This window comes from Ruegeria sp. CDSB029 (genome assembly GCF_059611125.1).
Genome location: NZ_JBXWOX010000003.1, coordinates 227330 through 281919 on the forward strand (window position 1 = coordinate 227330; position 54590 = coordinate 281919).

General features: G+C 57.4%; 59 protein-coding genes (2 of these 59 running past the window's edge). 35 read left to right on the top strand and 24 right to left on the bottom strand.

The features are described 5' to 3' along the window. Both AC2FI8_RS05490 and AC2FI8_RS05495 read right to left on the bottom strand, forming a co-directional pair. On the bottom strand, positions 1-408 hold the 5' end (the start) of the coding sequence (locus AC2FI8_RS05490) for an efflux RND transporter permease subunit (protein ID WP_496777668.1). 3390 nt of this gene lie to the left of the window's left edge; only the first 408 of its 3798 coding nucleotides appear in the window; it begins with the start codon at positions 406-408; its stop codon lies off the left edge, out of view. Then, positions 405-1637 (bottom strand): efflux RND transporter periplasmic adaptor subunit, encoded by a 1233-nt coding sequence (locus AC2FI8_RS05495; RefSeq protein ID WP_496777673.1) that lies wholly within the window; start codon positions 1635-1637, stop codon positions 405-407. The genes AC2FI8_RS05490 and AC2FI8_RS05495 overlap by 4 nt, the downstream gene beginning before the upstream one ends. A gap of 225 nt (positions 1638-1862) precedes the next feature. On the opposite strand from AC2FI8_RS05495, the gene AC2FI8_RS05500 reads away from it, so the two are divergent. From AC2FI8_RS05500 to AC2FI8_RS05520, 5 genes are all read left to right on the top strand, one after another. Next, positions 1863-2534, top strand: a complete 672-nt coding sequence (locus tag AC2FI8_RS05500; RefSeq protein WP_496777676.1) for a hypothetical protein — start codon at positions 1863-1865, stop codon at positions 2532-2534. 42 nt (positions 2535-2576) lie between these two features. Next, a complete protein-coding gene (locus AC2FI8_RS05505) occupies positions 2577-3899 on the top strand; it encodes a PQQ-like beta-propeller repeat protein (RefSeq protein ID WP_496777679.1) in 1323 nt (440 codons plus the stop codon). Positions 3900-3947: 48 nt separating this feature from the next. Beyond that, positions 3948-5411, top strand: a complete 1464-nt coding sequence (der, locus tag AC2FI8_RS05510) for a ribosome biogenesis GTPase Der (protein WP_496740460.1) — start codon at positions 3948-3950, stop codon at positions 5409-5411. Positions 5412-5574: 163 nt separating this feature from the next. Then, entirely contained in the window at positions 5575-6561 is a 987-nt protein-coding gene (locus tag AC2FI8_RS05515) for a fatty acid desaturase (RefSeq protein WP_496777681.1), read from the top strand. A 91-nt stretch (positions 6562-6652) separates the two neighbouring features. Beyond that, positions 6653-7261: a helix-hairpin-helix domain-containing protein gene (locus AC2FI8_RS05520; protein WP_496777683.1), complete on the top strand. Its 609-nt coding sequence runs from the start codon at positions 6653-6655 to the stop codon at positions 7259-7261. A gap of 54 nt (positions 7262-7315) precedes the next feature. On the opposite strand, the gene serS is transcribed toward AC2FI8_RS05520, so the two are convergent. Both serS and AC2FI8_RS05530 read right to left on the bottom strand, forming a co-directional pair. Further along, a complete protein-coding gene (gene serS, locus AC2FI8_RS05525) occupies positions 7316-8608 on the bottom strand; it encodes a serine--tRNA ligase (RefSeq protein ID WP_496777687.1) in 1293 nt (430 codons plus the stop codon). A gap of 72 nt (positions 8609-8680) precedes the next feature. After that, a complete protein-coding gene (locus tag AC2FI8_RS05530) occupies positions 8681-10345 on the bottom strand; it encodes a mechanosensitive ion channel family protein (protein WP_496766945.1) in 1665 nt (554 codons plus the stop codon). Between the two features lie 201 nt (positions 10346-10546). Here AC2FI8_RS05530 and yajC point away from each other — a divergent pair, with 201 nt between their 5' ends. The 10 genes from yajC (at position 10547) to AC2FI8_RS05580 (ending at position 17542) form a co-directional block, all read left to right on the top strand. After that, on the top strand, positions 10547-10834 hold the full coding sequence (gene yajC / locus AC2FI8_RS05535; RefSeq protein WP_058274044.1) for a preprotein translocase subunit YajC: 288 nt from the start codon (positions 10547-10549) through the stop codon (positions 10832-10834). Positions 10835-10867: 33 nt separating this feature from the next. Next, positions 10868-12529 carry a protein translocase subunit SecD gene (secD, locus tag AC2FI8_RS05540; protein ID WP_496777690.1) on the top strand — a complete coding sequence of 554 codons (1662 nt, stop codon included), beginning with the start codon at positions 10868-10870 and terminating at the stop codon, positions 12527-12529. A 1-nt stretch (position 12530) separates the two neighbouring features. Next, a complete protein-coding gene (gene secF / locus AC2FI8_RS05545) occupies positions 12531-13505 on the top strand; it encodes a protein translocase subunit SecF (protein ID WP_058277475.1) in 975 nt (324 codons plus the stop codon). Beyond that, positions 13498-14268, top strand: a complete 771-nt coding sequence (locus AC2FI8_RS05550) for a sulfite exporter TauE/SafE family protein (RefSeq protein ID WP_496766947.1) — start codon at positions 13498-13500, stop codon at positions 14266-14268. The genes secF and AC2FI8_RS05550 overlap by 8 nt, the downstream gene beginning before the upstream one ends. Beyond that, on the top strand, positions 14255-14608 hold the full coding sequence (locus AC2FI8_RS05555) for an Mth938-like domain-containing protein (RefSeq protein ID WP_496777693.1): 354 nt from the start codon (positions 14255-14257) through the stop codon (positions 14606-14608). Before AC2FI8_RS05550 ends, AC2FI8_RS05555 begins: the two co-directional genes overlap by 14 nt. Positions 14609-14755: 147 nt before the next feature. After that, positions 14756-15370: a heme ABC exporter ATP-binding protein CcmA gene (gene ccmA, locus AC2FI8_RS05560; protein WP_496777695.1), complete on the top strand. Its 615-nt coding sequence runs from the start codon at positions 14756-14758 to the stop codon at positions 15368-15370. After that, positions 15367-16023 carry a heme exporter protein CcmB gene (ccmB, locus tag AC2FI8_RS05565; RefSeq protein WP_496723499.1) on the top strand — a complete coding sequence of 219 codons (657 nt, stop codon included), beginning with the start codon at positions 15367-15369 and terminating at the stop codon, positions 16021-16023. The genes ccmA and ccmB overlap by 4 nt, the downstream gene beginning before the upstream one ends. Before the next feature lie 61 nt (positions 16024-16084). Then, on the top strand, positions 16085-16858 hold the full coding sequence (locus AC2FI8_RS05570; protein WP_496777697.1) for a heme ABC transporter permease: 774 nt from the start codon (positions 16085-16087) through the stop codon (positions 16856-16858). Continuing rightward, the gene (gene ccmD / locus AC2FI8_RS05575; RefSeq protein WP_496723495.1) at positions 16855-17013 is read left to right on the top strand and encodes a heme exporter protein CcmD; all 159 of its coding nucleotides are present in this window, start codon (positions 16855-16857) and stop codon (positions 17011-17013) included. The genes AC2FI8_RS05570 and ccmD overlap by 4 nt, the downstream gene beginning before the upstream one ends. Then, positions 17006-17542, top strand: a complete 537-nt coding sequence (locus AC2FI8_RS05580) for a DsbE family thiol:disulfide interchange protein (protein WP_496740451.1) — start codon at positions 17006-17008, stop codon at positions 17540-17542. Before ccmD ends, AC2FI8_RS05580 begins: the two co-directional genes overlap by 8 nt. A gap of 114 nt (positions 17543-17656) precedes the next feature. On the opposite strand, the gene acnA is transcribed toward AC2FI8_RS05580, so the two are convergent. Next, positions 17657-20347, bottom strand: a complete 2691-nt coding sequence (acnA, locus tag AC2FI8_RS05585; protein ID WP_496777699.1) for an aconitate hydratase AcnA — start codon at positions 20345-20347, stop codon at positions 17657-17659. A gap of 231 nt (positions 20348-20578) precedes the next feature. Between acnA and AC2FI8_RS05590 the strand changes: the two genes are divergently transcribed. Beyond that, positions 20579-21280 (top strand): DUF1223 domain-containing protein, encoded by a 702-nt coding sequence (locus tag AC2FI8_RS05590; protein WP_496777701.1) that lies wholly within the window; start codon positions 20579-20581, stop codon positions 21278-21280. On the opposite strand, the gene AC2FI8_RS05595 is transcribed toward AC2FI8_RS05590, so the two are convergent. The 4 genes from AC2FI8_RS05595 to purB form a co-directional block, all read right to left on the bottom strand. Next, a complete protein-coding gene (locus tag AC2FI8_RS05595) occupies positions 21281-22204 on the bottom strand; it encodes a lysophospholipid acyltransferase family protein (protein ID WP_496766951.1) in 924 nt (307 codons plus the stop codon). A 115-nt stretch (positions 22205-22319) separates the two neighbouring features. Next, positions 22320-23399, bottom strand: coding sequence for a flagellar motor switch protein FliG (locus tag AC2FI8_RS05600; protein WP_496777705.1), 1080 nt, complete (start codon positions 23397-23399; stop codon positions 22320-22322). A 68-nt stretch (positions 23400-23467) separates the two neighbouring features. After that, positions 23468-24010 carry a tetratricopeptide repeat protein gene (locus tag AC2FI8_RS05605; RefSeq protein WP_496723484.1) on the bottom strand — a complete coding sequence of 181 codons (543 nt, stop codon included), beginning with the start codon at positions 24008-24010 and terminating at the stop codon, positions 23468-23470. Between the two features lie 379 nt (positions 24011-24389). Beyond that, positions 24390-25694, bottom strand: a complete 1305-nt coding sequence (gene purB, locus AC2FI8_RS05610) for an adenylosuccinate lyase (RefSeq protein ID WP_496777708.1) — start codon at positions 25692-25694, stop codon at positions 24390-24392. An 89-nt stretch (positions 25695-25783) separates the two neighbouring features. On the opposite strand from purB, the gene AC2FI8_RS05615 reads away from it, so the two are divergent. The 5 genes from AC2FI8_RS05615 (at position 25784) to AC2FI8_RS05635 (ending at position 28250) form a co-directional block, all read left to right on the top strand. After that, the gene (locus tag AC2FI8_RS05615; RefSeq protein WP_496777710.1) at positions 25784-26116 is read left to right on the top strand and encodes a hypothetical protein; all 333 of its coding nucleotides are present in this window, start codon (positions 25784-25786) and stop codon (positions 26114-26116) included. After that, positions 26113-26535 (top strand): DUF6314 family protein, encoded by a 423-nt coding sequence (locus AC2FI8_RS05620; protein ID WP_496777712.1) that lies wholly within the window; start codon positions 26113-26115, stop codon positions 26533-26535. The genes AC2FI8_RS05615 and AC2FI8_RS05620 overlap by 4 nt, the downstream gene beginning before the upstream one ends. Before the next feature lie 68 nt (positions 26536-26603). Then, positions 26604-27191: a biotin transporter BioY gene (locus AC2FI8_RS05625; protein ID WP_496777714.1), complete on the top strand. Its 588-nt coding sequence runs from the start codon at positions 26604-26606 to the stop codon at positions 27189-27191. 140 nt (positions 27192-27331) lie between these two features. Further along, the gene (locus AC2FI8_RS05630; protein ID WP_496723474.1) at positions 27332-27889 is read left to right on the top strand and encodes a hypothetical protein; all 558 of its coding nucleotides are present in this window, start codon (positions 27332-27334) and stop codon (positions 27887-27889) included. A gap of 10 nt (positions 27890-27899) precedes the next feature. Then, a complete protein-coding gene (locus AC2FI8_RS05635) occupies positions 27900-28250 on the top strand; it encodes a hypothetical protein (RefSeq protein ID WP_082649311.1) in 351 nt (116 codons plus the stop codon). Positions 28251-28259: 9 nt separating this feature from the next. Here AC2FI8_RS05635 and AC2FI8_RS05640 read toward each other — a convergent pair whose 3' ends face one another. Beyond that, the gene (locus AC2FI8_RS05640) at positions 28260-29474 is read right to left on the bottom strand and encodes a bifunctional alpha/beta hydrolase/OsmC family protein (protein ID WP_496766957.1); all 1215 of its coding nucleotides are present in this window, start codon (positions 29472-29474) and stop codon (positions 28260-28262) included. Positions 29475-29715: 241 nt separating this feature from the next. On the opposite strand from AC2FI8_RS05640, the gene AC2FI8_RS05645 reads away from it, so the two are divergent. Next, positions 29716-29910: a hypothetical protein gene (locus AC2FI8_RS05645; protein ID WP_496723470.1), complete on the top strand. Its 195-nt coding sequence runs from the start codon at positions 29716-29718 to the stop codon at positions 29908-29910. A 4-nt stretch (positions 29911-29914) separates the two neighbouring features. On the opposite strand, the gene dddP is transcribed toward AC2FI8_RS05645, so the two are convergent. After that, positions 29915-31258: a dimethylsulfonioproprionate lyase DddP gene (gene dddP, locus AC2FI8_RS05650; protein WP_496777717.1), complete on the bottom strand. Its 1344-nt coding sequence runs from the start codon at positions 31256-31258 to the stop codon at positions 29915-29917. 123 nt (positions 31259-31381) lie between these two features. Between dddP and AC2FI8_RS05655 the strand changes: the two genes are divergently transcribed. After that, positions 31382-32125: a heme-dependent oxidative N-demethylase family protein gene (locus tag AC2FI8_RS05655; protein ID WP_496777720.1), complete on the top strand. Its 744-nt coding sequence runs from the start codon at positions 31382-31384 to the stop codon at positions 32123-32125. A gap of 36 nt (positions 32126-32161) precedes the next feature. On the opposite strand, the gene AC2FI8_RS05660 is transcribed toward AC2FI8_RS05655, so the two are convergent. The 5 genes from AC2FI8_RS05660 to AC2FI8_RS05680 form a co-directional block, all read right to left on the bottom strand. After that, positions 32162-33073 (bottom strand): hypothetical protein, encoded by a 912-nt coding sequence (locus AC2FI8_RS05660; protein WP_496777724.1) that lies wholly within the window; start codon positions 33071-33073, stop codon positions 32162-32164. Between the two features lie 199 nt (positions 33074-33272). Then, a complete protein-coding gene (locus AC2FI8_RS05665; RefSeq protein WP_496723462.1) occupies positions 33273-34061 on the bottom strand; it encodes a lytic murein transglycosylase in 789 nt (262 codons plus the stop codon). A gap of 66 nt (positions 34062-34127) precedes the next feature. Further along, positions 34128-34772: an MSMEG_1061 family FMN-dependent PPOX-type flavoprotein gene (locus tag AC2FI8_RS05670; RefSeq protein ID WP_496723461.1), complete on the bottom strand. Its 645-nt coding sequence runs from the start codon at positions 34770-34772 to the stop codon at positions 34128-34130. Positions 34773-34872: 100 nt separating this feature from the next. Then, the gene (gene glnA / locus AC2FI8_RS05675; protein ID WP_496723459.1) at positions 34873-36279 is read right to left on the bottom strand and encodes a type I glutamate--ammonia ligase; all 1407 of its coding nucleotides are present in this window, start codon (positions 36277-36279) and stop codon (positions 34873-34875) included. A 28-nt stretch (positions 36280-36307) separates the two neighbouring features. Beyond that, the gene (locus tag AC2FI8_RS05680; protein WP_058274017.1) at positions 36308-36646 is read right to left on the bottom strand and encodes a P-II family nitrogen regulator; all 339 of its coding nucleotides are present in this window, start codon (positions 36644-36646) and stop codon (positions 36308-36310) included. Positions 36647-36815: 169 nt separating this feature from the next. Here AC2FI8_RS05680 and AC2FI8_RS05685 point away from each other — a divergent pair, with 169 nt between their 5' ends. The 3 genes from AC2FI8_RS05685 to tig all read left to right on the top strand — a co-directional run bounded on the left by AC2FI8_RS05685 (position 36816) and on the right by tig (position 41335). Further along, entirely contained in the window at positions 36816-38393 is a 1578-nt protein-coding gene (locus AC2FI8_RS05685; protein ID WP_496777728.1) for an NAD(P)H-hydrate dehydratase, read from the top strand. 301 nt (positions 38394-38694) lie between these two features. Next, positions 38695-39819, top strand: coding sequence for a porin (locus AC2FI8_RS05690; protein ID WP_496766962.1), 1125 nt, complete (start codon positions 38695-38697; stop codon positions 39817-39819). Between the two features lie 184 nt (positions 39820-40003). Beyond that, positions 40004-41335 carry a trigger factor gene (gene tig, locus AC2FI8_RS05695; protein WP_496740435.1) on the top strand — a complete coding sequence of 444 codons (1332 nt, stop codon included), beginning with the start codon at positions 40004-40006 and terminating at the stop codon, positions 41333-41335. 96 nt (positions 41336-41431) lie between these two features. Here the strand turns inward: tig and AC2FI8_RS05700 are convergent, their stop codons facing one another. The 7 genes from AC2FI8_RS05700 to rpsF form a co-directional block, all read right to left on the bottom strand. Further along, positions 41432-42283: an acyl-homoserine-lactone synthase gene (locus AC2FI8_RS05700; protein ID WP_496766963.1), complete on the bottom strand. Its 852-nt coding sequence runs from the start codon at positions 42281-42283 to the stop codon at positions 41432-41434. A 97-nt stretch (positions 42284-42380) separates the two neighbouring features. Continuing rightward, complete coding sequence (locus AC2FI8_RS05705) at positions 42381-43082, bottom strand: LuxR family transcriptional regulator (RefSeq protein ID WP_058274014.1); 702 nt, start codon at positions 43080-43082, stop codon at positions 42381-42383. Positions 43083-43296: 214 nt separating this feature from the next. Then, the gene (locus AC2FI8_RS05710) at positions 43297-43785 is read right to left on the bottom strand and encodes a transglycosylase SLT domain-containing protein (protein WP_496723451.1); all 489 of its coding nucleotides are present in this window, start codon (positions 43783-43785) and stop codon (positions 43297-43299) included. A gap of 153 nt (positions 43786-43938) precedes the next feature. After that, positions 43939-44295, bottom strand: coding sequence for a hypothetical protein (locus AC2FI8_RS05715; protein ID WP_496777731.1), 357 nt, complete (start codon positions 44293-44295; stop codon positions 43939-43941). A 238-nt stretch (positions 44296-44533) separates the two neighbouring features. Next, the gene (rplI, locus tag AC2FI8_RS05720) at positions 44534-45154 is read right to left on the bottom strand and encodes a 50S ribosomal protein L9 (RefSeq protein WP_496777736.1); all 621 of its coding nucleotides are present in this window, start codon (positions 45152-45154) and stop codon (positions 44534-44536) included. 12 nt (positions 45155-45166) lie between these two features. Next, positions 45167-45394 carry a 30S ribosomal protein S18 gene (gene rpsR / locus AC2FI8_RS05725; protein ID WP_005982441.1) on the bottom strand — a complete coding sequence of 76 codons (228 nt, stop codon included), beginning with the start codon at positions 45392-45394 and terminating at the stop codon, positions 45167-45169. A gap of 27 nt (positions 45395-45421) precedes the next feature. Then, entirely contained in the window at positions 45422-45775 is a 354-nt protein-coding gene (gene rpsF / locus AC2FI8_RS05730; RefSeq protein WP_082637099.1) for a 30S ribosomal protein S6, read from the bottom strand. Positions 45776-46059: 284 nt separating this feature from the next. Between rpsF and AC2FI8_RS05735 the strand changes: the two genes are divergently transcribed. Continuing rightward, positions 46060-46578, top strand: a complete 519-nt coding sequence (locus tag AC2FI8_RS05735; RefSeq protein ID WP_496723447.1) for a hypothetical protein — start codon at positions 46060-46062, stop codon at positions 46576-46578. A gap of 128 nt (positions 46579-46706) precedes the next feature. Then, entirely contained in the window at positions 46707-47279 is a 573-nt protein-coding gene (locus AC2FI8_RS05740; protein ID WP_496777739.1) for a YceI family protein, read from the top strand. A 72-nt stretch (positions 47280-47351) separates the two neighbouring features. On the opposite strand, the gene AC2FI8_RS05745 is transcribed toward AC2FI8_RS05740, so the two are convergent. Further along, positions 47352-48578, bottom strand: coding sequence for a cytochrome b/b6 domain-containing protein (locus tag AC2FI8_RS05745; protein ID WP_496777741.1), 1227 nt, complete (start codon positions 48576-48578; stop codon positions 47352-47354). Between the two features lie 161 nt (positions 48579-48739). On the opposite strand from AC2FI8_RS05745, the gene fabD reads away from it, so the two are divergent. From fabD to mltG, 7 genes are all read left to right on the top strand, one after another. Then, positions 48740-49678, top strand: a complete 939-nt coding sequence (fabD, locus tag AC2FI8_RS05750; protein ID WP_496777743.1) for an ACP S-malonyltransferase — start codon at positions 48740-48742, stop codon at positions 49676-49678. A 42-nt stretch (positions 49679-49720) separates the two neighbouring features. Continuing rightward, a complete protein-coding gene (gene fabG, locus AC2FI8_RS05755) occupies positions 49721-50458 on the top strand; it encodes a 3-oxoacyl-[acyl-carrier-protein] reductase (protein WP_113789513.1) in 738 nt (245 codons plus the stop codon). A gap of 209 nt (positions 50459-50667) precedes the next feature. Further along, positions 50668-50901: an acyl carrier protein gene (locus tag AC2FI8_RS05760; protein ID WP_005982462.1), complete on the top strand. Its 234-nt coding sequence runs from the start codon at positions 50668-50670 to the stop codon at positions 50899-50901. Between the two features lie 141 nt (positions 50902-51042). Further along, positions 51043-51582, top strand: a complete 540-nt coding sequence (locus tag AC2FI8_RS05765) for a GNAT family N-acetyltransferase (protein ID WP_496766970.1) — start codon at positions 51043-51045, stop codon at positions 51580-51582. Positions 51583-51705: 123 nt separating this feature from the next. Further along, positions 51706-52449, top strand: a complete 744-nt coding sequence (locus AC2FI8_RS05770; RefSeq protein WP_496723436.1) for a 1-(5-phosphoribosyl)-5-[(5-phosphoribosylamino)methylideneamino]imidazole-4-carboxamide isomerase — start codon at positions 51706-51708, stop codon at positions 52447-52449. 193 nt (positions 52450-52642) lie between these two features. Next, positions 52643-53908, top strand: coding sequence for a beta-ketoacyl-ACP synthase II (gene fabF / locus AC2FI8_RS05775; protein ID WP_496723434.1), 1266 nt, complete (start codon positions 52643-52645; stop codon positions 53906-53908). After that, positions 53909-54590, top strand: partial view of an endolytic transglycosylase MltG gene (mltG, locus tag AC2FI8_RS05780; RefSeq protein ID WP_496777747.1) — the 5' portion only. 479 nt of this gene lie beyond the right edge of the window; the window shows 682 of its 1161 coding nt (coding positions 1-682); the start codon lies at positions 53909-53911; its stop codon lies beyond the right edge, outside the window.

The following is a 54590-nucleotide window of genomic DNA, read 5'->3' on the forward strand; positions in this document are numbered from 1 at the left end:
CTCTGAGAAATTGATCTCGGTCAGCGAGTATTGCTCGGCTCCGTCGGGGAATTCGGCCTGCGCGCTGTTCATCGCGTCGCGCACATCAGCCATGATCGCGGTCTTGTCCCAGCCGAAATCGAACTCCAGCGCCACGCCCGCATACCCTTCGGCGGCGGTCGAGGTCATCTCTTTCAGCCCATCTAGGTCAGCAAGTTCGGTCTCCATTGGTTTGACCAACAGATTTTCCGAGTCCTCGGCTGAGATGCCCGGAAACTGAACCGAGACAAACAGGGCAGGGATTTCAATGTCGGGCTCGCCTTCTTTCGGCAGGCTGACATAGGCAAAGCCGCCAACCACCAATGAGATGGCGATGAAGGCCAGAACCATTCTGGCCCGGCCGGCGGCCCAACTGACGATTCCAGTCATTTCGAAGCTTCCCGATATGTGGGTTCAACTGTGACGCCGCGGGTCACGAACTCTTGCCCGATGACGATCACGTCCAATGTTTCGGGCAGGCCGCCGACCCAAACGCCTTCGGCTGAATCACGCAGAAGAACGACGGGCTGGAAATCGACCACGTTGCTCTGGCCAATGGTGCGGACACCGAGTTGACCGTTATTGCTCAGGGTCAGTGCCGATTGCGGCAGGAAATGCGCCTTGGCCCCGGCGGCCGAAATGCGGATGTCGGCGGTTTGGCCGTCCCGAATGGCCAGTTCCGGGTTCGGAACAGTGATTTCGACCTCGAACGTGCGGGTTGTTTCATCGGCCGAGCGGCTCAGGAATGTCACACGACCAGAAACCTGCAGGCCAGTGACCAACTGCGCCGTGGCTTCGGTTCCGACGATGATGCGGTTAACCTCGGTTTCTGGCACAAAACCCACCAGCTTGATCGGGTCCAGTTGGATAACGGTCGCGCATAGCGCACCGGGCTGCATCAAGCTGCCCAATTCTGCGGTATCGCTTTCCAACAATCCCTTGAAGGGTGCTGTGATCGTCTGGCGATCGATTTCGCGTTCCGCGGCTTTGACCTCGGCAGTTGCGGCTTCGATCCCGGCGCGGGTGGCCTCAAGACCGGCTTCGGCGGTCTTGATACCGGCCTCGGCGGTTCTCATCGCCGCCTCGCTTGAGATTCTGCGTGTCTCAGATCCAAACCCGGAGTCGGACAGTTTATTCGCAGCCGTCAGGTTGATCTCGGCCTCGGCGACACGCGCATGTGCTTCCTCCAGGCGGGCTTCGGCTTCTGGAATGCGGCTTTCCGCCTCTAACTTGGCAGCCTTCGCTTCGGCCAAACTGGCGGGGCGGGTGCCTGGGTCAAGCTCGCACAGAAGATCGCCGGCTTCGACGAACGTGCCTTTGCGCTTGGGTTCTGAGATGACCGTCGATGTGGTTTCGGCAAGAACTTCGACCTGGCGATTGGCCTTGGTCTGGCCCCGCAACAACACGGCGCTGTCAATTTCACGTGCAGTTGACCTAACGGCAACGACGCCAATCGTCGCCTGATCCACGTCCACGACTTCGCCAGATTCGCTGGCAACCTCCGGGCTGGCCTCGGCTTCCGCGCGCCCGGCGAAAGAGAACAGGCTGTCCCGTTCGAAAACCAAAAAAAACAAAACAACAATAACCAAAGCGGCGTTTACTAATGAAATCAATCGCATGCAGGACTACTCCCAGAATTCTGCGCCACATTTTTTTTGCGGTCATGCTAGAAAGTGGGGACGATTATGTATCGTTTCCACACTAAACTGAATAGTTCGGTTTATTTTTTTCTACAAGAGGGCAGGCCACCGGCGGAATTGTAAAAAATCGGGCTCTTGGCTTGGCGATTGCGCCGGGGTATGACATGGCGCCATACACCAAGGATGCAGCCCCGGAGGGCAGGGATGAGCGACGTCGACAGTTTTATTGATGAGGTGACCGAAGAGGTACGCCGGGACCGTCTGTTCTTGCTATTGCGCAGATGGGGTTGGGTCGGTGTGCTTGTGGTTGTCCTGATCGTGGGCGGTGCTGCGTTCAATGAAGTCCGCAAGTCGCGCGCAACCAGTCAGGCGCAGGATTTAGGTGATTCAATCCTGGCAGCGCTGGCACAGAATCAGTCGGAAGACCGTGCCGCCAGTCTTGCCGCCGTCGAAACACAATCGCCGGGTGGGGATGCGGTTCTTAACATGCTGTTGTCGGCCTCTCAGTTTGAGGCCGGATCGGAACAAGAAGCGGTCGCCAGCCTGAATGCCATTGCGACCCAAGGGGATCTGCCGGAAATCTACCGCGCGATCGCGGCTTTCAAGGCGCTGCTGCTGCAGAGCGACACTCTGCCTGCAGCCGATCGCCGTCTTCAGTTCGAGGCGCTGGCCGCGCCGGGCGCTCCGCTGCGGTTGCTTGCCGAAGAACAATTGGCCTTGATTGATGTGTCCGAGGGCAATGTTGACGCGGCCATCACGCGGCTTCAGGCTTTGCGTCAGGACGCAGAGGTTGGCGTGGATCTGCAACAGCGTGCGGCTCAGTTGATTGTAGCACTGGGTGGCGAACCAGAGCCGCTGATCGCCCAACAGGGCTGATCCGGTGGCGGCAGGAAAACTTACAGGCGAGTTCGGAATATCATGGTAGCAAGTCTATTCTCCCGTATTGGATTGTCGATGGCAGCCCTTTCATTGACCTTGGTCGCCGCCTGCCGGGAACCCGAGGTTATCTTGCCGGGACCGCGAGAAGATATCCGGCCTGCTGCCGATACCGAAACGGTGGAAACCCGCGGCTCAAAACCGATCAGCCTTCCGGCGCAAAGAGCCAACGCGAGTTGGCCGCAAAGCCCGGGCACGGCCGCGTTCCGGACCACCAATGCACAGTTGCGCGCAACACCGCAGCGCATTTGGTCCGCTTCAATCGGTCAGGGTGACTCGCGCAAGCAGCGGATCACGGCTGATCCCGTTGTTGCGGGCGGGTTGATCTACACGCTTGATGCCGGCGCATCGGTGTCTGCCGTGTCGCCGCAAGGGCAGGTCGTTTGGAACACCGATCTTATTCCGCCAAGTGATGGCGACTCGGATGCCACGGGTGGCGGCATGGCCTATGACAACGGTGTGCTTTATGTGTCTTCCGGTTACGGCCGCCTGACAGCGCTGGATGCCAAAACCGGTGCAGTTCGTTGGCAAAAAAGGTTGAACGCGACCGGCAGCGGCGCGCCATTGGTCAGCAACGGTCTGCTGTATCTGGTGGCTGGTGACGAAACTGGCTGGGCGGTCAACACCAAGGACGGCCGCATTGCCTGGCAAATTCAGGGCACCCCAAGCGTTGGAAACGTTCTGGGTGCGCCGGCGCCAGTGATAGCATCAGATTTTTCCGTGTTCGCCTTTGGCTCGGGTGATGTCGCAGCGACGTTCCGTCGGGGGGGTATTCGCCGCTGGAACGCATCAGTAGCCGGGGGACGTCGCGGACGTGCGGCGGCGCAGATCGTCGATGTAACCGGTGGGCCAATGGTGGTGGGCGATAAGATCTATATCGGCAACCATTCCGGGCGCACGGTCGCGTTTGACGCCAATTCCGGCGAACGGATGTGGACCGCAGACGAAGGGGCCGTCGATACGGTCTGGGCCGCTGGCAACAGTATTTTCCTGATCAGTGATCGCAGCCAACTGGTCCGACTAGACGCCGCGACCGGAGCGATTGTTTGGGCGCAGGACCTGCCGGGTTTTGTCAAGGATAAGCCGGGGCGTCGGGGGGCGGTCTACGCGCATTATGGTCCGATCATGGCGGGTGGGCGCATCGTCATCGCCTCGAACGATGGCTATGTTCGGTTCTTCAGCCCTGTTGACGGAGCACTGGTGAACCGTGTCGAAGTGCCAGGTGGCGCGACCACGGCACCGGTTGTGGCGGGCCAAACACTGTACGTCGTGTCGACCAAAGGTGATTTGCACGCTTTCCGTTGACCACAAGATGCGCTAAAGGGCGCGTCTGAGTCTTGAAAGTTGAGTATCATGTCGCTGACCCTCGCCATCGTGGGGCGCCCGAATGTGGGCAAATCCACCCTGTTCAATCGCCTTGTGGGCAAACGTCTGGCTTTGGTCGACGACCAGCCCGGCGTGACGCGCGACCTGCGCGAAGGCCAAGGGCGTCTGGGGGATCTGCGCTTTACCGTGATCGACACTGCGGGGCTTGAGGACGCGACCGACGACAGCCTTGAGGGCCGCATGCGCCGCCTGACCGAGCGTGCGGTGGACATGGCAGATGTCTGTCTGTTCATGATTGACGCGCGCGTTGGGGTCACGCCGACCGACGAACTGTTTGCCGAGATTCTGCGCAAACGTTCCAAACACGTGATCCTCGCGGCCAACAAGGCCGAAGGAAACGCAGCGGATGCGGGTGTGCTTGAAGCCTATAACCTTGGCCTGGGTGAGCCGGTGCGCCTGTCGGGCGAGCATGGCGAGGGAATGACCGATCTTTATTCCCAGCTTATGCCATTGGCCGATGCCGCTGAGGAAAAGGCGGTCGAGGATGCACCGGAAACCGATATCGAACTGGATGAGGACGGCGAGGGCGAGACGCCCCTGATCAGCGCTGAAAAGCCGTTGCAGGTGGCAGTTGTTGGCCGCCCGAATGCCGGTAAATCCACATTGATCAACAAGATCATTGGCGAAGACCGCCTACTGACCGGGCCAGAGGCCGGTATTACGCGCGATGCCATCAGTCTGCGGATCGATTGGGCCGACCCGGACGGAGACAGCACACCGATGCGTATCTTTGATACCGCCGGTATGCGCAAAAAAGCCAAGGTGCAGGAAAAGCTTGAAAAGCTTTCAGTCTCGGATGGTCTGCGTGCCGTGAAATTTGCCGAAGTGGTGGTGGTTCTGCTGGATGCGGCCATTCCCTTCGAACAGCAGGACCTGCGTATTGCCGATCTGGCCGAGCGCGAGGGTCGTGCCGTTGTTGTCGCCATCAACAAATGGGACATCGAAGAAGATAAACAGGAAAAGCTGCGGGATCTGAAAGAGTCGTTCGAGCGCTTGCTGCCTCAATTGCGTGGCGCACCGCTGGTGACGGTCTCGGCAAAAACGGGCCGGGGCCTAGAGCGCCTGCGCGCCGCGATTCTGCGGGCCCATGACATTTGGAACCGCCGTGTGCCGACGGCCGCGCTGAACCGCTGGCTGACGGCCATGTTGGAACAGCACCCGCCGCCAGCCCCGCAAGGTCGCCGGATCAAGCTGCGTTACATGACACAGGCCAAAACCCGCCCGCCGGGCTTTGTTGTCATGTGTTCGCATCCTGACAAAATGCCAGCCAGTTACACCCGGTATCTGGTCAACGGTCTGCGCGAATCTTTTGACATGCCCGGTACTCCGATCCGCCTGACGTTGCGCGGACAGGGGGACAAGAACCCGTACAAGGGTCGCCGCAAGAAAAACGCGGGCGCCTTGGCCAAACATCTCAAAGGTCGCGCGTAACTGCGCCAATTTTCAGCATTTTCGGCTGAAGGGCGTGACAGCCCCAATTCCCCGCGCTAGCATTCACTGGCGTGCATCTGTTTTGTGTGCGCGTAATTTCACGCGGAGCTTCCGCACCAGTTTTTGACAACCATTGGACCTGACCAACGTGGGGAGCGGCTGGATGGATCTGAGGGAATACACTCGGCAATACGCGGTTCAGGACAACAGATTGGCCGCGCTGAGCTATTTTGGAACTTTTGCGGTGTATTTCACATCGCTGGCATTGGCGATCATCTATGTGGATCGCTGGTTTGTCATGATTCCGGCCGGAATCGTTTTTGCCTTTTCGGCGGTGCGCCTGTACGTGCTTCAGCACGATTGCGGGCATCATTCGCTGTTTGAGACGCGCGCGCAGAACGAATGGGCCGGGCACGGGCTCTCGCCATTCACTTTCGCTCCGTTCGAAGTGATGAAGCAGAACCATAACCTGCACCACGCCGGTATTGGCAACCTCGAACACCGCGAGACAGGTGAAATCCACACAATGACCGTGCGGGAATGGAACAAGGCGGATTGGAAAGGGCGCTTGTTTTACAGGCTCTACCGAAATCCCTTCATCCTGGTTCCGGCTGGGGCGCTGTTCACGTATTTCATCCGCTACCGGTGGCCCAAGAACACGGTTCGGTTTGGCGTGAAGGGCGTATTGCTACACAACTTGTCGATCATCGTATTTCTTGGCCTTCTGTATTTGATCGCCGGCACCATGGGTATTCTGGTGTGGTTGGTATTCTCTTTGTTGGGCGGGATGCTGGGTGTTTTTCTGGTCTATCTACAGCACAATTTCGAGGACACGTATTGGGATCGCCGTCCGGATCTGGACCCGCAACTGGCCGCGCTGCAGGGATCATCGGCGCTGGATTTCGGGTGGTGGTTCGACAATGCGGTTGCCTGCATCACGCTGCACGACATCCACCATTTCAATGCGCGTATTCCGTCATATCGGCTGCGTGCATGCCACTATAACCTACCGCCCGAATTCACGCCGCGCCGGATCAAATTCCCCGAGGCAGTCGCGGCTTTGAACCTGAAACTGTGGGACGAAGACGCCAAGCGGCTTGTTCCGTTTCCCGGAAAGGATCAATCCGGTAACCTTGCACACAGTAGCTGACACAAATGACCTGCAACTCTGAGCACTGGCTTGTGAGAGCGTGTTTCTGGTATACATAAGATAATGCAGGGAAAATCGGAAAGGACAAAGAATGACCGCAGTGACCGCAATAAAAGGCGTTGGAGAGGAGCTAGGAAAGTCACTTACCGCCAACGGTTTCAAAACCGCTGAAGCCGTTGCCAAGGCAACCCCCGCTGCACTGGTCAAAGTTCCTCGTATCGGCAAAGCCCGCGCAGCCGTTTTGATCGCTGCCGCGAAAGAGGCGATTGCGGCGAAACCGGCAGCCGCCAAGCCCGCCGCGGCCAAGCCTGCCGCCAAGCAACCTGCTGCTAAAACAGGAACGCGCCGCGCACCTGCCAGAAAACCCGCAGTGCGCCGACCAGCGACCCGCAAGACCATTGCCGCCGCCGCTGCCGAGAAACGGGCGGAAGAGGCTGCGCGCAAAGCGGCTGAGGAAAAGGCCGCAGCCGAACTGGCAGAAGCCAAGGCAAAGAAGAAGGCCAAGGCCAAAGCCAAGGCTGAAAAGGCCGCTAAAAAGCTTCAGGAGATGGAAGCCGTCTTCTCGAAAGCCAAGGACAAGGTGAAGGCCAAGGCGAAGAAAGATAAAAAGAAAGACAAAAAGAAAAAGGCCGACAAGACGGACAAGAAGAAAGATAAGAAAAAAGACAAGAAGAAGGATAAGAAAAAGGCGAAGGAGTAACCCTTCTCCGCCCTTAATCCTCTTGAACCGGTGCCCTGTTGGTCGCCGGTTTTCTTATGCCAGCGTGCCGTCCAGCTGCAGTGTCAGCTTGCCACCCAGATAGGGGGCCAGAACCTCGGGCAGGGTGACGGTACCGTCTGCGTTCTGGCCGTTTTCCAGCACGGCGATCAGGCAGCGCCCAACAGCCAGTCCCGATCCGTTCAGCGTGTGAACATATTCCGGTTTGCCGCCACCTTCAGGCCGGAAGCGCGCATTCATCCGACGTGCCTGAAAATCGCCACAGGTCGAGACCGAGCTGATCTCACGGTACGTATCCTGACCCGGAAGCCATGCTTCGATGTCAAAGGTTCGGCGCGCGCCAAAGCCCATGTCGCCTGTGCACAGGATCACTGTGCGATAGGGGATGCCCAGCTGTTCCAGAATACCCTCGGCACAGCGCAGCATGCGTTTTTGCTCATCATCAGACTTATCGGGATGGGTGACCGAGACCATTTCGACCTTTTCGAACTGGTGCTGGCGCAACATGCCGCGTGTGTCCCTGCCGGCCGATCCGGCCTCGGACCGGAAGCATAGGGAATGCGCGGTGTAGCGGCGGGGCAGATAGTTTTCTTCGATCATCGTGTCGTTGACGATATTGGTCAGCGACACCTCGGACGTCGGGATCAGCCACCAGCCTTCACGGGTCTGATAGCTGTCTTCGCCAAACTTCGGCAATTGGCCTGTGCCCTGCATCATCTCGGACAGAACCAGAACCGGGCCGTTCACCTCGGTCAATTCGTTTTCGTTGATGTGCGTGTCCAGCATGAACTGCGCCAGCGCGCGGTGAATGCGGGCAACACCGCCGGACAACAGGACAAAGCGCGAGCCGGACAGCTTTGCCGCCGTTTCAAAATCCATGCCGTTCTGAACAGCTTCGATTTCGAAATGCTCTTTGGGCGCAAAATCCAACTCACGCGGAGTGCCCCAGCGGTTGACCTCGACATTGTCGTTCTCGTCCGCACCTTCTGGCGCGTCCTCGGCGGGCAGGTTCGGGATGCGGATCAACTGATCCGTCAGCAGCGCGTCCAGATCCTTGGCCTCAGTCTGCATCTGGGCGATTTCGGCCTTTTTCTCAGCGACCAGCGCGCGCAGGCGTTGAAATTCAGCCTCGTCGCCGCGCCCCTTAGCGGCACCGACTTCTTTGCTGGCCTTGTTCTGTTCGGCTTGTGCCGTTTCTGCGGCCTGAATCTTGGCCCGGCGGCTTTCGTCCAGCCTTAGCAAATCTGACGACACCGGCGCGTCCCCACGGCGCGCAAGTGCGGCGTCGAAGGCGGCGGGGTTTTCGCGAATGGCGCGGATGTCGTGCATGGTTCAGATCCTTAAATGCGTGAATCACTGAAACCGCTTATGCACCATCTGAAAGGCAGGGTGTAGCGCCGGTTACGACTTATCGGCATCCGCGTGTGTTTCATGCGCCAGATGGCCATCCCAATGCTCGGTCGGGATCTTGGGATCAGGTGGATCAGCCATGTAAGAGGGCGTCATGATCTGCACACCGTTTTCATTGAACACGGCTACGATATTGCGATGCAGGTCTGACCGGATTTTCGGAATGATGCTGCCACGGGTCGTATAGCCGTTGATCTGATAGTTGATCGCGTAATCCGCCAATGCGGTCCACAAAACAAAGGGTTCAGGCTTGGCCTTGATGCCTTTGGTTCGGTTGGCGGCCTCAATCAGCATCGCCTCGACCTTCTCGGGCGGCTCTTCATAGCCGATGCCAACCGTGGTGTGCAGCAGCAGACCGCTGCCGTCCGTTTTCTTCGAGAAGTTCACCACATCCGAATTCATCAGTTGCGCGTTTGGGATCGAGATCAGTTCGTTCTTGATAGATTTCAGATGCGTCTCCATCAGTTTGATCTGAACCACATCGCCGATGTGGTCGCCGATCTGAATCCGGTCCCCGATCGAGGTCGAGCGACGATAGATCACGAACAGGCCGGCTAGCATGTTTGAGACGACTGAGTTTGCACCCAGCGACAGCATGGCGCCCACCAGGATCGTCAATCCCTGGAACGCCGCCGAGTCGGACCCGGGGATGTAGGGAACGGCAAAGACCAGGGCGATCATGATCACCACAACACGGGCAATGTTGAAGGTTGGGCTGACCCAGTGCTTTTCGAAATCGCCCATGTCGAAGGAACCCGCTTCGACCGCGTCGAAGAACACCCGCATCCCCTTAATGATGTACAGCGCCACCCAAGAAATCAGGCCCAACATGATTAAATTGGGGATGTAACTGATAATGCCTTTGAAGATCAGCAGTACCGGCTCGGTCAGATAGGTCAGCAATAGCTGCGCAAAATAGCGGGTTTCGGCGAAAGCCAGCAGAACAAACGAGAGGTAGTAATAAAAGCCGAGAAAGAAGATGATAAGCAGAACGAAGTTCAGCCCATATCGTACCAGCGCAGCGATCGCTTCGGCCTGAACGCTTTTGGCTGTGGCAGTTTCCACGTCCTTGAGGTGAAGTGAGACAAACTTTAATGTCTTCCGTCGAATCCGACGGTGCACCCACAGGATTGCCACCACAAACGCCACAAAACCAATGGTCCATGCCACTGCCTCAATTGCACCGGACACGCGCGCCCGATCGGTGCGGTTGGCGCGGTAGTCTTCGATGGATTGTTTGATCGCGTTCCCGTGCAAAACGCTTAGAACGCTAAGCTCCATCTGATCCAACTCGGCATCGGCTTCGGTGACGATCGAAACTCTCTCGCCATCGGCCAGAGTCCAAATGCCGAACTCGGTCTCTTCGTATGTCACCTCAACCGTCAGTGCATCCGAGGCTTCGGCGATTTCGATGATCTTGTCCTGAACGTCTTCCGCCCGCTCTGGCGCGGGCAGGGCACTGGATCCCCGGACCTGGAACAATACGTCCCCGTCCACGATGACCGGCGCCACGAAACTGTCCGAGTCCGCCCCGTCAGAAGCAAGGGGCTCCGTCGGTGTTTCCTGTGCCAGTACGACGTCTGAAAACCAAAGGCTGGACGCCAGGGCCGTCAGAAAATAAACCAGCAAAAGGAAGGGCTTGAATTGCCTTGCCATATGTCCCCCTTAACCCGAACTATACCCAGTTTCAGCGAGGTGCCTAGGACATATCTGCAACGCCTGGCTTGTTCTTTGTGCACTGAGGCCGGGTCAGGGCGGTGTACAGCGTTGCCTTCGCTTGCAAAGGCGCAATTCAGAGCATAGGTTCCCGCCAAATTTGCGGAGCATTTCCGCAGCACCAAAACAAAGGAATATCCCATGGAAGGTGGCGCAATCGCCCAGTTTCTCCCGCTGATCCTGATCTTCGCGATCATGTATTTTCTGCTGATCCGTCCGCAGCAAAAAAAGATGAAGCAACATCAGGCCATGGTCGAAGCCGTGCGTCGCGGCGATCAGGTTGTCACCCAAGGTGGAATGATCGGCAAGGTGTCCAAGGTCAAGGAAGGCGACAACGAGATCGAAGTTGAAATCGCCGAGGGTGTGAAGGTTCGTGTGGTCAAGTCGACCATTGCGCAGGTTCTGAACAAGACCGAGCCTGCGAAGTAACTTCGCGCCACAATTCCTTGAAAAGGCAGGGTAATGCTGCAAATTGATACCTGGAAGCGGGTTCTGATCTGGCTGGTCTGCGTGATCGGTCTGATCCTTGCCCTGCCGAATGCGTTTTATACGCGCGTCGAGCAATCCAACGATGCCAAGGCCGCAATCGAGCTTGGCATCGACACCCCCGAAATGCAGGCCGAGGCGGCGCAATGGCCGAACTGGCTGCCGTCGTCGCTGGTCAATCTGGGCCTCGATCTGCGCGGTGGTGCGCATCTGTTGGCCGAAGTTCAGGTCGGCGATGTGTACGAATCCCGGATGGAGGCCATGTGGCCCGAAATTCGCGATGCGCTGCGGGATGAGCGCGCCACTGTAGGCACCATCCGCAAGCAAGAGTCAGCCCCGGACGAGATTCGGTTGCGCATCAGCCAGCCCGAGGGCATGTCCCGCGCGCTTGAAGTTGTGCGCGGTCTGGCCCGTCAGGTGCAGACCCTGACCGGTGTAGGTGCAACCGATATCGAGGCACGGGCTGAAGGCGACACAATCGTCGTTCAACTGTCCGAGGCGGAAAAACTTGCCACAGACGACCGCACTGTTCGCCAGTCGCTTGAGATTGTGCGCCGCCGTATTGACGAGGTCGGAACGCGTGAACCCACGATCCAACGCCAGGGTGCGGATCGTATCCTGATCCAAGTGCCGGGTATCGGCAGTGCTGGTGAACTGAAAGAGATCATCGGCACCACTGCTCAGCTGACATTCAATCCCGTTGTGGGGCGGGGCACCAACCCGGACGCAGTGCCGGGGATTGGCGAACAGGTCCTCCCCTCCATCGACGAAACCGGTTTGTTTTACACAGTCGAGGCGGCCCTAGTCGTCACTGGCGAAGAGCTGGTGGACGCGCAGCCAGCATTCGACCAGAACGGTCGCCCAGCGGTCAGCTTCCGGTTCAACACATCGGGGGCACGCAAGTTCGGCGACTATACGCTGGAAAATATCGGCCAGCCGTTCGCAATCATTCTTGATGATGAGGTCATCTCGGCCCCTGTCATTCAAAGCCACATTCCCGGCGGGTCGGGCATCATCACCGGCAACTTCACCGTCGAAGAAAGCACCAATCTGGCTGTTCTGTTGCGCGCAGGCGCGTTGCCAGCCGGGCTGGAATTCCTCGAAGAGCGTACCATCGGCCCCGAACTGGGGCAGGACAGCATCGACGCCGGTAAGGTCGCAACTATTGTGGCCTTCGTCGCAGTGCTGGTTTTCATGGCGCTCAGCTATGGCCTGTTTGGTCTCTTTGCCAACATTGCCCTGATCATCAACGTCGGCCTGCTGTTTGGTCTGTTGTCCCTGATCGGAGCCACCCTGACACTGCCCGGTATCGCCGGTATCGTGTTGACGGTTGGTATGGCGGTGGATGCCAACGTGCTGATCTTTGAACGTATCCGCGAAGAACTGAAATCCGCCAGAGGCCCGGCGCGCGCGATCGAACTGGGTTATGAAAAGGCGTTGTCGGCCATTCTGGACGCAAACGTGACCACATTCATCACCGCTGTAATCCTGTTTGCCATGGGCAGCGGTCCGGTGCGCGGTTTTGCCATCACGTTGGGTCTGGGCATTCTGACCTCGGTCTTCACCGCGATCTTCGTGACGCGTCTGATGATCGTCATCTGGTTTGAACGCCGCCGCCCGAAAATGATCGAGGTTTGACATGAGACTGAAACTCGTACCCCAGAATACCTCGTTCGATTTCTTCAGCCGCTGGAAAATCTGGCTGGGTATCTCGGCTTTGATGATGATCGTGGCGTTCACGTCCTTCATGCTTCAGGGGCTGAACTTCGGCATCGACTTCCGCGGTGGCACAACGATCCGGACGCAAAGCACCCAAGAGATTGATGTTGGAGTCTATCGTGACGCCCTTGCCCCGTTGGAATTGGGGGATGTGACAATCACAGAGATCTTCGATCCAAACTTTGGACCGGATGAGAATGTCGCGATGATCCGTATCCAGGCGCAAGAAGACGCCGAGGCAGTTACATCGGACGTGATCACTCAGGTCGGCGAGGTGCTTGCCGCTGCTGATCCAGGCCTCAAATTACCATTTGAAAGCGTTGAATCCGTCGGCCCCAAAGTCTCCGGTGAGCTGATCCAAACTGCGGTTATCGCGGTGGTGTTGGCGATCGGGGCGGTGCTGGTATATATCTGGCTGCGTTTCGAATGGCAGTTCGCCTTGGGCGCGGTGGCCGCATTGGTTCACGACGTAATCCTCACCATCGGCATCTTCTCGGAACTGCAAATCCGGTTCGATCTGGCCATCATCGCGGCATTGCTGACCATCGTGGGGTATTCGCTGAACGACACCGTGGTCGTCTTTGACCGTGTTCGCGAGAACCTGCGGAAATACAAGAAAAAGGACCTGAAAGAGGTTCTGAACATCTCGATCAACGAAACGCTCAGCCGGACGGTGATGACCTCGGTTACCACCCTGTTAGCGCTGATCTCGCTTTATGTGCTGGGCGGGGACGTGATCCGCGGCTTTGTTTTCGCGATGATCTGGGGCGTGATCGTAGGGACGTATTCCTCGGTCTTTGTGGCCTCGACCATCCTGCTGTGGCTGGGCGTCAAGCGCGACTGGTCGAAGCCGTCCAACAACGCGGGCAACCAGTTCGCAAATGTGGATGCCTGATCTTCTCGGCCAGTCCCCCACGGGGCTGGCCGTTATACTTTTTGCAGCGACACTGGGTGGCATCGTTCGCGGGTTTTCCGGCTTTGGCACCGCGCTGATTTTTTTACCTCTGGCCACACCGTTCCTCGGCCCGTTTGGGGCGCTGATCGGACTGACGATCATGGATATCTTCGGGCCACTCCCCAACCTGCGACGGACGTGGCGCGTCGTGGACCGCGGCGACCTGGCACGGTTACTGCTGGGCTGCGCCCTGGTCCTGCCCGTTGGCCTGTGGGTCCTTACGCAGGTCGAACCTGAGGTTTTTCGATACGCGGTCAGCTTTCTGGCCTTATTCATGCTTGCAATCCTGATCCTCGGATTACGCTATCAAGGCCGCGTGCGGCGCGCGATGGTGACCGCAATCGGTGGCGCTGCGGGCTTTCTCGGTGGCGTCGCTGGGTTGCCTGGACCGGCGGTGATCTTGTTCTACATGTCTCGCCCACTTCCTGTAGAGGTTATCCGGGCCACAATCCTGCTGTTCCTTTTTGGATTCGATTTTCTCATCTTTGGCTTCCTGTCCGGCATGGGGCGTGTGACCCTCGACAGTGTCGTTTTGGGTTTGGCTCTGTCCGCCCCGAACCTTCTGGGCAATTGGCTGGGCGGATGGCTATTCAATCCGGAAAGGGCAAAGCTCTACCGTGCCGCGGCTTATGTGGTCATCGCCCTTGCTGCCTTGTCGGGCCTGCCGCTTTGGGGCATAGAAGATATCCATGCGGTTGAATGAGATCACATATAACAACGCAACACCGGTTGATGGCTACGGGCCCGGCTTTTTCCGTATTGGTGGCCAGGTTCACCAAGGGGCGGTTCTAACCGGTCCATCGGGCACCACTGGTTGGGGCGGATACGACGATCAATCCTCTTTGCTTGCATTGGCTGGGCATGTGGATGTCCTGTTGATCGGAACGGGCGCTGATCTGGCCCACATCCCCTCTGACCTTCGAACGGCGCTCGAGCAGGCCGGCATGGGCGTTGAGATCATGAACTCACCCGCAGCCTGCCGGACTTATAATGTACTGCTCTCCGAAGGCCGCCGCATCGCGCTGGCTTTGCTTCCCACCTGACAGGAACCGCTTCATCTGGCCAAAAATACCCCGGAGAGAGCGAGGGGCTGGCCCCTCGCTACCGCGGTCCTTTGAAAGCGGATCAGGTGTCACCCTGCGGCAAATCCCGCCTTTTGCCCCTATGCGCAATAAGATAAGCCGGACCGTATGACACTGACCGTATCCGATCTTGCCATCACCCGCGGGGGCATCCCCGTGCTCGAGGGGCTGAACTTCTCGCTTCGACCCGGTCAGGCATTGATCCTGCGTGGACCGAACGGGATCGGAAAAACGACCTTGCTGCGCACGCTGGCGGGGTTGCAGCCGGCGTTGAGCGGAACCATAGACGGGGCCGAAGATCAGATCGCCTACGCCTCTCACTCCGATGGGTTGAAGCCAACGTTGACGGTTGTGGAAAACCTGATCTTCTGGGCCTCGGTCTTTGGAACAAATGACATCCAACCGGCATTGGATGCCTTTGCTTTGAACGAGCTGTCGGACCGCCATGCGGGAAACCTGTCCGCCGGGCAGAAACGTCGCCTTGGACTGGCCCGGATGCTGGTCACCGGGCGGCCGATCTGGATGCTGGATGAACCGACCGTGTCACTGGACAAGGACGCCGTACAGATGTTCGCAGATGCTGTTCGTACCCATCTGGGGCAGGGCGGTTCGGCCCTGATCGCAACCCATATTGACCTGGGCCTGGACGGGGCGGTTTTGGATGTGGGTCCTAACAAAGCCAAGCCAAAACCTATCGACGACTTTGACGGAGGCTTCCTGTGATCGCACTGCTGCTGCGCGACCTGAAACTGGCCTTCCGCGCGGGTGGGGGCTTTGGTCTTGGCCTTGCATTCTTTTTGATTGTAACCGTTCTGGTGCCGTTCTCTGTCGGCCCGCAATCTTCGCTGCTGTCGACAATTGCGCCGGGTGTGCTTTGGCTGGGCGCGCTGTTGGCTTGCCTGTTGTCGCTTGATCGTCTGCTTGCGCTGGATTGGGAAGACGGATCGCTTGACCTCCTAGCAACGGCGCCCTTGCCGCTTGAGGCGGTTGTGACGATCAAGGCGCTGGCCCACTGGTTAACGACGGGTTTGCCCCTGGTTCTGGCCGCGCCGTTTCTGGGTGTGCTGTTGAACCTGCCGGTGCCGGGATTTTTCTGGTTGGTGATCTCACTTTTGGTCGGCACCCCGGCCATGAGTGTAATCGGGACCTTTGGCGCAGCTCTGACAGTCGGCCTAAAGCGTGGTGGTCTATTGTTGTCATTGCTTGTTCTGCCGCTTTATGTTCCCACACTGATCTTCGGGGCCGAGGTCGCGCGCCGTGGTGCCACGGGGATGGAAACTCAGACGCCGCTTTTGATGCTGGCGGGGATCACCGCCGCCACGATTGCGCTGTTGCCTTTTGCCAGCGCAGCAGTATTGCGGATCAACCTTCGGTGACGCTGTCGCAGTTTGACTGATGTCAATTGAGAACAAACACGAGTCGGACTAAATAGAGCCCATGTCTATCGCAGCCAAAGCCAATACCCTCTGGGAATACGCCAACCCGCGCAAATTCCTCGCGACCAGCGAGCGGATCCTGCCGTTCTTCTGGATGACTTCTTTTGTGTGTCTGTTCGTTGGGCTGGTTTGGGGTTTTTTCTTCACACCGGATGACTACAAACAGGGCTCGACGGTCAAGATCATCTATCTGCATGTGCCTGCGGCGCTGATGGCGATTAATTGTTGGCTGATGATGCTGGCGACCTCGCTGATCTGGCTTGTACGGCGTCACCATGTCAGCGCGCTGGCAGCCCGGGCGGCTGCGCCGGTCGGTATCGTGATGACAATGGTCGCCTTGGCAACCGGCGCGATCTGGGGGCAACCGATGTGGGGCACGTGGTGGGCCTGGGATCCTCGCCTGACCGCGTTCCTGATCCTGTTCCTGTTCTATCTGGGCTACGTGGCGCTTTGGGAAGCGATCGAAGATGCCGACACAGCCGCCGATCTGACCTCGGTCCTGTGTCTGGTGGGTTCGGTTTTTGCCTTGCTCAGCCGCTATGCGGTGAACTTCTGGAACCAAGGCCTGCATCAGGGGGCATCCGTGATGCGCGCCGCAGCCGTCACCGGCGCGGATACCGAAGAAAAGGTCAGCAACATCTATTTCTACCCGCTGCTGCTGTGCATCATCGGATTTGTGCTGCTGTTCATTGCGTTGGTTCTGTATCGCACAGGAACAGAAATCCGGGCGCGACGGATCAAGGCGCTGCTGGCGCGAGAAAGGCTAAACGGATGATCCCAGATCTTGGAAAATATGCCGACGCGGTCCTGTGGTCCTATGCTGCCTCGCTGGGGTTGCTGATTGCACTGGTCGTTCTCAGCGTAATGCGCGGGCGCAAAGTCCGGGCGGAAATGGAAAAGGTCGAACACAGGATGTCGCGCAATGGCTAAAATCTCACCCCTGATGATTGCGCCGCCGTTGATCTTCGGCGCTTTTGCCGTTCTGGCAGGCATTGGAATGTTCCGCGACGACCCTGATGCTTTGCCATCTGCACGCGAAGGGCAGCCCGCGCCACCTGTCGTTCTGACAGAGTTTCCGGGCAAAACGTTGTTCGACGATGCCACTTTGCGTGATGGTGAGGTCAAGCTGGTCAACTATTGGGCCAGCTGGTGCGCACCCTGTCGGGCTGAGCATCCCAATCTTGAGGCGCTGTCCGAAGAGGGCATCCCGGTCTATGGCATCAACTACAAGGATCAGTTGGCCAATGCCGAAGGTTTTCTGACCGAACTGGGCGACCCTTACGAGGCCATCGGACGGGATGAGCAAGGACGCATGGCGCTGGACTGGGGTCTCTACGGTGTTCCGGAAACTTATGTAATCGACGGAGAGGGCACGATCATTCTGCGCTTTGCCGGTCCGATCACGCAGCGCGTGATTGAAAGCACGATCCGCCCTGCCTTGGAAAAAGCCGGCCAGTGATCTGAACCGTTGCCAAGCGGAGCGTGCCTGCGGCACGCGCTCTATTTCTTATTGGTGCTGGTGGCGCTGGCACTCAAGAAAAAGCCCCGGCGCATTGGCCGGGGCTTTGTTGCTTTAAGCTTCCTTGGCAAGGTTCCGCAGCACATATTGCAGCACGCCGCCGTTTTCGATGTATTCGATCTCGGGCGCTGTATCGATCCGGCATTTCAGCGTGATTGTTTTCTCGGTTCCGTCGCCGAAAATGATGGTGCAGGGCACCTCTTGCAGCGGCTCGACCGAATCCAAGCCGTGGATCGATACTGTTTCATCGCCAGTCAGGCCCAGTGTCTTGCGGGTGTCGCCGCCGGTGAACTCGAACGGGATCACGCCCATGCCAACCAGGTTGGACCGGTGGATACGCTCAAAGCTTTCGGCGATCACGGCTTTGACGCCCAGCAGGGCCGTGCCTTTGGCAGCCCAGTCCCGGGATGAACCGGCGCCGTATTGCTCGCCACCAAAGACGACTAGCGGAAGGCCTAGTTCCTGGTAGGCCATCGAAGCGTCGTAGATCGAAGCCTGCTCGCCGTCAGGACCTTTGGTATAGCCACCTTCGACGCCGTCCAGCATTTCATTCTTAATGCGGATGTTGGCGAAGGTACCACGCATCATGACCTCATGGTTGCCGCGGCGGGAACCGTAGGAATTGAACTCACGCGGTTGCACCTGACGTTCGATCAGGTACTGACCGGCAGGCGAGGTGCTTGCAAAAGACCCTGCGGGTGAGATGTGGTCGGTCGTGACCATGTCCCCAAGAACCGCCAATACCTTGGCCCCTTCGATATTTGTGATCGTGCCCGGCTCGGCACCCATCCCCTGAAAATAGGGAGGGTTCTGGATATAGGTCGAAGTCGGCGGCCAGTCATAGGTTTCCTGTTGCGGAACCTCAACGCTCTGCCATTTCTCATCGCCTTTGAAGACGTCCGCATATTTCGACTGGAACGCTTCGCGGGTGACAGTTTCTTGCACCAGCTCGGCAATTTCGCTTTGGGTTGGCCAGATGTCCTTCATGAAGACGTCATTGCCGTCCTTGTCCTGGCCGATCGGCTCGGATGTCAGGTCGATATCCATGGTGCCAGCCAGTGCGTAGACCACGACCAGTGGCGGCGAGGCCAGATAGTTGGCCCTCACGTCCGGCGAAATCCGGCCTTCAAAGTTGCGGTTGCCAGACAGAACGGATGTGGCGACCAAATCGCCCTCGGCAATTGCTTCACTGATTTCCCGCTGGATCGGGCCAGAGTTGCCGATGCAGGTGGTGCAGCCATAACCAACCAGGTTGAACCCGATGGCATCCAGATGCTGCTGCAGGCCAGCCGCCTCAAGGTATTCAGACACAACCTGCGAACCGGGGGCCAGCGATGTTTTGACCCACGGCTGACGGTTCAAGCCTAGCTCATGCGCCTTTTTTGCGACTAGGCCGGCACCGATCATCACATAAGGGTTCGAAGTGTTGGTACAGGAGGTGATCGAGGCGATCACAACCTTGCCCGATTCCATGCCGTAGTTTTCGCCCTTGACCACGACCTGCTTGCCCATCGGGCGCTTGAAGGTTTCGGCCATTTCCTTGGTAAAGGCAGCTTTGGCGTCGGTCAGCGCAACATAGTCCTGTGGACGTTTTGGCCCCGAGATTGCGGGAACGATCGTGCCCATGTCCAGCGTCAGAGTGTCGGTGTAGATGGGCGCGTAGTTCTCATCACGCCAAAGGCCGTTTTCCTTGGCATAAGCTTCGACAAGTGCCAGACGATTCTCATCCCGGCCGGTGTTACGCATATAGCGCAGGGTCTCGCCGTCAATTGGGAAGAAACCGCAGGTCGCGCCATACTCGGGGGCCATGTTGGCAATCGTTGCGCGGTCAGCCAGCGGCAGACGATCCAGACCGCTCCCGTAGAACTCGACGAATTTGCCCACCACGCCCTTCGCGCGCAGCATCTCGACGACTTTCAGAACAAGGTCAGTGCCAGTGGTGCCTTCGAGCATCGCGCCGGTCAGCTCAAAACCTACAACCTCAGGGATCAGCATCGAGATCGGCTGGCCCAGCATCGCGGCCTCGGCCTCAATCCCGCCGACACCCCAGCCCAGAACGGCCATGCCGTTGACCATCGTGGTGTGGCTGTCGGTACCAACTAGCGTGTCGGGGTAGGCGACTTCGTCGCCGTTCTGGTCGGTGTCGGTCCAGACGGTCTGGGCCAGATATTCAAGGTTCACCTGATGGCAGATACCGGTTCCGGGGGGAACAACGCGGAAGTTGTTAAATGCCGATTGCCCCCATTTAAGGAACTGGTAACGCTCCATGTTGCGCTCATATTCACGGTCCACATTCATCTGGAACGCGCGCGGGTTGCCGAATTCATCAATCATGACCGAGTGGTCGATGACCAGATCAACAGGGTTCAGTGGATTGATCTTCTGCGCATCGCCGCCCAGCCCTTTGATGCCATCGCGCATTGCGGCTAGGTCAACAACAGCCGGAACGCCGGTAAAGTCCTGCATCAACACGCGGGCAGGGCGATACGCAATCTCGCGCGGGTTCTTGCCGCCATTACGTGCCCATTCGCCAAAGGCTTTGATATCGTCGACCGCGACGGAAAAGCCATCGTCCTCGAACCGCAGCATGTTTTCCAGAACCACTTTCAGCGCGGCGGGAAGCTTGGAAAAATCACCCAGACCAGCCTCTTGCGCGGCAGGGATCGAGTAATATGAAATGGATTTGCCATTCACGCTAAGGTTGCGGCGTGTTTTGGCGGTATCTTGTCCGACTTTGATGGGCATCTGTGGCCTCCCTCTGAAATGACTTAGATCCCGGGATTCGCTAATAGTTATCTGCATCACCAAAGCCTTTGGTTCAAGGACCAAGGTGATGAGCTTGTTGAGTTATGTATACCATTGCACACAAAATTTAAGGGTAACGATGGTCGCATGTCTCAAGAAACGTTGATTGGAGGTTGAACGGGCTTGCGTTTAAACCGGTCGGTACATCCAGCCAAAGGCCCGAGACCCGTAATGTTCAGATCCATCCGCGAAACAGCGCTAGTTTCCTTGTTTCTCTCCACAGCAGCCCTGGCCGAGGGCGACCCGGTTGTGGTTGAGTTGTTCACATCTCAGGGCTGTTCGTCCTGTCCGCCTGCCGACCGGATCATGCATGATTTGGCCAAACGCGACGATGTGATCGGCCTGGCACTACATGTGGATTACTGGGACTACATCGGCTGGAAGGATGAATATGCAGACCCGGATCACACTCTGCGCCAGCGCACTTATGCGCGAGAAGGTGGGCGGTCGATGATCTATACGCCTCAGATGGTGGTGAATGGCCAGCAGGATGTGGTCGGGGTGCAATCCCGGGAACTGGATCGCCTGATCAATGCGCATCTCAAGGCCGCCCCGCAAGCATCCGTGACGGCCGTGCGCTCGGGCGAAGACGTATCGGTGGATGTGACGCCGGTCGAACTGCCGGCCGGAGAAACCTATGACATCCGGGTCATTCAGTATTCACCTATGCGCCATGCCTCGATCCGACGCGGAGAGCTGGCTGGCCACGATCTGGACTATGCCAATGTTGTCGAGGCCTGGCATATGGCAGGTCAATGGGACGGTGTCGCGCCTCAGGCGTTTTCGGTAATCGTCGACACAGATTTTCCGGCAGTTGTGCTGGTGCAAAGGGCAGGGCACGGCCCGATTGTGGCAGCAGCGCGGGTCAAGTAATCAGGGCATATCCTCGGGCTGAACGCCCAAACCGTTCCAGGCTTTCCAGCGCCGGTGGATCCAGAACCACTGACCCATATGCTGTCTTACCATAGCCTCAAGATCGTCATTGGTGAACTGGGTCATGGTTCTGGGGTCTGTGTGCGGCACCGGTTCGTGCAGCACGATTTCGAAATCCACGCCGTTTGGTTGCCGCACCGCGTAACACGGGATCAGGACGGCGTTGTATTTCATTGCCAGTTCTGCATTCAGGACTGAGGTCACGGCGGGCTTACCAAAGAATGTCAGCTCTTCACCGCCATGTGCGTGCAGATCGGATACGATCGCGATGATCTCATTTTTCTTGAGCGAACGCACCATCTCGACCATTCCGCGGCGGCCCTGTTCGAACATCGGCGAGCCGGTCTTATGGAACGCCTCGACATACATGTCGTTGAAATAAGGGTTCGCCATGCGGCGATAGAGGCACCCAATCGGTTGACCGCTGCGTTCCTGCAGGGCGATGCGTGCTGCAAGATAGTGACCAAAATGCGCGGTGATCATCATGATCGGTCGCCCTTCGGCGACGGCAGTGTCAAATGCGGCAACACCCGAACCGCTTACCTTTGCCGTGCGCTGGCGTTCGGTGAACCCTTCGGGCGAAAAATGCTCCATAATCGCGCGACCGGCATTGTCCGGAACGGCACTGCAAATTCTGTTGACCTCGGCCTCTGACAGGTCAGGGCGGGTCAATTTCAAGTTGCTGCGCACGCGTTTGGTAAAGCCGATCAACGGTGAAAGTCCACGTGCGATTACGCCCATGGTGGCCAGGCGAGCTTCATAGGGCAGCAACCGCAAGGTCCCGATGACGCCCTTCATGAACAATCCAGTGATGTAGTATTTTCTAAGCTCTGTGCGGCTTAGTTCCGACTTTTCGACGGGCATGAATAGGTCTCACCGGCTGTTGCGATTTGCCGGGCAAGACATACAAGGCGGAAACCGCAACCACAAGCGTTGCAAACCAAAGCCATGCTTTGACTTGCCGGATCGGACTTGCCGGTCACTCTTCGATCAACGCTAGTGCGCCTTCATCCACCAGTGTTCGAATTGCAACAACGACTAGGGTCATCGCGTCTTCGGCTTCGGACAGTTTCACCTTGCCGCGTTCGGTGATTTCTTCGCGCAGGTTATCCGCCATACGCGTGGACATGTTGGACAGCAGAAACTCGACCGCTGATTTGTCATCTTCGCCCTGGGCTCCGGCCAGGGCGGTAACAAGGTCTGCCTGTTCCACGCCACGCAGAATCGCAGGCACGTCCCGGGGCAGGATGCGGGCCGGGATATGGGCGAAGGTGAATATTGATTGGCGCACCAAAGCTGCAAAGTCGGTGTCTTCTTCATCCAGGGCCGTCAAAAGCCCGTCGCGCGTCGCTGCGGCTGATTGGTTCAGAATCGCACCGACCCGCGCTCCGGGGCCATCCGAAAAGGCCGTGGCGGGGCGTCGATCAAGTTGCGCCGCCAACGACCAGCCAATCCGTTCAACCGCCTCGGGCGTGATGTTGGCTGTTTTGGACACGGCATAGGTGATGCGCCGCGCGACCGGGCCGGGCAGGTGACCCAGAAGTTGCGCGGCATTCGCAGTTTCAAGCTTGGACAACATGACCGCCGCAATTTCAGTGCTTTCGGCCAGAGCGATGGCGGCCAAATCTTCTGTCGGGATTTCGCGCAGCCGTTGCCACGGATCCCCGACCTGGCGCACCCCGGCTTCTTTCCGCAACCTGGCCGCTGTTGCTGGCGTAATCTTGTCGCTGACAGCATCCAAAGCACCGGCCAACCCATGTGGAAAAGACAGGCCGACACTGTCCAGCGCTTCGGCAAATTCATGTGCGACGGATGCCAGCGTGATGCGATCCACAAGGCCCATCTGACCCAGCTGGTGCGTCAGCTTTTCCTGCAAATCGTCGGGAAGTTCTTCCAGGGGGATATCCGCACCCTCATTCAACAAAAGGCGCACAACGACGGCGGCTTTTTGTCGGTTGCTCAGCGCCTTGGGGACGACGCGGGGCGCGTCGTTCTGGGCGTCGGCTGCGGGTTTTGATGTCCCCGGTGCCAGTTGAACCAAAGAGTTTGTGTCCTGCATCTGCCTGTGGTGCCAAGTTTCTGTTCCACAGGCAGATTACGGAGAGTCGGGTAAAGAAAGGCTGAAGTTTAGTAGTTGTAAGTCAGCCCGGTGCGGATCGCCTCGCGCAGGGATGCCTCGGCCCAGGTGCCTTCACCGCCGCGCGCCTTGATCTCGCGCCACTGTGCGATGGCAAGATCGGTTTTGCCCTCGGTGACAAAGCCCTGACCCATATAGCTGCGCGCCAGTATGTTGTCGGGATTTGCCTCTATGGCGTTCGAATAGAAGGCATTCGCCAGATCAAGCTCACCCATTTTGCGGTAGGTGAAACCCCAGTAGGTCAACACGCGATCATCATCCTGATCCATGATGCGCAGGATGTCCTGTGCATTTTCGAACTGTCCGTCATAGGCCAGTTCGCGCACAGCGTCGTAAAGTTCGTCTTCAGTAAAGTTGGTCTTGTCCGGCTTCACGCACCGTCCGGCGTCTTTGTCATAGACGCGACCGAAGAAACACTTCTTGGTCGTGTTGGTCGGCTTTGGCGGGCTGCTGTCACCGCCACCAGCGGCAATCGCGACCGGCGCGAATGCGAAGGCCTGAAGGGCGATGGCTGAAGCGAGTACTAGGCGCATATTCCTACTCCGTTGTATGGGCTACTTACAGAAAGCATAGTGCGTTCTTCTCAAAAGCTAACAACCGAAGGCTCGCGTTTATTCACGAATAGGAAGATTTTTTCTCAGCTATTCACAATTTTGGTGCAGGTATGGGTTTCTGCATCCCAATACGTGCCCGGCGCGCAGGACTGGGTTTGCTTGGAATGGCCACTGCAGGCCAAAGCAACGGAAGCTGAACAACTAAGAGCCAAAGCGCAAATCAAAGTGCGGATCATCGTGTTTCTCCTGTCCGGACATACGCGGGCATCATAGCCTGTTTTGGCCTGTCTGGCAAAAGAGCAGGGCCCGGATCACGTCACGCGAACCGGGCCCTGCGAAGCATTTGATCAATCGCGGTTTATTCGCCGAACACACGGGCGAAGATCGTATCAACGTGTTTGGTATGATAGCCGAGATCGAATTTCTCTTCGATTTCTTCAGGGCTCAGCGCGGCGGTGACGTCCGCGTCTGCCAGCAGTTCTTCTTTGAAATCGGTGCGGTGTTCCCAGACTTTCAGCGCGTTGCGCTGAACCATGGCATAGGCATCTTCGCGGCTGACACCTGCTTGTGTCAGCGCCAGCAGAACCCGCTGGCTCATCACAAGACCGGGGAACTTATTCATGTTTTCGATCATGTTCTCGGGGAAGATCAACATCTTGTCGATCACGCCTGTCAGTCGCGCCAGTGCAAAATCCAGTGTGATCGTGGCATCCGGCCCGATCATGCGTTCAACCGAGGAATGCGAGATATCGCGCTCGTGCCAGAGCGCCACGTTTTCCATCGCCGGGATCACTGCCGCGCGTACCATGCGGGCCAACCCGGTCAGGTTCTCGGTCAGAACCGGGTTTTTCTTGTGTGGCATGGCCGAGGAGCCTTTCTGACCCATCGAGAAGAACTCGGCCCCCTCCAGCACCTCGGTGCGCTGCATGTGGCGGATTTCGATGGCGACGTTCTCGATGCTGCTGGCGATAACCCCCAGCGTGGCAAAGAATGCAGCATGACGGTCGCGCGGGATGACCTGAGTGCTAATCGGCTCAGGCACCAGACCCAACTGGTCGCAGACATGCTCTTCCACACGCGGGTCGACATTGGCGAAGGTACCGACCGCGCCGCTGATCGCGCCAGTGGCAATTTCAGCGCGGGCGTCGCGCATGCGGGACAGGTTGCGGTCCATCTCGGCGTAAAAACGCGCGAAAGTCAGGCCCATGGTGGTTGGCTCTGCGTGGATGCCGTGGCTGCGACCGATACGGACGGTATCCTTGTGTTCAATCGCGCGGCGTTTTAGGGCAGCCAGCAGACCTTCTAGATCTGCGATCAGCAGGTCGGCGGCGCGGGTCAGTTGCACGTTGAAACATGTGTCGAGTACGTCCGAGCTGGTCATGCCCTGATGGACAAAACGCGCCTCTTCACTGCCGACATGTTCGGACAAATGGGTCAGGAAGGCGATGACGTCGTGCTTGGTAACCGCTTCGATTTCGTCGATGCGAGCCACGTCGAATTCCACGTCTTTGGCTTTCCAGACGGCCTCGGCATTCTCGCGCGGGATCACACCCAAGTTCGCCATGGCGTCACAGGCATGGGCCTCGATCTCGTACCAGATGCGAAACTTGGATTCGGGCGACCAGATGGCGACCATATCGGGGCGGGAATAGCGTGGAATCATTGGCAGCGGCACCTTATTGTGATTTGGCAGGAGGCGTTGCGGCGGGGTTTAAACCCGCGCAGACAAAGGAACAAGGCGCGAGTGCGAATATGAGACGGTTTGCCCTGATTTTGGCCCTTTGGCCCGGTTTTCTGGTGGCAGAGGAGTTCAGAACGCTGACGGGGGATGAAATTCTGTCGGTATTGACCGGACAGAAGCTCGATTACGGGGATGGTATCTGGCAGACCTTCGAGGATACGATGCTGACACAGTATTTTTCGGGCGGACCCAGCGCCGGGCGGTGGGCAGTGAGCGAGGATCGTTATTGCTCGGTCTGGCCGCCTTCGGATTTTTGGGCTTGCTATGATGTCCAGCAAAGCGGGGATGTGATCCGGTTCGTGGATGATAGCGGTGCCACGACCGACGGGACACTCGTCGAATGAGCCTGCCGCGCAATCTGTCGGATTTCGAAGGCCATTGGAGCCTGACCCGGACCATTCTGGATACGCAGGCGGGGCAGGTGGTGCAGGCCGATGGTCACACGGTCCTGAGCCCGACCGAGGACGGCTTGACATACGACGAAGAGGTCACGCTGCGTGTGCCGGGGCAAGCCGAGATGAAAGGCACGCGCAGGTACCTGTGGCAAGCAGCGGGTGCGACGATTGCCATACATTTTGACGACGGCCGCTATTTTCACCGGCTGGCCTTGGGGCAGGCACATGCGTCTGACCACCACGATTGCCCGCCCGACAGCTACGATGCTGTCTACGATTTTTCGGCCTGGCCGGTCTGGTCAGTGCGCTGGATCGTCTCGGGACCTAGAAAATCTTATGAAATGAGCACCGAATATCGGTTAAGATAGCGTAATCATGTTGCAGTCAAAGCTCTGAGCGGGCATTTCTGCAGTTGAAAATAGGTGGAGACATAAGAATGAATGCGAATGTACTGGCCAATGCGATTGGCCCGCGCGAAGGCACCGCGCTGCGCGTCAAACAGGTTGTGCTGGTCGCTCTGGGTATTCTGGCGCTTGCAATTGCCGCAAAGATCAAGGTCCCGATGTGGCCCGTCCCGATCACGATGGGCACCTTTGCCGTGCTGACCATTGGCACCGCCTATGGCACGCGTCTGGGTCTGGCCACCATGCTGGGCTACCTGCTGATCGGCGCGCTGGGCTTTGATGTGTTCGCAGGTTCCTCGGCTGAGAAATTCGGTCTGACTTACATGATAGGCGGTACCGGCGGTTATCTGGTCGGTTACCTTCTGGCAACCGTTCTGCTGGGCGCACTGGCCGCGCGAGGCTGGGACCGTTCGTTCGGCAAGATGGCGTTGGCTCTGGTTCTGGCAAATGTCGCGATCTACGTGCCCGGTCTGTTGTGGCTGGGTCAGCTGTACGGATGGGACCAGCCGATCCTGCAGTGGGGTCTGACACCCTTCTTGGTGGGCGACGCGATCAAGCTGGTGCTGGCTGCACTGCTGATCCCTGGCCTGTGGAAACTGGTGGGCGACGCTCGTTCGTAATTTCCAACCAATCCAAATCTGACGAAGCCGCGCCCGGAGATATCCCGGCGCGGTTTTTTGTGCCCGCACATTGGAATGCTGGACAAAAGGGGCCACTGCAGGTCAATCTGCATTCAATGAAATCATTAGGTTATTGAGATATGCGTATTCAATTAGCTTCGGCACTCGCGGTTTGTGCTTCGCTTATGCTGAGCGGCGGGACGGCATCCGCCGACACTCCGGTTACCTATACGGACAATGGACGCGCGCTATTCGGCTTTTCCGTGCCCGACTTCTGGGCGCTGCGCACCGGTGGCCCGCGCGAAATTGAAGATACCGAGCTGGGCGATGCACGTGCCGTGGCTCGGGTCATGGGGATGCGGCCAGTCACGGACGATAATGTCTGGATGGGCTTTGTGTCGCCTGCCGGCGTGGCCTCGATCGAGGGCGGTCTGCGGTATCTTGAAGACATAGACAGGTTTCTGGTCAAGGATCCGACCGTATCCGAAACCACCACGACGCGTATCGGCGGATTGCCCGCACGGGTTATTCGCGGGACCGGCAATCGCGAAGGACGTGGTGTTAACTTTACGGTTTCAGTGATCGACTTGCCGAGGGGGCGCGTAGCCATTGCCGTGGCGATCCTGCGCGACGGCGCCGATCCAGCTTATGTGAACGACCTGAACGCCGTGTTCGCGTCGTTCCGGTCCCTTCAGTGAGGAGGCGCACATGACACGCAAATTGATCAAACGTGCAACCCTTGCCCTTGGATTGGGTGCTGCCACACTGACGCTTTCGGCCTGTGATGGCGTCACCGTTGGCGTGGGATACGGGTATGACCCCTTCTACGACTCGATGTTGTGGAACGACTACTATCACGACGTGGATGTAGATATAGACATCGACCGACCGGATCGACCCAGACCGCCGGATGGACGTCCACCTGCGCGTCCTGTTCCGCCAATCGCCAAGCCACCGAACAGACCGCCGGTGTCCCGACCACCGAACCGTCCAAGACCACCAGTCGCACGGCCTCCGGCGGCTCGGCCACCCATTCACCGCCCCGCAGGGCGGCGCTGAGCTAGCGGGTCAGTCCAGTAATTCCGTCGTGATCTGGGCTGACCCTTCCAAGGTTCTGTGGACCGGGCATTTGTCCGCGATTTCCAGCAGTCGCGCGCGTTGCTCGGCCGTCAGCGGACCTTCAAGGCGGATCTTGCGGCGGAACTGATCGACTTTTCCTTCGTTGGCCAGCCCGGCATCTTGTGCGTGGACCTTGTTGTGGCACACATCGACTAAAACGGTTTTCAGCGGCCACCGCTTGCGCCGCGCATACATGCGGATGGTCATCGATGTGCAAGCCCCAAGACCAGACGACACGAATCCATAGGGAGACATGCCTCGGTCGGTGCCGCCGTATGAGGCGGGCTCGTCCGCGACGGCGTGGTGGCGTGGGCCGGACTGAATGTCCTGCAGGAACCCTTCCGGATCAGCTTCGGTCACTCGAACGACACCTTCGGGCGCCCCCGGTGGCGGGGCAGGCGGGCAGAGCTTGACGTATCGCGTCACCCACGCGGTGATCACGTCCGCCGCGTATTCTGCATCGGATGCGCGGGTAATCAGGTGATCGGCATCGTCGAGGGTCACAAAGCTCTTGGGGTGTTTGGCGGCCAGAAAGATTGTGCTGGCATTGTCGATGCTTACGGTCTCGTCCCGAGGGGCGTGCAAGATCAGCAAAGCGGCCTTCAGATCTGCGATAGCGGGCATCAGGGCTGCTTCGGAAATATCATCCACAAAAGCTTTGCCAATGCGGAAGGGACGCCCGCCCAACATCACGTCCGCCGATCCAGCCTGCTTGATCTCCGGCAGCGCATCTTCGAAGTGATGCGCTACATGGCCCGGATCTGCGGGTGCACCCAAAGTGACCACGGCCTTGACGCTGGGAATTCCAGCGCGGGCGCGCAACACAGCCGCACCACCCAGCGAATGGCCGATGAGCAATGCCGGAGCCATGTTGCGGCCCGCCAGATAATGTGAGGCGGCGATCAGGTCTTCGACATTGGAGGTAAAGGTTGTGTTGGCAAATTCCCCACCGGAATGACCCAGCCCGGTGAAATCAAATCGCAGCACGGCGATGCCCATTGCCGCCAGTCGGGCCGCGATCCTGCGCGCGGCAGGGATGTCTTTGGAACAGGTGAAACAATGCGCAAATAGCGCCGTGGCCAGAACCGGTCCGTCCGGCAAATCCAGGCGCGCGGCCAATTGGTTGCCGTCGTGACCGGCAAAGGTAATGCGTTCGGTGGGCATGGCAGTTCCTTGTTCGTCGGGATGACTAATAGTGTGTGCTTCCGTCTGGCCGCTCAACCCCATTGTAAGAAGCGTCACGGGAAGGTGAGTGAAGCGAACGGATTGCGCGCATTCCTTTGTCTTTGCTGTGAACCTAAAGCATCAAATTTCGTGAAGTATAATGCAAAAAGTATTTGTTTTACTAATTCATATCACACCCCCATCTTACGACCATCGCACACGTGCAGCCCAGGAGGTTCAAATGGCACATACTGCAATGGATCAAAGGGGCGTGGTTCTACGCCCGGATATACTGGCCGTGATTGCCCTGACCGGCGTGATCGGATTTGCGCTTGGTCAAACTCTGCCGCCGGTGACATCCACTGAGGCCCAGGTTTTTGATCCCGTGTCCGAAGACTGGCACGGAAATGTCAGACGGTCACATTGGTCGAACTGAAACGTCAGCTCAGCCCCATGAGCTGCGGATCAAAGGGATAAGTGGTCAGGTTCTCATACCCGTCCTCGGTGATTAGAACCTGATCCTCCAGCTTGATAGAGAAATCTCCGCCAACCTCTCCAACGGCAGCCTCAACACACAGGACCATGCCGGGTTCGAGCGCGTAGTCGTAAGAGCCCGCCACTGCCTTGTCCGGATAAGCAACCAGAGGCCACTCATCGCACAAGCCGACGCCGTGCATCAGGCAGCCGTATTTCTGCGCCTGGAACTTGTCGTCCAGCTTATGCGCATTGGCCGTCAGTTCGGGGATCATCACGCCGGGCTTCAGCATCTCCATATTGGTCATGATATGCTCATGCGCGTGCTGCATGGCATAGACCATGTCGGGCCGGGGTTTTTCGTCGCCGATCCACCATGTGCGCGAGATATCAATACAGATGCCATATGAACCGATGAGGTCGGTGTCAAAAGCGATGATCTCGTTCTGTTGCGTGATCCGGGGGCCGCATTCCTGAAACCACGGGTTTGTTCGCTGGCCCGAGGCCAGCAGGCGGGTTTCGATCCATTCGCCGCCGCGCCGGATGTTTTCGCCGTGCAGAACTGCCCAAATGTCGTCTTCCGAGGTTTTGCCGTCTCCCACATTGGCGCGCGCGAATTTCTCCATTTCCGCCACAGCGGTTTCGCAGGCGTGATTGGCGCAGCGCATGGCAAGGATTTCGTCCGGACCTTTAATGGCGCGGGTCTTTTCAGTAGCCTCTTCGCCTTCCATGATTTCGAAGCCTTGAGCCTCAAGTGCACGCAGGCCGTGCAGCATGATCTTGTCCACGCCGAGGCGCTTGTTGCCGCCACCATGTTCTTCGATCAGAACGCGCACCTCGTTTGAGAACACGTCCGCGGCCACGTCGACTTTGTCACCGCGGTCAAAGTAGAACAGATCAGCTCCGGATCGTTGCTCGCGCACCAGCGGGTTGAACATGGAAAGGAACGGAGAGTTCTTATAGTCCCAAATCACCATGTAGCCGTCGGCGCACAGCAAGACGGCGCGGAAAGGGTTATGCGTGTTCCACAACTGCATGTTGGTGCTGTCGGTGGCATAACGGATGTTCAGCGGGTCGAACATCAACAGCCCGCCATAGCCGCGATCGACAATGGCCTGCGTCATCCGTTTCCACCGGTGTTCGCGCATCCGGGCCAGATCGGGCAGGGCAAGGCCAGCCTTTTCCCATTCTGAAAACGCAAGCTGCGTCGGGCCGATCTCGATCCGGTCGTTTTCATTCGGGGTGCCATCACCAAGGGTCGCACCTTTGGTCGGGTCGATCTTGCGAGTGTCGCGGTAGTGTCGGTTCATGGTGGGTCTCCCTGCCTGTTCTTTGAGCGTGAAGAATCAATCTCCGGACGTCTTGAAGGTTTGCGACCGTGCGTTCGTCGCTTTTTGACCGACAAGCGGAAATTCTGATGATACGTCAAATTCATGACGACCATTCTTCAGACTTCAATTCCGTATGACCCGTTGGACAAACGCCCATTGCCAGGCATTCAGCCAGCAAGCATGGACAGCTGGTTGCACCACGATGATGCGTTCGCCGCCCAGATGCAAAGACGCGAGGACCTTTTGGTCAGTCATCGTTCGGATGTTCTGGCGATGGATGCAGGTGCTAAACCCGCTGCGCAGGAGTTGTTGGATCTTGTCCTGAACCAAGTCTATCCCGAGTGCACAGATCACGTCGCTCGCCCGGACGGGACAGGTGTTTCGATCGATCAGGATCAGCCATTGGATACGCTGTGCCGATTGGCGCAGGAAGATTTCTGCATCCTGCAAAAGCAGGGGGATGAACACGTGCTCACTGGAGCCATCCTGTGTTTTCCTGCCAGTTGGCGTTTATCCGAAAAATTCATGCGGCCCCTGATCGACATCCATCTGCCTGTTGACAGCTACAACGCCGACATCGCCCGGCGGGTTCAGCGTTTGTTTGACGGGATACAACCGGGGCGCCCTCTGTGGCGGTTCAATGCGCTGTGGTATGAGGACGCCGAGCTGCATCAACCCCGCAGCGCAAACGACCGGCGGGCCCCGCAGAAACCAGGACACGCGCGGTTCCTGCGAAGTGAGCGGCAGACGCTGTTGCGACTGCCTGAGACACAGGCCGTGGTTTTCTCAATCCATACATATGTTCTGGCGGCAGAGCAGGTGTCAAAAATGGAAAACCCCGCCTGATGGCGGGGCCTCCAAGGAGGGTCATTTCATACCAGGCTACATGCCCAGCGCGCTGGCAGCGCCCGCAAGTGCCCCGCTTGTGCTGAGAGCGGAGATCGCGACCGAATATACCAGCACCTGAGTGTTCAGGCGGAAGTCTTCGCCCCTTATCAGGTTCACAGCGGCCAAAGAGGCCGCAATCGGGACGGACACGCTTGCCACGGCACCCGTCAATCCCCAACTGGTCAGTCGGAGGATATCGCTGGGTTGCTCGTGGACGAGGGGGGGCGTGTTGTCCCGATCGGTAGGCTGCTCGATAGGTTCTGTCCGAAAAGCGATGCTGAGCAACTGCTCATCTGACAGCTGGATTGGCCGGGCTACTGGGGTCAGCGCCTTTTTTTCTGGCTCATCCAGGTCTTCTGCGTCAGTAACATTCAGTCCGGCAAACGGGCCTGTCACTGCCTCGAAAATCTGCTTTCTGTCACGCGGCCTGCTTGGGGCCAGCGTGTCAAATGCGCTCATGAATTGTTCGATAGTCAAAACGGTGTTGGGCGACAGCCATTCGACCCGCTGGGTCGCGCAGACGTCAACCATTCTGTAAAGGATTACGACCAGCATCAGCTCGGTAACTTCGCTGTCATCCAATAGGGGGGAAACTGGAGTCACTGTGATCGTCAGCCGGTTATTCGGCAGGGTGACAATAGGTCTCTGGATTGTCTTCAGACCTGCAGCGCGGTTGAGGCGATCGAACCGGTCTTCGGTTTCGGCGACCTTGGTATCCAGCGTCAGGCGCACCAAATACTGGCTGGACACAATGCTTGCTTCGGTGTCGTTCTGCAGAGACTTACGCTCGACCAGGTGACCATAGTCCGCAAGGGTCTTGGCAACGATGTCGCTGAACCGCTCGACCGCGTTTTCGGTCTTACCGTTGAATTGCAGACCACCGTGATAGCTGTGCTTCGGAGTCACTGCGCTGTCCTTTGTCGCATCCTGTGTTTGGAAACAATCTAGCAAGCGATCTGGGGCAGATTTGGGCAAAAATGGAAAAAAATGAGAAATCGCGGGGATTGATTACGCTATGGAAACCTAGGCATTTTAAGGGCTTTTTGACGTCTGTGGCGACAATGTGGCCGAAATCGGGTGTAACTGCCGGAATCCCGAGCCTGCTTCAACCGTCGATTCGGGCAGCCATTATTGCAATGGATTGTTGGTAAACCGAGGCGGCATTCCACTGTTGAATGACAGCAAAGTTTGGCTGACCCTGTTGATAGCCCCGACCAGGTTTCCAGCCCTTCTTACGCAGAAAATTGGCGGTTGAGGCCAATGCATCCGTCATATTGTAAAAGTCGACCTGACCGTCGCCGGTGGCATCAACCCCGTATTGCATGGCATTGCCCGGCAGGAACTGGGTGTGCCCAAGTTCGCCATGTTTTGCCCCTTTTGTCGCTGTCGTAATGCTGCCTTGATCGACCAGCTTCAGCGCTCCGATTGCGTGAGGAATGAAAAATTCGGACCTGCGGCAGTCATAGGCCAGTGTTGTGATTGCGGAAACAACCTGACTGTCCCCCATGAAGTTTCCGAACCCGGTTTCCATGCCGTGAATGGCGATCAGTACCCCGGCCGGTACGCCGTATTGGCGTTCGAGTGCTGCATAGAATTGCGGGTTGCGTGCTTTACGTTTGCGCCCCTGCGCCACGATGGTGTCTGCCCCGCGTACGCGCATGAACTTGTCCAAGGAATATTTAAAGCTTTTCTGATTGCGGTCCGCAGCGATCGTGCGCGTGGCGTACTGCGTTTGTGCCAGCGCCTGCAGCCCCTTCTTTTTGACGCCAGCACGCTTGGCCTGTTTCGCAAAGTCCTTTTTCCATGCTTCGAAGCCGTTACTGGTGTTTCCGCAAGGAGCGGCGGCTGCAACTGTGGGAAGGGACAGGGCAAGTATAAGGGCAAATCGCAGCATCAGTGAAATCCAGGCAAGTGAAATGTTATGGATAGGGTACGTGGCATTCGCTAATCCGAAAAGAGGTTAGTACAGGTCCAACTCTCCGGTACCTTTCAAGCTTTCAAACCACTCTTCAGGCGTTTTGTCTATCTTGGCGTGTTTGACCATCATCGCGTTCATGTTCGGTAACTCAGACGAATCCGGCCATTCCTCCGGCCGCCACAGGTTCGCGCGGATCACACATTTGGGGCAGTGTGCGAACACTGTCTCGACATGGATGACCAAGGCCAGTTTCGGCGAGCGGTTGTTTATCGCCATGCTATCCAGCAAGTCGCGATCTTTGCATAGACGGGCAGTGCCACGAAGGCGCAGAGTTTCCATCTTGCCCGGCACGAAGAATATCAGGCTGACGCGTGGGTCCAGCAAAATATTGTGGAACGTATCCACGCGCTTGTTGCCGGGTCGGTCAGGGATTGCGATCAGGGTGTCGGATAACACATTTACGAACCCTTCTGGATCACCTCGGGGCGAGATGTCCAGATGACCACCTGGATTGGCTGATGCGATCAGGCAGAATGTGGACTTGGCAATAAAGTCGCGACACATCTGATCCAGCCCGGACAGCTCTTTGGCGATGATCTGGGGCAGGGGCGCGCCGGTTATTCGCTCCAGTTCATCGCTCGAAGTCACGAAATCTGTGAATTGAGAAAAGGGGGCGTCTGATGACATGCGATCTCTCCTAACCGGGTGGGCCGAGTGTGAGAGATCGTACCAAACGAAACAAGGGCGCCCAAATGGACGCCCTTGAGTATTCTAACCCTGAACGGGATCAGCAGCTGTAGTACATGCCGTATTCAACCGGGTGCGGGGTGTGCTCGTAGGTTTCGACTTCTTCCATCTTCAGTGCGATGTAGCCGTCGATCTGGTCCTTGGTGAACACGTCACCCTGCAGCAGGAAGTCGTGATCCGATGCCAGAGCTTCCAGAGCTTCGCGCAAGCTGCCGCAGACGGTCGGGATGTCGGCCAGTTCTTCGGCAGGCAGATCGTACAGGTTCTTGTCCATGGCTTCGCCCGGATCGATCTTGTTCTTGATGCCGTCCAGACCAGCCATCAGCAGAGCGGCAAATGCCAGGTAGGGGTTCGCCGCTGGATCGGGGAAACGAGCCTCAACGCGCTTGGCTTTCGGGCTTTCGGTCCACGGAATACGGACGCAACCCGAACGGTTACGGGCCGAATAGGCGCGCAGAACTGGGGCCTCAAAGCCCGGGATCAGACGCTTGTAGCTGTTGGTTGCCGGGTTGGTGAAGGCGTTCAGCGTTTTGGCGTGCTTCAGGATGCCGCCGATGAAGTAGAGTGCCTCATCCGACAGATCGGCGTATTTGTCGCCTGCGAACAGTGGCTTGCCGTCTTTCCAGATCGACATGTTCACGTGCATACCAGTGCCGTTGTCACCTGCGATCGGCTTCGGCATGAACGTGGCCGACTTGCCGTATGCGTGCGCGACGTTGTGGATGATGTATTTGTACTTCTGCAGCTCGTCCGCCTGTTTGGTCAGGCTGTCGAAGATCAAGCCCAGCTCGTGCTGGCACGAGGCAACCTCGTGGTGGTGCTTGTCGACCTTCATACCCAGACGCTTCATGGTCGACAGCATTTCCGAGCGCAGGTCCTGCGCTTCGTCGATGGGGTTGACCGGGAAGTAGCCGCCCTTGACGCCCGGACGATGGCCCATGTTGCCCATCTCGTACTCGGTGTCGGTGTTCCACGACGCATCGGTTGCATCAACTTCGTATGATACTTTGTTGATACTGTTCGAAAAACGGACATCATCGAACAGGAAGAATTCGGCCTCGGGCCCCATGTAAGCAACGTCGCCGATACCGGACGCTTTCAGGTAAGCTTCGGCTTTCTGGGCTGTGCCGCGCGGGTCACGTTCATAAGCTTCACCGGTGTCGGGTTCGACAACCGAGCAGTGCACACAGATGGTTTTTTCCGCGTAGAACGGATCGACATAGGCGCTGTCGGTATCGACCATCAGTTTCATGTCCGATGCTTCGATCGACTTCCAGCCCGCGATGGACGAACCGTCGAACATGAAGCCTTCTTCCAGGAAGTCTTCGTCAACCTGGTCGGCCATCAGCGTGACGTGCTGAAGCTTGCCGCGGGGATCAGTGAAGCGAACGTCGACGTACTCGGCGTCCTCGTCTTTGATCAGCTGAAGAACTGCGTCCTTGCTCATAACTTAATATTCCTCTGCTTTGAGTTTGTTACAGTGCTTCCGGGCCGGTTTCCCCGGTCCGAATGCGAATGGCTTGTTCAACAGGCGAGACAAAGATTTTGCCGTCGCCGATCTTGTCGGTCTTTGCGGCCGCGACGATGGCGTCGATGGCTGCGTCGACCTGATCGTCGTCCAGCACAACCTCGACCTTCACCTTGGGCAGGAAATCGACGACGTACTCCGCGCCGCGATACAGTTCGGTGTGGCCCTTTTGACGGCCAAAGCCCTTAACCTCGATCACGCTGAGACCCTGGACGCCGACGTCCTGCAGCGCCTCTTTAACCTCATCGAGTTTGAACGGCTTGATGATCGCTTCGATCTTCTTCATCCCGGGCTCCTATTAACTCTTGTCAGTCAGGCACTGACCACGTCTAAAATCGGGCGGCAATGTGATTGCGATATCGGCCCATACAAGGTGTTGAGAAACTAGGCGATGGGTCAAATTTTGATCGACTTGCACAAAAAATAAGCGAAATTGAATCGCCAAGGGATTTGAGATGACGGAATTGCTGACAGCGGCGCAGATGCGAGCAATTGAAACAGCGGCGATTGAGTCAGGTCAGGTGACCGGGCTGGAAATGATGGAGCGAGCCGGTCGCGGGGTCGTCGAGGCGATTTTCGAGGAGTGGCCTGAACTGTCAAGAACGTCTGGCACTGCCGTGGTTTTGTGCGGTCCCGGCAACAATGGCGGTGATGGGTTCGTCGTTGCGCGGCTGTTGAAAGAGTGGGGTTGGGAGATCGAGGTTTTTCTGTTTGGCGATCCGGAAAAGTTGCCGCCGGATGCGAAGGCGAACTGTGAACGGTGGAGCAAAATTGGAGATATCGAAGGCAGTAATCCAGTAGCGGGCGAATTGCTGAAAGCCGACTTTGACCTTGTTATTGACGCCGTGTTCGGAACAGGGTTGTCGCGACCGCTTTCTGGAGACGCCAAGGCGTTTTGCCGTGAGATGTTCAAGGTTGGCATTGATGTGGCTATCGATGTTCCCTCTGGATATTGTTCCGATAGCGGGAAGTTTCTGGACGAGGAAACACAGTTCTACGATGGACCCGAGGTCGTCGGTCTCATTGTAACGTTCGAACGCAAGCGGCTTGGCCAAAAAATTGGCCTTTTGGCGGATCAGGCGGAAACGTTGAAGGTCAAGGAAATTGGAATTGCCGATTTTGTTCCGTCTTTTCGACGGAACTCTTCCATTCAATACGAGACCGGGAATTCCCGCTGGCAAGTGTCAGAAAAGTACCCTTCCAATCTCCGAACGAACAAAGCGATGCACAAGTACTCTCATGGTCACGCCCTGATTATTTCTGGTGACTCCGGAAAGACTGGCGCGGCGCGATTGGCAGCGCGCGGTGCTTTGCGGATTGGGGCCGGGTTGGTAACGTTGGGTGTCCCGCCGGCCGCGCAGATGGAAGTTGCGGCGCAGGTCACGGCCATCATGTTGCAACGGGTTGAGGGTGGTGAGGGGTTGTCCGATGTTCTCAACGACGAGCGGTTGAATGCGCTTTGTCTTGGCCCCGGTCTGGGATTGGAGCGTGCGCAGGCGTTGGTTCCGGTTGCTCTGGCTGCAAATCGGGCGACAGTTTTGGATGCGGACGCTTTGACCGCGTTTGCGGACGACCCTGCGGCTCTGTTTGACCAATTGCACGATAAATGCGTTCTCACACCGCATGGTGGAGAGTTCGCACGGCTGTTCCCTGACATATCTGAAAAGCTCAAGGCGGTTCCCACCAGAGGCCCGGCCTATTCCAAGGTCGACGCAACGCGTGAGGCGGCCACGCGGGCAGGGTGTGTGGTTCTGTTCAAGGGGCCGGACACGGTGATTGCCGCACCGGATGGGCGCTGTGCGATCAATTCGGCCCATTATGAGCGTTCGGCACCGTGGTTGGCGACGGCTGGCTCTGGCGATGTGCTCGCCGGGTTTATCACCGGGTTGCTGGCGCGAGGGTTCGCCCCAATGCAGGCAGCGGAAACGGCAGCCTGGCTGCATGTTGAATGCGCGCGCCAATTTGGCCCCGGGCTGATTGCCGAGGACTTACCCGAGCAATTACCTGCGGTTTTTCAAAGTTTGGCTAAATGACGCATGGGCGGAAATTAGCTGCTTTTTTCAGCGCTCGGCAAGAAATGGCCGCACGTATACGCATCAGTGCATGTCATTCCTTTTGAAAGACTTCGGACAGAGTGGCAGACTTGTACGTGGATTTTCCTACCAACGAAATCTTGGTGGCCAAATCTTTGATATGATTAAAATTTACTTTCTGCCGATTTGAGCCGTAAGGCAGAAACTCTAAACGCGACTAACTCGGTTCCTTGCGGAGTGGCCCGTCACATCGGTTTTTCTTTTGGCGGTTGCCACAAACGAAACGTTCAAGGTGAATAAAATGACAGTGAATTTGAAACTCCCCTCGGTTGCCGCTGTTCTGGCGATGACCACGGCGATCCCTGCTTCTGCTGAACTAAAGTACGAAAACAACAGCGGCGGTTATGTGGTGCTGTACGGTCAGCTCGATCCGGTGATCGTATCGGTCGATGACGGCCAGGAGACCGAGACCCGGTTGTTGGACAATGACCTGTCCAACAGCCGCGTAGGTTTGCGCGTCATGCAACCCTATGGCAGCAATGAGTTCATGTTCCGGTTTGAAACCGGTCTGGGTCTGCCAAGTACCGGGACAGCCAACCAGGATGGTACCAACACCAACGGTTGGAGCCGGGAAGATATCCGCCACGTCGATTTCTCACTCAAGGGTGGATACGGCAAGTTCTCTGCCGGTCAGGGCAGTATGGCCTCGGACGGAGCTGCCGAGACTGATTTGTCCTACGTCGGGACGGCTTTGTATTCTTTCACGAACGATGAAAACGGCGCTTTTTTCTACCGGGGAGCAGATGGTATCCTGAGTGGCATCACCGTTGGCGACTCGGCCAGCAACTTTGATGGCGCGCGTCGGGGCAGGGTCCGGTATGACACGCCCGATTTCAATGGCTTCTCAGCGGCGATTGCTTATGGTCAGAACATCCTGTCCAGCAGCGACGACGACGATTATTACGATCTTGCGGTCAAGTACCGGAACACTTTCACCAACGGTGTCGAGTTCGCAGCGAGCCTTGCCTACGCAGTAAGGGATTTCGACGGCCAACCCGGCGAGCGCAAGGATACCATCGGGTCCGCGTCGGTCCTGTTGCCCAGCGGGTTCAGCTTTACTGCAGCCCTCGGCACGCGGGACGATACCTCTACCGGCGCCAGCGACCCGGACTATTGGTACACTAAACTTGCTTATGAAGGGGATTGGGTGTCCTGGGGTAAAACCGGCGTTGGTATCGACTATTTCGACGGTTCTGATTTTGAAAATCAGGGGTCCAGCACCAAGTCCTGGGGTATTGCCGTTGTCCAGCGGATCGACGCGATCAACACAGACGCCTACCTGAAATACCGTAACCACGATTTCGACGACACGGTCGACTTTGACAAGAACGAAGCCTGGGTACTGGGTGCGCTCTGGAAGTTCTGACGACGTTTCCCCGTAAACTAACGGCGCCCCAGTCTGGCTGGGGCGTTTTTTTTGTTCAAATCGGCGGCAAAACAAGGCTGATCTGGCCATTGCCTCTTGCACGTAAGCGGCTGGGCAAATAGAAGGCGTCAAATTTGCCCGGCGCGCCGTTTTGCGCGCCCCGAATCCTATGGGGACTACCATAATGCAGGTTACCGAGACGCTGAACGAAGGTCTGAAACGCGGCTACAATATCATCGTATCCGCAGCCGAGCTGGACGACAAAGTTAACGAGAAACTGGTCGAAGCGCAGCCGGAAGTCGAAATGAAGGGTTTCCGCAAAGGCAAAGTGCCGATGGCATTGCTGAAAAAGCAGTTCGGTCAGCGCCTGTTGGGCGAAGCGATGCAGGAAAGCATCGATGGTGCGATGAACCAGCATTTTGAAGACAGCGGCGAGCGCCCTGCGCTTCAGCCTGAGGTCAAAATGACCAACGAAGACTGGAAAGAAGGCGACGACGTCGAGGTCGCAATGTCCTATGAGGCGCTGCCCGCGATCCCCGAAGTTGATCTGAAATCTGTCGAGCTGGAGAAGCTGGTCGTCAAAGCAGACGACGCAGCCATCGAAGAAGCCCTGAACAATCTGGCCGAAACCGCTCAGGATTTCAAAGCGCGCCGCAAGGGTTCCAAAGCCAAAGACGGCGATCAGGTTGTGATCGACTTCGTCGGCAAAGTTGACGGCGAAGAGTTCGAAGGCGGTTCGGCTGAAGACTATCCGCTGGTTCTGGGTTCCAACAGCTTCATCCCCGGCTTCGAAGAGCAGCTGGTTGGCGTGAAGGCCGAAGAAGTCAAAGACGTCAACGTTTCCTTCCCCGAGGAATACGGCGCAGAGCATCTGGCCGGTAAAGACGCCGTATTCACCTGCACCATCAAAGAGGTGAAGGAACCCGTTGCTGCAGAAGTAAACGACGAGCTGGCGACCAAGTTCGGCGCAGAAGATCTGGCCGCACTGAAAGGTCAAATCGCCGAGCGTCTGGAAGCGGAATATTCCGGTGCATCCCGCGCGGTTATGAAGCGTGGCCTGCTGGACGCGCTGGACGAGAAGGTCTCGTTCGACCTGCCTCCGTCGCTGGTTGAAGCCGAAGCCAAGCAGATCGCACATCAGCTGTGGCACGAGGAAAATCCGGAAGTGGAAGGTCACGACCACGCCGAGATCGAGCCCACAGACGAGCACAACAAGCTGGCCGAACGCCGCGTGCGTCTGGGCCTACTGTTGGCTGAACTGGGTCAGAAGGCCGAGGTTGAGGTCACCGACTCCGAGATGACCCAAGCGATCATGAACCAGGCACGTCAGTACCCTGGTCAGGAACGTCAGTTCTTTGAATTCGTGCAGCAGAACGCTCAGATGCAGCAACAGCTGCGCGCGCCGATCTTCGAAGACAAAGTCATCGACTATGTCTTTGAACTGGCTCAGGTCGCGGACAAAGAAGTCAGCAAAGACGATCTGCAGAAAGCCGTCGAGGCACTGGACGAGGAGTAATCCTCGTCCGCCCATCCCCATGGGCACAAAAAAATACGGAGCCGTCTGGAAAAAGACGGCTCCGCTTGGGTGGCTTTAACCTATGAGGTGAGGGGGTCAGGCCTCATGAGCAAAAGCACGGGGGGTTCTTAGCAGAGCGGTCTTCTGCTCCGGCGTGAAGCGGTCCGAAAGCGCTTCGATCAGTTTCAGCACTGAATCAACTTCGGCTTTCGATGTTGCCGAACTCATCTGTTCGACAAAGTATTTTTCCAACTGCGTCAGAGGCTGGTGGTCATAATTCGCGGCACTTGGCTTGGCCTTTGCCCGTTCGACCAGTTCCAGAGCCTGTTCGTCGGTCAGGAAGACATCGTGTTCAATGTCGGCGTAATCCCGAATTCCAGCGATCCGTTCGTCCGAGCAATCCATCAACGCAGCCATGGCGACAACCTTACCCATCGGCTTGGCAGTTCCAAGATAATCGTAAGGCGCATTGCCGGATCGTTGCAGGACGCGGTTCATCACCGGGTCGATCACGGCGATAGAGTCCAGAACACCGGCCATCTTGGCATATTCGAACGAGCCGATCATTACCTCGCTGGTGACGTAAGAAACGGAGTTTTCTCCGCGTCCTCGCCCAAGCTTTTTGGTATCGACGCAAAACCGGGTTGCTTCCCAGACCTGCGCGCTGCGGATCGGCGGTTCGCCGTCCAGAATTGAATGAAAAACGTCGGACAGCATGTGTGGCCCGGTCGTTTGCAGTAGTCGCATGCACCCAACGACGTCCCCCTCGTCGTTGATGCTGACTACATGTGCTGGATGAAGGTCGTCAAAATGGTCGCGTTCGCGCCCATCGACAATGTTTACATCCCAACCAAGGCGGTCGCCGAAAACGCGCGCGCGCAGTTTGTACATCTCGTCCAAGACATGCTTAAACTTATTTTGGTTGATACCATCAATTACGATGATCATTTCCATCCCCCTACAGTCTGGTTACCGTAAGGATGACGTTAACTTAGATTTGAGCTAAGACTATTGGGGGTTTCCCGTATTTTTTAATTTTTTTTGATTATCCTGGGGCAATTAGGCCCAATCCAATAGCTCTTCCAATGGCTTGCGGTGTTGTCAACGCGCCCATTTTTTCGCGGCCAGACCGCATGTGAACTTCGACGGTTCGGTGTGAAATTGACAGGATATCACCGATGTCCTGCTGTGATTTTCCATCCGCAACCCACTGCAGGATCTCTTTCTCTCGCGTCGAAAGAGCTGGTAAATAGAGCGCTTTGGCCAACAGGCCAGACTGCATCACGGTATCATGCGCTGTAACTGCGGCCATCTGCAGGTCCCCCATCACATGTTTCTTCAGCTTTGCCCACTCGGAATCCGAGCAATTTCGGGTCACATTCAGCAGGCCACATTCCCCGTACGGGCCACGTACCGGAACGGTTAAGCCACGGGAAGTAATGCCAAAATCATGCGCATCCCGAAAAACCGAATGGAACTTTTCGTCGTGATTAAATCTGCCCCAGTCCACCGGAGCGATGCTGAGCGCAGATTGATACAAGGTCGGATCGAAATGGTGGAAACCTTGGCTGCCATAGTGAATCTTCCATTCGTCCGGGTAGTTGGCATATCCCTGAACATCACCCTTTACAGGGTTAAAAGTGGCGTAAGATGCGTAATCGAATCCCAATTCATCGCAGACAGCATTAATTATGTCGGCTGCCGACTTTTCCTCGTGGTCGATCGCGGCCAAGTCTATAAGTTTCACCTGTCCAACCTTTGCGGCGGCAAATCTTTCCCCAAAGAAATGCCAAGTCTGTCCATTTCACCGAATACGTTGCGTCAACTGTGGTGCCTGACGCAAGCTAATTATACATATCGCTTAAGCATAATGCGTGGTTATGGCAACAGAATACCTTAGCGATTGCATAAGTCATTATTGCAACCTTTACGCTAATGACAAGTTATATCCTTACCCAACGTCACTCTGACCTTAGGCCAGTTTCAACCAGCATCCCGGCGGCCTTCGCCTCGGGGTAGTAACCTTTGGCATAAAGGAAGATAGCCCGCTTCTGGTCGCCATCTGACAAGAGCCACGCCCCACGCAGGTATTTTCCGGCGAACTCCAGATTGGTGTCTGCATCCAACAAACCCTGTGCGTTGCCTTTGTACCCCATGGATCGCGCTGTCGCGGGTAGGATCTGCAGCAACCCGTAATAGGGGCTGTTGACCGCCCATGGCCGGTGCGTGCTTTCCCTTATGGCGAGCTTGTGCAACAGCTCGCGTGGCAATTCATAATGGTCAGCCCACTTGTTGATTGAGGCGCGCAATTCAGGGGTTTCGTTGGGGTATAGCGGCGGATCAAAAGGGGCATTGCGAGAGCTCTGCTTGCCATCCAGGCCACCGCAGGCAGCCAGGGCAGGTGCGCCGAGTAATGCAACAAGTAGAGCGCGTCGCGTGTAGTGGGGCATGTGTAGTCTCCGGATGGGGTTTGGGGCATGATAGTCCTGCCGAACGCAACCGCAAGCAGACAGCCAGCCCGCGTGCTGATTTATGCCGGGTCTCGCTGCGTCACAATCCGGTGCCAGAGTGTTCCTTATTGATCAGCTCGAAAAGACGGGTTGTCACATATCGACCTGGAACCACAAAATGATATCCGCAAACCAGATCTTGTTCTCTGTCGCGCGAAACTGAACGGTGTTATTGATCCCCGGGTTCAGAACAGTTCCGGGGAAGGTCTCCCATAATCCACGAATGTCGCCGCCCGACATGGATGGGCCGTAGATAAAGGTATCGTTTATCTCGATCTGAAAGGCCCCTTCGGACGGCGTTGCCCAGGCTTTGAAGGCGAGGATCGGTTTCGCGCGGTTGGTTCCGATGATCAGGTTGGAAGGGATTGGGTCGCTGAAGGTTTGGCTTTCTCCTGGGTTTAAAGAGAATGAGCCGTCGTTCACAACGATGTAGTCGCACAAGGATGCCATGGTGGTTTCTCCTGCCGGATCGCGGTCCGCCCAGATGCGCGATCACGCAATTTGCTAATAAAATGAACTTCAAAAAAATACGGCTGGGGCGGCAGGGGCCGCGTGACCATAGGATAGCACAATTTCCATCCAGATTCATGGTCGGGCCGGACGTCGCTCGTTGTCACGGCCTGAGGGTCGAACACAAAAAAGGCCGCGCCTTTCAGCGCGGCCAATCAATCTTTCAAAAGTAGCCAGATCAGGCTTTGGCTTCGTCTTCCTCAGCCGGGGCCTCTTCGGCAACCAGATCGTCATCGTCAGAAGCTGCGGATCCGATATCGTCAAACAGTTCGGCGATTTCGAATTCTGCGGCGGCCTCTTCTTCGGCAGCCAGTTCCTGGATCGACTTGCCCGAAGCCTGCAGTTCGGCTTCTTCTTGCGAGCGGGCAACGTTCATCTGGATCTTGACTTCGACTTCGGGGTGCAGCTTGACCGCCAGCGAGTGCAGGCCCAGCTCTTTGATCGGTGCGATCAGAGCGATCTGCTTTTTGTCGACGGTGAAGCCAGCCTCGGTTGCGGCATCTGCGGCGTCACGCGGGGTGACCGAACCGTACAGAGCACCAGCATCCGATGCCGAGCGGATCACGATGAACTGCTGACCGTCCAGCTTTTCAGCCAGAGCTTCAGCTTCTTTCTTGGTTTCCAGGTTGCGCGCCTCAAGCTGCGCTTTCTGGGCTTCGAACGACGCGATGTTGGCGTTCGATGCGCTCAGCGCTTTGCCTTGGGGCAGCAGAAAGTTGCGGGCGTAGCCAGGCTTGACGTCAACGACGTCGCCCATCTGACCCAGTTTCGCAACGCGTTCCAGCAGGATAACTTGCATTTCAGTCTCTCCTTACTTCACAGCGTAGGGCAGCAGGGCGAGGAAGCGGGCGCGCTTGATAGCACGGGCCAGTTCACGCTGCTTTTTCGCCGAAACGGCGGTGATGCGCGAGGGAACGATCTTGCCACGCTCAGAGATGTAGCGTTGCAGCAGACGGGTGTCTTTGTAATCGATCTTCGGCGCGTTATCGCCCGAGAACGGGCAGACCTTGCGGCGGCGGAAAAATGGTTTTGCGGCCATGGTATATGTCCTTTCGTCAGGCGTTGATCAGCGGCGCTCGCGGCGGCCTTCGCGCTCGTCGCGCTTCTGCATCTGGACCGAAGGGCCCTCGTTGTGCTCGTCGACCTTGATGGTCAGAACGCGCATAACATCGTCATGCAGGCGCATCAGGCGCTCCATTTCCTGAACGGCGCCAGCGGGGGCGTCTGTCTTCAGGAAGGAATAGTGACCCTTGCGGTTCTTGTTGATCTTGTAGGCCATCGTCTTGACGCCCCAGTACTCGCTTTCGACGACGTTGCCGCCGTTGTCAGCCAGAACGGTGCCGAAATGTTCGACGAGGCTTTCTGCCTGCGCGTTGGACAGGTCCTGACGCGCGATCATTACATGCTCATACAGTGGCATGTGCACTCCTGTTTATATCAAGGCGCATTTCAAAGGCGGGGCCGGTTCGTCCTTCGCGACCCTGCCACGAGAGGCTGCGCGATTCATAACTCTTGCGAAGGATGGCCCCATATACACCATTCGCGTCGGGGGGCAAGGGCCGTCACACATGCCTTGGTGAAGTCGCGCTATTTCCATTGCGCTGCCCAATTCCTGACTCTTTTCGGCTCAAAGTTGTTTTACATACCGGGAACTAACCGGACAGACCGAACCAAAGACGGCAACGTGAACTAGGGTACAGAGAAATGACCGCGATGAACACGAATACCATCGAGAAGTCTGCGAATAGCACGACTTATGATCAATCGGTTCCAATTCTTATCGCATTTGCGCCGAATTGGAGGGCACGCACTATTCTGGCACGCGTCGCCGGGGCGTTTTTGATCATTGTGGCGTTTTCCATGTGGCTGATGTCGGGTGCGGTGATGGCAACCGAGGTTTGGCCGATCAAGCTGGCTGCGTCGCTGACGTTCCTACTGATCGGTGTCAGCCTGCTGACCATTCAGGTGCTCGATGCGCGCCCCGATGCCTATTTTGATCCGATCCGCCGCGAAGTACGCGTGCTGCAAAAGAATGAAAACGGGCGTCCTCAGACAGTACTGCGCCGCAGCTATGACACCCTGGGTGGTGCCCGGTTCGATGATGATCAGGTCGAACTCTATGACGTGGACGGTAGCCTGCTGATGAAATTGCCGCTACAATCGGCGGATGTTGGCCGAGCGCTGAAGGGCCAATTGAGCGGAAGTGTAACGATCTTCGCCTGATTTTCACTTCTGTTCATTTAGGAACAGAAATTGTTAGAGAATAAGTCTTGTGTGCCGCCCAAGGGCGGCACATTTTTGTTGTTGAGCATTCCAACTGGTTTGCACTCACAACATTTTTGGAGATAGTCATGAAATCCACCCTTCTTGCTGCTGCACTGGCCGTATCGGCGACCTCGGCGTTTGCAAGCGCCGAGAAATACGTTTTGGACCCCAGCCACAGCCAGGTTGTCTTCAACTATAACCACCTTGGTTTTTCCACCACGACTGGCATGTTCTCGGGCTTTGAGGGCGAGATCATGTTCGATCAGGAAAACCCGGCAGATTCCAGCGTGAGCGTGTCGATGCCAGTGGTCGAAATGATCACCGGCTGGAAGCCGCGCGAAGATCACTTCATGACCGAAGACTTTTTTGGCGTCGCCGAGGGTGACCTGATTTCGTTCACCTCGACCGGTATCGAAGTCACCGGTGAAAACACCGCGAACATCACCGGCGATCTGACCATGAATGGCGTGACCAAGTCGGTCGTTCTGGACGCGAATCTGAACCAGGTTGGCGAGCATCCGATGGCGGGCAAGCCCTGGGCCGGATTTGATGCCACCACCACACTGGTCCGCAGCGAGTTCGATCTGGGACAGTTCGCACCGTTTGTTAGCGATGAGGTTGAGGTTCGTATTTCGGTAGAGGCGCAAAAGGCCGAGTAAGCCTGCCTTACGTGCAAAAAGAAACCGCCGGGACCCGTCAGGTCTCGGCGGTTTTTTTCTGTTCGACTATCTTTATTCAGCCTGAATGGCCGTCAGTTCGACGGTGACTTTGACTGCAAAAGCCAGCGAGTCTTCGGTCGGTTGTGACGTCCCGACATCATAGTCCAATCGGTTCAACTCCAACTCACCCTGCATCTTCGCGGTCCCATCTTGCAAGTCCAGCTCGAACGGAAGGGTAACGTCCATGGTTTTGTCCCGGATGGTCAATGTGCCGCGCGCCTCATAGGCCAAATCTGTTTTGAACAGATCCGCTTTAAAACTCGCGGTTGAAAACTGAGCGCTGTCAAAGAAATCCGCAGCAAGGGCTTGCTGTGTTACGGTGCCGATGGTCAATGAGCCGATGGCGATTGTCACATCGGCAGATCCCGCTGGTCCGGGTTCCGCCGGTTCGTCAAAAGTGATTGCCGCAGTCCAATCGGAAAACGCGCCGCTGACGGGGCTGCCCAACTGGGTGATCGTGATTGCCAAAGTGCCTTCCTGCACCTGCCAGTCGGATTGGACGGCCTCCAGTTCGGCAGATGCATTATCACCGGTCGGATGTGCCGAGTAGGCTCCGTCGAACCACCCGATGCTAAGAGCAACAGCCCAGATCACGACTGCTGCTACGACGGGGGCAGGTGAGTGCCATTGCGTTGGTGGTTCCGGCAATTCCACCTGTCCGGGCAGCATGCGGCGCAATGTGCTGTCTTTGTCGATTACATGGTGCTTGAGCGCGCCAACGATATGCAAAACCAGCGCACCCACCAGCACAAGCATCAGGACGAAGTGTAACCCGCCGCTTGCTTCGGCCAATGCGGGGGATTTCGGCACAAAAGGCAGGTTCTGCCCGAACGGCCAGAGGATCGGCGCAAACCCTTCGGTGGCCGCATGGTGAATCCAGCCTGTCAGAGGAACCAGAACCAGCGAGCCATACAACAGCCAGTGGACGGTTTCCGCAGCAAATGCCTCGGGCTTGTTTTCAGCATTGAGCAATCCTGGCTTGGGTTGGCTGATCGCCCACAAGATACGGGCAAGGGCCACGAAAAAGACCGTTACACCGATAGTCTTGTGCAGTGAAAACAGCTGCGCCGCCTGTTGCAGGTCTTCCGGTGTCGTTGGAATGGTCGGGTCTTCGATTGCGTGTGCCAGTTGGTTTGCAAACCACCCAATCGGAAGCGCCGTCAGAATGAGCAAGGCCGTCAGCCAGTGGAAGGTTTTCGAAACGCCTCCATAGCTTTGGGTGGTGTTGGCAAGGTGCATGGGTTCACGACTCCGATCTGTTTGCTATGGCCACCCTAAATGCAGCGCGGGCCGACACAATAGCCTCTGACGCACAGAATGCGTGTCAGGATGCAGAGCTTGTGCCGCTCGTTCACTCGGTTTACACCCCATCGCAACCTAACGTCATCCAAGAGGTTGCAATGACACGCGCGTTCGTTTTTCCGGGGCAGGGCGCCCAAACCATCGGTATGGGCAAAGCACTGGCCGAGGCCTATCCAGCAGCACAAGCTGTTTTCGACGAGGTCGATGAAGCGCTTGGTGAAAAGCTGAGCACCCTGATCTGGGAAGGTGATATAGCAGACCTGACGCTGACGCAGAACGCACAGCCGGCGCTGATGGCGACCTCGATAGCCGCGATGCGCGCGTTGGAGGCCGAAGGTGTTGCCGTCACAGACGCTGCATTTGTAGCTGGGCATTCGCTGGGGGAATACTCAGCGCTTGCGGCAGCTGGTGCGCTGTCGATTGCGGATACGGCGCGTCTGTTGCGGACACGTGGTCAGGCGATGCAAAGCGCCGTTCCCGTTGGTGAAGGCGCAATGGCCGCAATTCTGGGGCTGGACCTTGAGGCGGTGCGTGCCGTCGCAGAAGAGGCTGCACAGGGCGAGGTCTGTCAGGCCGCGAACGACAACGACCCTACACAGGTGGTTGTTTCGGGTGCGAAAGCGGCCGTGGAACGTGCTGCCGAGATTGCCAAGGCAAAAGGTGCCAAGCGCGCTGTGATGTTGCCCGTGAGCGCCCCGTTCCATTGTGCGTTGATGCAACCCGCCGCGGATGTGATGACCGAGGCGCTGGCCGCAGTTGAAATCAAGGCCCCAGCGGTTCCGCTGATTGCGAACGTGCGCGCTGAGGCTGTTGGCGATCCGGACCTGATCCGTCAGTTGCTGGTCGAGCAGGTCACAGGTTCCGTGCGCTGGCGCGAAAGCGTGCTGTATATGGCGGCGCAAGGCGTGACCGAGACATGGGAGATCGGCGCAGGCAAGGCGTTGTCGGGCATGATCCGCAAGATCGACCGCGCGATTGCCGGTAAGGCTGTTGGCACGCCGGACGACGTGCAGAATGTGGTTAAAAGCGAATCATAAGAACAACGTGCGACGCAAGTTGCGCTGCAAAGGGAAGATCGAATGTTTGATTTGACAGGTAAGAATGCGTTGATCACCGGTGCGTCCGGTGGGATTGGCGGCGAGATTGCGCGCGTCCTGCACGGTGCGGGGGCCACGGTTGCATTGTCCGGCACGCGCGTGGAACCGCTCGAGGCATTGGCCGCCGAACTGGGTGAGCGGGCGCATGTCCTGCCATGTAACCTGAGCGACGGCGAAGCTGTTTCCGCGCTGCCGAAGCAAGCTGCCGAGGCGATGGGGTCGGTTGATATTTTGGTCAACAATGCCGGGATTACCCGAGACAACCTGTTCATGCGCATGTCGGATGACGAATGGCAGAGCGTGATCGACGTGAACATGACCTCGACCGCCAAGCTGTGCAAAGGCGTGCTTAGGGGCATGATGAAGGCGCGCTGGGGGCGGATCATCAACATCTCGTCCGTCGTCGGTGCCACCGGGAACCCCGGTCAGGCAAACTATGCGGCGTCCAAGGCCGGTATGGTCGGCATGACCAAATCGCTGGCTTATGAGGTTGCCAGTCGCGGGATCACGGCTAATGCGGTTGCTCCGGGCTTTATCACCACGGCCATGACCGACAAGCTGACCGACGATCAGAAAACGGGTATTTTGGGGCAGGTTCCGGCCGGTCGCATGGGGGATGCATCGGAAATTGCGGCGGCTGTTCTGTATCTTGCCAGCCCCGAAGCCGGATATGTTACCGGAACCACCTTGCATGTTAACGGCGGTATGGCCATGTTGTGACCGCGGACAGGGGCAGGTGCGAAAGCGTTTGCCTCGCGCGTTGTCTATGCTATAGGCGGCGCATAAATGCTGGGGTCGACCAAATGGTCGGCCTTCTACTTTCCCGGTCATCCGGGACCCAACCGCCCGCACCGGGCAAATCAAAGCCAGCCTGAGCGGGCAAGGGCAGAACCGGGCACTAGGCCCTGAAAACGGAATGAGGAATAGACATGAGCGACGTCGCAGATCGCGTTAAAAAGATCGTTGTTGAGCACCTGGGTGTTGAAGAAGACAAAGTGACCGAAAACGCGTCCTTCATCGACGATCTTGGCGCAGACAGCCTGGACACTGTTGAGCTGGTTATGGCCTTCGAAGAAGAGTTCGGCATCGAAATCCCCGATGACGCAGCCGAGACCATCCAGACATTTGGCGACGCCGTCAAATTCATCTCTGAAGCCTCCTAAGAGCTTCGACATTATTAAAAAGCGGCGCTTCCGGGCAACGGAGGCGCCGTTTTTTTTGTGCCGTGCCCAATTCTGGCTTGCAAGGTGCCGTATTCGTTCGCAACCTTTTACCCGAGGCACATAATTCAGAGCGGGAAGGGCATGATAAGATCCACCCCGATGATCAATACGGCCCGTTTGACGCTGAGCGGCATGCGGCCAGAGGATTTCAACCGGTTCGCCGAGATTTGGCGCAACCCATGCATCGTGCGACATATCGGCGGCAAGCCGCGGTCGCGCGGAGAGGCGTGGGATTCATTCCTTCGAAATGCCGGGCACTGGCAAATGGCCGGTTTCGGGCAGTGGGCCGTGGTTCAGCAGTCGAATCGGCAGATGATCGGGCAGGCGGGGTTCTTCTACGGTAACCGCTCGATCGGCGAAGATTTTGACAGTTTCCCCGAGGCAGGCTGGATTTTGGTCCCCGAGTCACAAGGGCAGGGCTTGGGGTTAGAGGCCGCGCAGGCCGCGCATGATTGGTTTGACCGGATCATGCCTGGGCCATTGGTTGCAATGGTGAATTCTGGGAATTCTGCCTCGAAAAAGCTGGCGAACAAGCTGGGGTATGCCCCGATGCGTGAATGCGCGTACAATGGCAGCGACGTTACGCTACTGCGCCGAAATGGTCCGCCGCCACGCCACTGACAATTTGAGACTTCCTGAATGCCGCAAACCGAACTTGGTTTGCCGATCCTGGTAAAAACGGGCTGATGTTCCGCGTGTATGGTACTCTGGATTTGCAGAGCGATTGAGCGGAGGAGCAAGCTCATGAGGATTTACCCCACGATGGAATTGCAGAACGGCCGGTGTGTCACACTGGACAAGGGCCGTCTGGACGACGCGATGATCTGGCATGTGAATCCGGCGGACACGGCACGCAGCTGGTCTGCGGCTGGTGCCACTTGGATGCACCTAACGGATTTCGATGCAATCGAAGGCCGCGACACCAACGCCGAATTGGTAGAGGAAATCATCCGCACGTCTGAGATGTCAGTGCAACTGGCCGGCGGTATGCGGACGCGAGAACAGGTCGAGTATTGGATCGACAAAGGCGCGGGACGGATCGTGATTGGCACACTGGCGGCCTGGGACCCGAATCTGGTCAAGGAGCTGGCCAAGCTTTACCCGGACCAAATCGTTCTGGCTGTGGATGTCTGGCAAGGACAGGTCATGACCGAAGGCTGGCGCAGCCAGAGTGCGTTTACGCCGGAAGCATTTATTGAGGCGTTCGAAGGTACGCCCTTTGCGGCAATTCTGGTGACCGATATCGACAGCGACATCGAAGACGTCGACGCGCAGCTGGGTCTGATCTCGGGTCTGGCACAACTTTCGCGCACACCGGTAATCGCCAGCGGTGTCGTTCGGACATCAGATGACATCTCGCGCCTGGCCTATGTGCACAACATCTCGGGCGCGTTGGTTGGACGGGCATTGTTCCGCAAGACGGTTGACTTAGCGAATGCGCTTGATGTGGCCGAACAGGCTCACGAGCCGGTCGCTGAGTTCCAGTAAGTTTATCCCACAAGATATTGCCCCGGCTCTTTCAAATCTGCGAAAGGGTCGGGGCAAATTGTTTCGGCACAACCCGCACGGACGGACGGCCCGGCGAAATGGCGCCGGGATGGAATGTGCCGTTGCTCTTGCCCCCGGACCCCGGGCCGGGGTATGAGCGGTTCTCAAATAGGAAGCAGGCAAGAGGCATTTCATGCGCAGAGTCGTTGTAACCGGTCTGGGATTGGTCACTCCTTTGGCCAGCGGGGTCGAGGAATCTTGGTCACGGCTGTTGGATGGGGAATCCGGCGCAGGCCCGATCACCCAGTTTGATGCCGTAGAGAGCGGTGTCACCACGACCTATGCCTGCGAAGTTCCGCGCGGCGATGGAACCGACGGGACGTTTAACCCCGACGATTGGTTGCCGCCAAAAGAGCAACGCAAGATCGAAGACTTCATTCTGTATTCGATCGCGGCCGCCGACATGGCCTGCCAAGATGCCAATTGGCTGCCAGAGGATGAAGAAGACCGCCTGCGTACAGGCGTTCTGATCGGTTCCGGTATCGGCGGTTTGGGCTCTATTGCTGAAACGGCAAACCTGATCCGCGACAAAGGTCCGCGCCGTGTGTCGCCGTTCTTTATTCCCGGTGCGCTGATCAACCTGGCATCCGGTCAGGTGTCTATCCGCCACGGGTTCAAGGGGCCCAACCATTCGGTCGTGACAGCTTGTTCGACCGGTGCGCATGCCATTGGCGATGCCAGCCGCATCATTCGTTCAGGCGACGCGGAAGTCATGGTTGCTGGTGGCGGCGAAGGCTGCATCTGCGAGATTGGTATCGCTGGCTTTAACGCGTGCAAGGCGCTGTCGACGAAGTATGCCGACGATCCGAAGAAAGCCAGCCGCCCATATGACGTGGACCGTGATGGGTTTGTCATGGGCGAGGGCGCAGGCATCGTAGTTCTGGAAGAATACGAACACGCCAAGGCGCGCGGTGCAAAGATCTATGCCGAAGTGCTGGGCTATGGCATGTCCGGCGACGCTTATCACATCACCGCACCGTCCGAGGATGGTGATGGCGCTGAGCGTTCCATGAAAGCCGCATTGCGCAGCGCGGGCCTTGAGCCTTCGGACCTGGACTACATCAACGCGCATGGCACATCGACCATGGCGGATACGATCGAACTGGGCGCGGTAGAGCGCCTGTTGGGGGATCACGCCAGCAAGGCCACCATGACCTCGACCAAATCGGCCACCGGTCACCTTTTGGGTGCGGCTGGCGCGATTGAGGCGATCTTTTCGATCCTGGCGATCCGGGATCAGGTGGCTCCGCCGACGATCAATCTGGATAACCCCGCCGTTGAAACTCCTATCGATCTGGCGCCCAACGCCAAGCGTGAGCGTGAGATCAACGTTGCCTTGTCGAATTCGTTCGGTTTTGGCGGCACCAATGCCAGCGTGATCTTCGGAAAGGTCAGCTAAATGTTGCGGGCTCTTGCTTCGAATGCGCTGACCTTGCTGATCGTTGCCTTGTTCCTGATGGGCGGGCTGGTTGTGTGGGGGCAGTCGCAATACAAGGCCGAGGGCCCGCTAGAAACTGCCATGTGCCTGCAGGTCAGAAGCGGGTCGAATATGACCCGTGTCAGCCAAGAGCTTGAAGATGACGGAGCCATCAGCAGTGCCATGATCTTTCGCATGGCGGCGGACTACACGGATAAATCGCAGCAGCTGAAAGCCGGTAGCTTTCTGGTGCGCGAAGGCGCGTCGATGGAGCAGATCATCGACGAGATTACCAGCAGCGGGGCCAGCACCTGTGGGTCGGAGATTGAATACCGTATCGGTGTCACCCGCATCCAAACCCGGGTACGCGAGTTGGACCCGGCAACGCTGGAATTTGTCGAGATCGCATCGTTTGATGTGACCGACGAGGACATCCCTGCCGAATACGGTCAAAAGCTTGAAGAAGCCGACACCCGGTACCGTGTGTCTGTTGCCGAAGGCGTGACCTCTTGGCAGGTGGCGCAAGGCTTGCAGGCGATTGAACCGCTGACAGGTGAGATTGCCGAGATCCCGGCCGAAGGGATGTTGGCGCCTGACAGCTATGATTTGGCGCCGGGCGATGACCGAACGGCCGTTCTGCAGGCGATGCAAGACAAGCAACAAT

What these genes read in the sequence shown, in the direction of transcription:
- AC2FI8_RS05710 (WP_496723451.1), bottom strand. Translation starts at nt 43,785, where the DNA reads ATGCCCCACTACACGCGACGCGCTCTACTTGTTGCATTACTCGGCGCA.
- acnA (WP_496777699.1), bottom strand. Translation starts at nt 20,347, where the DNA reads ATGCCCATCAAAGTCGGACAAGATACCGCCAAAACACGCCGCAACCTT.
- AC2FI8_RS05495 (WP_496777673.1), bottom strand. Translation starts at nt 1,637, where the DNA reads ATGCGATTGATTTCATTAGTAAACGCCGCTTTGGTTATTGTTGTTTTG.
- AC2FI8_RS05685 (WP_496777728.1), top strand. Translation starts at nt 36,816, where the DNA reads ATGACGGAATTGCTGACAGCGGCGCAGATGCGAGCAATTGAAACAGCG.
- tig (WP_496740435.1), top strand. Translation starts at nt 40,004, where the DNA reads ATGCAGGTTACCGAGACGCTGAACGAAGGTCTGAAACGCGGCTACAAT.
- AC2FI8_RS05645 (WP_496723470.1), top strand. Translation starts at nt 29,716, where the DNA reads ATGGCACATACTGCAATGGATCAAAGGGGCGTGGTTCTACGCCCGGAT.
- AC2FI8_RS05550 (WP_496766947.1), top strand. Translation starts at nt 13,498, where the DNA reads ATGCCTGATCTTCTCGGCCAGTCCCCCACGGGGCTGGCCGTTATACTT.
- AC2FI8_RS05740 (WP_496777739.1), top strand. Translation starts at nt 46,707, where the DNA reads ATGAAATCCACCCTTCTTGCTGCTGCACTGGCCGTATCGGCGACCTCG.
- AC2FI8_RS05600 (WP_496777705.1), bottom strand. Translation starts at nt 23,399, where the DNA reads ATGCAGGACACAAACTCTTTGGTTCAACTGGCACCGGGGACATCAAAA.
- AC2FI8_RS05620 (WP_496777712.1), top strand. Translation starts at nt 26,113, where the DNA reads ATGAGCCTGCCGCGCAATCTGTCGGATTTCGAAGGCCATTGGAGCCTG.
- AC2FI8_RS05595 (WP_496766951.1), bottom strand. Translation starts at nt 22,204, where the DNA reads ATGCCCGTCGAAAAGTCGGAACTAAGCCGCACAGAGCTTAGAAAATAC.
- AC2FI8_RS05680 (WP_058274017.1), bottom strand. Translation starts at nt 36,646, where the DNA reads ATGAAGAAGATCGAAGCGATCATCAAGCCGTTCAAACTCGATGAGGTT.
- AC2FI8_RS05635 (WP_082649311.1), top strand. Translation starts at nt 27,900, where the DNA reads ATGACACGCAAATTGATCAAACGTGCAACCCTTGCCCTTGGATTGGGT.
- rpsR (WP_005982441.1), bottom strand. Translation starts at nt 45,394, where the DNA reads ATGGCCGCAAAACCATTTTTCCGCCGCCGCAAGGTCTGCCCGTTCTCG.
- fabG (WP_113789513.1), top strand. Translation starts at nt 49,721, where the DNA reads ATGTTTGATTTGACAGGTAAGAATGCGTTGATCACCGGTGCGTCCGGT.
- secF (WP_058277475.1), top strand. Translation starts at nt 12,531, where the DNA reads ATGAGACTGAAACTCGTACCCCAGAATACCTCGTTCGATTTCTTCAGC.
- AC2FI8_RS05570 (WP_496777697.1), top strand. Translation starts at nt 16,085, where the DNA reads ATGTCTATCGCAGCCAAAGCCAATACCCTCTGGGAATACGCCAACCCG.
- AC2FI8_RS05670 (WP_496723461.1), bottom strand. Translation starts at nt 34,772, where the DNA reads ATGTCATCAGACGCCCCCTTTTCTCAATTCACAGATTTCGTGACTTCG.
- AC2FI8_RS05700 (WP_496766963.1), bottom strand. Translation starts at nt 42,283, where the DNA reads ATGATCATCGTAATTGATGGTATCAACCAAAATAAGTTTAAGCATGTC.
- yajC (WP_058274044.1), top strand. Translation starts at nt 10,547, where the DNA reads ATGGAAGGTGGCGCAATCGCCCAGTTTCTCCCGCTGATCCTGATCTTC.
- AC2FI8_RS05590 (WP_496777701.1), top strand. Translation starts at nt 20,579, where the DNA reads ATGTTCAGATCCATCCGCGAAACAGCGCTAGTTTCCTTGTTTCTCTCC.
- AC2FI8_RS05640 (WP_496766957.1), bottom strand. Translation starts at nt 29,474, where the DNA reads ATGCCCACCGAACGCATTACCTTTGCCGGTCACGACGGCAACCAATTG.
- AC2FI8_RS05655 (WP_496777720.1), top strand. Translation starts at nt 31,382, where the DNA reads ATGACGACCATTCTTCAGACTTCAATTCCGTATGACCCGTTGGACAAA.
- AC2FI8_RS05505 (WP_496777679.1), top strand. Translation starts at nt 2,577, where the DNA reads ATGGTAGCAAGTCTATTCTCCCGTATTGGATTGTCGATGGCAGCCCTT.
- der (WP_496740460.1), top strand. Translation starts at nt 3,948, where the DNA reads ATGTCGCTGACCCTCGCCATCGTGGGGCGCCCGAATGTGGGCAAATCC.
- glnA (WP_496723459.1), bottom strand. Translation starts at nt 36,279, where the DNA reads ATGAGCAAGGACGCAGTTCTTCAGCTGATCAAAGACGAGGACGCCGAG.
- AC2FI8_RS05665 (WP_496723462.1), bottom strand. Translation starts at nt 34,061, where the DNA reads ATGCTGCGATTTGCCCTTATACTTGCCCTGTCCCTTCCCACAGTTGCA.
- fabD (WP_496777743.1), top strand. Translation starts at nt 48,740, where the DNA reads ATGACACGCGCGTTCGTTTTTCCGGGGCAGGGCGCCCAAACCATCGGT.
- AC2FI8_RS05630 (WP_496723474.1), top strand. Translation starts at nt 27,332, where the DNA reads ATGCGTATTCAATTAGCTTCGGCACTCGCGGTTTGTGCTTCGCTTATG.
- AC2FI8_RS05520 (WP_496777683.1), top strand. Translation starts at nt 6,653, where the DNA reads ATGACCGCAGTGACCGCAATAAAAGGCGTTGGAGAGGAGCTAGGAAAG.
- AC2FI8_RS05515 (WP_496777681.1), top strand. Translation starts at nt 5,575, where the DNA reads ATGGATCTGAGGGAATACACTCGGCAATACGCGGTTCAGGACAACAGA.
- AC2FI8_RS05605 (WP_496723484.1), bottom strand. Translation starts at nt 24,010, where the DNA reads ATGCGCCTAGTACTCGCTTCAGCCATCGCCCTTCAGGCCTTCGCATTC.
- AC2FI8_RS05715 (WP_496777731.1), bottom strand. Translation starts at nt 44,295, where the DNA reads ATGGCATCCTTGTGCGACTACATCGTTGTGAACGACGGCTCATTCTCT.
- dddP (WP_496777717.1), bottom strand. Translation starts at nt 31,258, where the DNA reads ATGAACCGACACTACCGCGACACTCGCAAGATCGACCCGACCAAAGGT.
- AC2FI8_RS05580 (WP_496740451.1), top strand. Translation starts at nt 17,006, where the DNA reads ATGGCTAAAATCTCACCCCTGATGATTGCGCCGCCGTTGATCTTCGGC.
- AC2FI8_RS05625 (WP_496777714.1), top strand. Translation starts at nt 26,604, where the DNA reads ATGAATGCGAATGTACTGGCCAATGCGATTGGCCCGCGCGAAGGCACC.
- AC2FI8_RS05690 (WP_496766962.1), top strand. Translation starts at nt 38,695, where the DNA reads ATGACAGTGAATTTGAAACTCCCCTCGGTTGCCGCTGTTCTGGCGATG.
- AC2FI8_RS05555 (WP_496777693.1), top strand. Translation starts at nt 14,255, where the DNA reads ATGCGGTTGAATGAGATCACATATAACAACGCAACACCGGTTGATGGC.
- AC2FI8_RS05745 (WP_496777741.1), bottom strand. Translation starts at nt 48,578, where the DNA reads ATGCACCTTGCCAACACCACCCAAAGCTATGGAGGCGTTTCGAAAACC.
- AC2FI8_RS05615 (WP_496777710.1), top strand. Translation starts at nt 25,784, where the DNA reads ATGAGACGGTTTGCCCTGATTTTGGCCCTTTGGCCCGGTTTTCTGGTG.
- rpsF (WP_082637099.1), bottom strand. Translation starts at nt 45,775, where the DNA reads ATGCCACTGTATGAGCATGTAATGATCGCGCGTCAGGACCTGTCCAAC.
- purB (WP_496777708.1), bottom strand. Translation starts at nt 25,694, where the DNA reads ATGATTCCACGCTATTCCCGCCCCGATATGGTCGCCATCTGGTCGCCC.
- AC2FI8_RS05500 (WP_496777676.1), top strand. Translation starts at nt 1,863, where the DNA reads ATGAGCGACGTCGACAGTTTTATTGATGAGGTGACCGAAGAGGTACGC.
- serS (WP_496777687.1), bottom strand. Translation starts at nt 8,608, where the DNA reads ATGCACGACATCCGCGCCATTCGCGAAAACCCCGCCGCCTTCGACGCC.
- AC2FI8_RS05770 (WP_496723436.1), top strand. Translation starts at nt 51,706, where the DNA reads ATGAGGATTTACCCCACGATGGAATTGCAGAACGGCCGGTGTGTCACA.
- AC2FI8_RS05765 (WP_496766970.1), top strand. Translation starts at nt 51,043, where the DNA reads ATGATAAGATCCACCCCGATGATCAATACGGCCCGTTTGACGCTGAGC.
- fabF (WP_496723434.1), top strand. Translation starts at nt 52,643, where the DNA reads ATGCGCAGAGTCGTTGTAACCGGTCTGGGATTGGTCACTCCTTTGGCC.
- ccmA (WP_496777695.1), top strand. Translation starts at nt 14,756, where the DNA reads ATGACACTGACCGTATCCGATCTTGCCATCACCCGCGGGGGCATCCCC.
- rplI (WP_496777736.1), bottom strand. Translation starts at nt 45,154, where the DNA reads ATGCAAGTTATCCTGCTGGAACGCGTTGCGAAACTGGGTCAGATGGGC.
- AC2FI8_RS05760 (WP_005982462.1), top strand. Translation starts at nt 50,668, where the DNA reads ATGAGCGACGTCGCAGATCGCGTTAAAAAGATCGTTGTTGAGCACCTG.
- AC2FI8_RS05735 (WP_496723447.1), top strand. Translation starts at nt 46,060, where the DNA reads ATGACCGCGATGAACACGAATACCATCGAGAAGTCTGCGAATAGCACG.
- ccmD (WP_496723495.1), top strand. Translation starts at nt 16,855, where the DNA reads ATGATCCCAGATCTTGGAAAATATGCCGACGCGGTCCTGTGGTCCTAT.
- AC2FI8_RS05530 (WP_496766945.1), bottom strand. Translation starts at nt 10,345, where the DNA reads ATGGCAAGGCAATTCAAGCCCTTCCTTTTGCTGGTTTATTTTCTGACG.
- secD (WP_496777690.1), top strand. Translation starts at nt 10,868, where the DNA reads ATGCTGCAAATTGATACCTGGAAGCGGGTTCTGATCTGGCTGGTCTGC.